Source organism: Polynucleobacter sp. AP-Kaivos-20-H2 (assembly GCF_018882215.1).
Classification (GTDB): domain Bacteria; phylum Pseudomonadota; class Gammaproteobacteria; order Burkholderiales; family Burkholderiaceae; genus Polynucleobacter.
In genome coordinates, this window is the sequence record NZ_JACVOX010000002.1 from 575,282 (window position 1) to 632,952 (window position 57,671).

The 57,671-nt window shown below is 45.9% G+C and carries 58 protein-coding genes and 1 tRNA gene (2 of these 59 running past the window's edge); 23 read left to right on the forward strand and 36 right to left on the reverse strand.

Going from position 1 to position 57,671, the window contains the following annotated elements; translation table 11 throughout:
* The 3 genes from ICE89_RS07280 to secA all read right to left on the reverse strand — a co-directional run.
* Positions 1-596: the beginning of a molybdopterin cofactor-binding domain-containing protein gene (locus ICE89_RS07280; protein ID WP_216265411.1), read on the reverse strand. 1,528 nt of this gene lie to the left of the window's left edge; only the first 596 of its 2,124 coding nucleotides appear in the window; it begins with the start codon at positions 594-596; its stop codon lies beyond the left edge, outside the window.
* A gap of 14 nt (positions 597-610) precedes the next feature.
* Entirely contained in the window at positions 611-1,069 is a 459-nt protein-coding gene (locus tag ICE89_RS07285; protein WP_216265412.1) for a (2Fe-2S)-binding protein, read from the reverse strand.
* Between the two features lie 173 nt (positions 1,070-1,242).
* On the reverse strand, positions 1,243-4,008 hold the full coding sequence (gene secA / locus ICE89_RS07290; protein ID WP_216265413.1) for a preprotein translocase subunit SecA: 2,766 nt from the start codon (positions 4,006-4,008) through the stop codon (positions 1,243-1,245).
* 54 nt (positions 4,009-4,062) lie between these two features.
* Between secA and ICE89_RS07295 the strand changes: the two genes are divergently transcribed.
* Positions 4,063-4,560, forward strand: coding sequence for a hypothetical protein (locus tag ICE89_RS07295; RefSeq protein ID WP_216265414.1), 498 nt, complete (start codon positions 4,063-4,065; stop codon positions 4,558-4,560).
* A 21-nt stretch (positions 4,561-4,581) separates the two neighbouring features.
* Here the strand turns inward: ICE89_RS07295 and lpxC are convergent, their stop codons facing one another.
* The 19 genes from lpxC to bioB all read right to left on the reverse strand — a co-directional run bounded on the left by lpxC (position 4,582) and on the right by bioB (position 25,625).
* Complete coding sequence (gene lpxC, locus ICE89_RS07300; protein ID WP_216265415.1) at positions 4,582-5,496, reverse strand: UDP-3-O-acyl-N-acetylglucosamine deacetylase; 915 nt, start codon at positions 5,494-5,496, stop codon at positions 4,582-4,584.
* Between the two features lie 47 nt (positions 5,497-5,543).
* Positions 5,544-6,044 carry a peroxiredoxin gene (locus ICE89_RS07305; RefSeq protein WP_216265416.1) on the reverse strand — a complete coding sequence of 167 codons (501 nt, stop codon included), beginning with the start codon at positions 6,042-6,044 and terminating at the stop codon, positions 5,544-5,546.
* A 112-nt stretch (positions 6,045-6,156) separates the two neighbouring features.
* Positions 6,157-7,497 (reverse strand): cell division protein FtsZ, encoded by a 1,341-nt coding sequence (ftsZ, locus tag ICE89_RS07310; protein WP_216263366.1) that lies wholly within the window; start codon positions 7,495-7,497, stop codon positions 6,157-6,159.
* Between the two features lie 48 nt (positions 7,498-7,545).
* The gene (ftsA, locus tag ICE89_RS07315; protein ID WP_216263365.1) at positions 7,546-8,775 is read right to left on the reverse strand and encodes a cell division protein FtsA; all 1,230 of its coding nucleotides are present in this window, start codon (positions 8,773-8,775) and stop codon (positions 7,546-7,548) included.
* Positions 8,776-8,787: 12 nt separating this feature from the next.
* Entirely contained in the window at positions 8,788-9,642 is an 855-nt protein-coding gene (locus ICE89_RS07320) for a cell division protein FtsQ/DivIB (protein WP_216265417.1), read from the reverse strand.
* Positions 9,639-10,652: a D-alanine--D-alanine ligase gene (locus ICE89_RS07325; protein WP_304608639.1), complete on the reverse strand. Its 1,014-nt coding sequence runs from the start codon at positions 10,650-10,652 to the stop codon at positions 9,639-9,641. The genes ICE89_RS07320 and ICE89_RS07325 overlap by 4 nt, the downstream gene beginning before the upstream one ends.
* Entirely contained in the window at positions 10,645-12,081 is a 1,437-nt protein-coding gene (gene murC / locus ICE89_RS07330; RefSeq protein ID WP_216263363.1) for a UDP-N-acetylmuramate--L-alanine ligase, read from the reverse strand. The genes ICE89_RS07325 and murC overlap by 8 nt, the downstream gene beginning before the upstream one ends.
* Entirely contained in the window at positions 12,078-13,127 is a 1,050-nt protein-coding gene (gene murG, locus ICE89_RS07335) for an undecaprenyldiphospho-muramoylpentapeptide beta-N-acetylglucosaminyltransferase (RefSeq protein WP_216265561.1), read from the reverse strand. Before murG ends, murC begins: the two co-directional genes overlap by 4 nt.
* Before the next feature lie 20 nt (positions 13,128-13,147).
* Complete coding sequence (gene ftsW / locus ICE89_RS07340) at positions 13,148-14,419, reverse strand: putative lipid II flippase FtsW (protein ID WP_216265418.1); 1,272 nt, start codon at positions 14,417-14,419, stop codon at positions 13,148-13,150.
* A complete protein-coding gene (gene murD, locus ICE89_RS07345) occupies positions 14,416-15,999 on the reverse strand; it encodes a UDP-N-acetylmuramoyl-L-alanine--D-glutamate ligase (RefSeq protein ID WP_216263475.1) in 1,584 nt (527 codons plus the stop codon). Before murD ends, ftsW begins: the two co-directional genes overlap by 4 nt.
* A gap of 52 nt (positions 16,000-16,051) precedes the next feature.
* Complete coding sequence (gene mraY / locus ICE89_RS07350; protein WP_216263361.1) at positions 16,052-17,221, reverse strand: phospho-N-acetylmuramoyl-pentapeptide-transferase; 1,170 nt, start codon at positions 17,219-17,221, stop codon at positions 16,052-16,054.
* Entirely contained in the window at positions 17,212-18,660 is a 1,449-nt protein-coding gene (murF, locus tag ICE89_RS07355; RefSeq protein ID WP_216263360.1) for a UDP-N-acetylmuramoyl-tripeptide--D-alanyl-D-alanine ligase, read from the reverse strand. Before murF ends, mraY begins: the two co-directional genes overlap by 10 nt.
* Positions 18,660-20,210, reverse strand: a complete 1,551-nt coding sequence (locus ICE89_RS07360) for a UDP-N-acetylmuramoyl-L-alanyl-D-glutamate--2,6-diaminopimelate ligase (protein WP_216263359.1) — start codon at positions 20,208-20,210, stop codon at positions 18,660-18,662. The genes murF and ICE89_RS07360 overlap by 1 nt, the downstream gene beginning before the upstream one ends.
* Positions 20,207-21,979: a penicillin-binding protein 2 gene (locus ICE89_RS07365; RefSeq protein ID WP_216263358.1), complete on the reverse strand. Its 1,773-nt coding sequence runs from the start codon at positions 21,977-21,979 to the stop codon at positions 20,207-20,209. The genes ICE89_RS07360 and ICE89_RS07365 overlap by 4 nt, the downstream gene beginning before the upstream one ends.
* On the reverse strand, positions 21,976-22,242 hold the full coding sequence (ftsL, locus tag ICE89_RS07370; RefSeq protein ID WP_216263357.1) for a cell division protein FtsL: 267 nt from the start codon (positions 22,240-22,242) through the stop codon (positions 21,976-21,978). The genes ICE89_RS07365 and ftsL overlap by 4 nt, the downstream gene beginning before the upstream one ends.
* The gene (rsmH, locus tag ICE89_RS07375) at positions 22,239-23,189 is read right to left on the reverse strand and encodes a 16S rRNA (cytosine(1402)-N(4))-methyltransferase RsmH (RefSeq protein WP_216265419.1); all 951 of its coding nucleotides are present in this window, start codon (positions 23,187-23,189) and stop codon (positions 22,239-22,241) included. Before rsmH ends, ftsL begins: the two co-directional genes overlap by 4 nt.
* Positions 23,190-23,201: 12 nt before the next feature.
* Positions 23,202-23,630 (reverse strand): division/cell wall cluster transcriptional repressor MraZ, encoded by a 429-nt coding sequence (gene mraZ / locus ICE89_RS07380; RefSeq protein ID WP_216265562.1) that lies wholly within the window; start codon positions 23,628-23,630, stop codon positions 23,202-23,204.
* A gap of 303 nt (positions 23,631-23,933) precedes the next feature.
* Positions 23,934-24,563, reverse strand: a complete 630-nt coding sequence (coq7, locus tag ICE89_RS07385) for a 2-polyprenyl-3-methyl-6-methoxy-1,4-benzoquinone monooxygenase (protein ID WP_216265563.1) — start codon at positions 24,561-24,563, stop codon at positions 23,934-23,936.
* 12 nt (positions 24,564-24,575) lie between these two features.
* The gene (bioB, locus tag ICE89_RS07390) at positions 24,576-25,625 is read right to left on the reverse strand and encodes a biotin synthase BioB (RefSeq protein ID WP_216265420.1); all 1,050 of its coding nucleotides are present in this window, start codon (positions 25,623-25,625) and stop codon (positions 24,576-24,578) included.
* Between the two features lie 89 nt (positions 25,626-25,714).
* On the opposite strand from bioB, the gene bioA reads away from it, so the two are divergent.
* From bioA to ICE89_RS07410, 4 genes are read left to right on the forward strand one after another with little or no spacing between them, the layout of a single operon-like run.
* The gene (gene bioA, locus ICE89_RS07395) at positions 25,715-27,061 is read left to right on the forward strand and encodes an adenosylmethionine--8-amino-7-oxononanoate transaminase (RefSeq protein WP_216265421.1); all 1,347 of its coding nucleotides are present in this window, start codon (positions 25,715-25,717) and stop codon (positions 27,059-27,061) included.
* The gene (locus tag ICE89_RS07400) at positions 27,058-28,296 is read left to right on the forward strand and encodes an 8-amino-7-oxononanoate synthase (protein ID WP_216265422.1); all 1,239 of its coding nucleotides are present in this window, start codon (positions 27,058-27,060) and stop codon (positions 28,294-28,296) included. The genes bioA and ICE89_RS07400 overlap by 4 nt, the downstream gene beginning before the upstream one ends.
* Positions 28,289-29,008 carry a dethiobiotin synthase gene (gene bioD / locus ICE89_RS07405; RefSeq protein ID WP_216265423.1) on the forward strand — a complete coding sequence of 240 codons (720 nt, stop codon included), beginning with the start codon at positions 28,289-28,291 and terminating at the stop codon, positions 29,006-29,008. The genes ICE89_RS07400 and bioD overlap by 8 nt, the downstream gene beginning before the upstream one ends.
* A gap of 56 nt (positions 29,009-29,064) precedes the next feature.
* Positions 29,065-30,261 carry a M20 aminoacylase family protein gene (locus tag ICE89_RS07410; protein ID WP_216265424.1) on the forward strand — a complete coding sequence of 399 codons (1,197 nt, stop codon included), beginning with the start codon at positions 29,065-29,067 and terminating at the stop codon, positions 30,259-30,261.
* Between the two features lie 31 nt (positions 30,262-30,292).
* Here the strand turns inward: ICE89_RS07410 and ICE89_RS07415 are convergent, their stop codons facing one another.
* The 3 genes from ICE89_RS07415 to apaG form a co-directional block, all read right to left on the reverse strand.
* Complete coding sequence (locus ICE89_RS07415; protein ID WP_215358906.1) at positions 30,293-31,069, reverse strand: enoyl-CoA hydratase; 777 nt, start codon at positions 31,067-31,069, stop codon at positions 30,293-30,295.
* A 26-nt stretch (positions 31,070-31,095) separates the two neighbouring features.
* Positions 31,096-32,226 (reverse strand): murein transglycosylase A, encoded by a 1,131-nt coding sequence (locus tag ICE89_RS07420; protein WP_216265425.1) that lies wholly within the window; start codon positions 32,224-32,226, stop codon positions 31,096-31,098.
* Between the two features lie 130 nt (positions 32,227-32,356).
* Positions 32,357-32,731, reverse strand: coding sequence for a Co2+/Mg2+ efflux protein ApaG (apaG, locus tag ICE89_RS07425; RefSeq protein ID WP_072583449.1), 375 nt, complete (start codon positions 32,729-32,731; stop codon positions 32,357-32,359).
* A gap of 49 nt (positions 32,732-32,780) precedes the next feature.
* On the opposite strand from apaG, the gene rpe reads away from it, so the two are divergent.
* Genes rpe through trpC form a run of 5 tightly spaced genes read left to right on the forward strand, consistent with a single transcriptional unit; the run spans position 32,781 to position 37,420 of the window.
* The gene (rpe, locus tag ICE89_RS07430; protein ID WP_216265426.1) at positions 32,781-33,506 is read left to right on the forward strand and encodes a ribulose-phosphate 3-epimerase; all 726 of its coding nucleotides are present in this window, start codon (positions 32,781-32,783) and stop codon (positions 33,504-33,506) included.
* Positions 33,506-35,011 (forward strand): anthranilate synthase component I, encoded by a 1,506-nt coding sequence (gene trpE, locus ICE89_RS07435; protein WP_216265427.1) that lies wholly within the window; start codon positions 33,506-33,508, stop codon positions 35,009-35,011. The genes rpe and trpE overlap by 1 nt, the downstream gene beginning before the upstream one ends.
* Positions 34,995-35,561, forward strand: a complete 567-nt coding sequence (locus ICE89_RS07440) for an aminodeoxychorismate/anthranilate synthase component II (RefSeq protein ID WP_216263345.1) — start codon at positions 34,995-34,997, stop codon at positions 35,559-35,561. The genes trpE and ICE89_RS07440 overlap by 17 nt, the downstream gene beginning before the upstream one ends.
* A gap of 19 nt (positions 35,562-35,580) precedes the next feature.
* Positions 35,581-36,606, forward strand: a complete 1,026-nt coding sequence (gene trpD / locus ICE89_RS07445; RefSeq protein WP_216265428.1) for an anthranilate phosphoribosyltransferase — start codon at positions 35,581-35,583, stop codon at positions 36,604-36,606.
* Between the two features lie 10 nt (positions 36,607-36,616).
* On the forward strand, positions 36,617-37,420 hold the full coding sequence (gene trpC / locus ICE89_RS07450) for an indole-3-glycerol phosphate synthase TrpC (protein ID WP_216265429.1): 804 nt from the start codon (positions 36,617-36,619) through the stop codon (positions 37,418-37,420).
* Here the strand turns inward: trpC and ICE89_RS07455 are convergent.
* Positions 37,401-37,970: a hypothetical protein gene (locus ICE89_RS07455; RefSeq protein WP_255558749.1), complete on the reverse strand. Its 570-nt coding sequence runs from the start codon at positions 37,968-37,970 to the stop codon at positions 37,401-37,403. The two genes, trpC and ICE89_RS07455, sit on opposite strands and share 20 nt — an antisense overlap.
* A gap of 106 nt (positions 37,971-38,076) precedes the next feature.
* Between ICE89_RS07455 and ICE89_RS07460 the strand changes: the two genes are divergently transcribed.
* Positions 38,077-38,427, forward strand: coding sequence for a hypothetical protein (locus ICE89_RS07460; protein WP_216265430.1), 351 nt, complete (start codon positions 38,077-38,079; stop codon positions 38,425-38,427).
* A 71-nt stretch (positions 38,428-38,498) separates the two neighbouring features.
* Here ICE89_RS07460 and ychF read toward each other — a convergent pair whose 3' ends face one another.
* On the reverse strand, positions 38,499-39,593 hold the full coding sequence (gene ychF / locus ICE89_RS07465) for a redox-regulated ATPase YchF (RefSeq protein WP_216263342.1): 1,095 nt from the start codon (positions 39,591-39,593) through the stop codon (positions 38,499-38,501).
* A gap of 40 nt (positions 39,594-39,633) precedes the next feature.
* On the opposite strand from ychF, the gene ICE89_RS07470 reads away from it, so the two are divergent.
* From ICE89_RS07470 to ICE89_RS07485, 4 genes are read left to right on the forward strand one after another with little or no spacing between them, the layout of a single operon-like run.
* On the forward strand, positions 39,634-40,899 hold the full coding sequence (locus ICE89_RS07470; RefSeq protein WP_216265431.1) for an FAD-dependent monooxygenase: 1,266 nt from the start codon (positions 39,634-39,636) through the stop codon (positions 40,897-40,899).
* A complete protein-coding gene (locus ICE89_RS07475; protein ID WP_216265432.1) occupies positions 40,892-41,608 on the forward strand; it encodes a DsbC family protein in 717 nt (238 codons plus the stop codon). The genes ICE89_RS07470 and ICE89_RS07475 overlap by 8 nt, the downstream gene beginning before the upstream one ends.
* Positions 41,609-41,613: 5 nt before the next feature.
* A complete protein-coding gene (locus tag ICE89_RS07480; RefSeq protein ID WP_216265433.1) occupies positions 41,614-43,395 on the forward strand; it encodes a M61 family metallopeptidase in 1,782 nt (593 codons plus the stop codon).
* Positions 43,396-43,401: 6 nt separating this feature from the next.
* Entirely contained in the window at positions 43,402-44,151 is a 750-nt protein-coding gene (locus tag ICE89_RS07485; protein WP_216265434.1) for a uracil-DNA glycosylase, read from the forward strand.
* Here the strand turns inward: ICE89_RS07485 and ICE89_RS07490 are convergent.
* On the reverse strand, positions 44,140-44,436 hold the full coding sequence (locus tag ICE89_RS07490) for a hypothetical protein (RefSeq protein ID WP_255558751.1): 297 nt from the start codon (positions 44,434-44,436) through the stop codon (positions 44,140-44,142). The genes ICE89_RS07485 and ICE89_RS07490 overlap by 12 nt on opposite strands.
* Before the next feature lies 1 nt (position 44,437).
* On the opposite strand from ICE89_RS07490, the gene hemA reads away from it, so the two are divergent.
* The 5 genes from hemA to rmuC all read left to right on the forward strand — a co-directional run bounded on the left by hemA (position 44,438) and on the right by rmuC (position 49,412).
* Positions 44,438-45,754, forward strand: coding sequence for a glutamyl-tRNA reductase (gene hemA, locus ICE89_RS07495; protein WP_216265435.1), 1,317 nt, complete (start codon positions 44,438-44,440; stop codon positions 45,752-45,754).
* A complete protein-coding gene (prfA, locus tag ICE89_RS07500; RefSeq protein WP_216265436.1) occupies positions 45,755-46,834 on the forward strand; it encodes a peptide chain release factor 1 in 1,080 nt (359 codons plus the stop codon).
* A gap of 15 nt (positions 46,835-46,849) precedes the next feature.
* The gene (gene prmC / locus ICE89_RS07505) at positions 46,850-47,692 is read left to right on the forward strand and encodes a peptide chain release factor N(5)-glutamine methyltransferase (protein WP_216265437.1); all 843 of its coding nucleotides are present in this window, start codon (positions 46,850-46,852) and stop codon (positions 47,690-47,692) included.
* A 108-nt stretch (positions 47,693-47,800) separates the two neighbouring features.
* Complete coding sequence (grxD, locus tag ICE89_RS07510) at positions 47,801-48,109, forward strand: Grx4 family monothiol glutaredoxin (protein ID WP_216263334.1); 309 nt, start codon at positions 47,801-47,803, stop codon at positions 48,107-48,109.
* Between the two features lie 28 nt (positions 48,110-48,137).
* Positions 48,138-49,412, forward strand: coding sequence for a DNA recombination protein RmuC (gene rmuC, locus ICE89_RS07515; RefSeq protein ID WP_216265438.1), 1,275 nt, complete (start codon positions 48,138-48,140; stop codon positions 49,410-49,412).
* Positions 49,413-49,511: 99 nt separating this feature from the next.
* On the opposite strand, the gene ICE89_RS07520 is transcribed toward rmuC, so the two are convergent.
* Complete coding sequence (locus tag ICE89_RS07520) at positions 49,512-50,096, reverse strand: phasin family protein (protein ID WP_216265439.1); 585 nt, start codon at positions 50,094-50,096, stop codon at positions 49,512-49,514.
* A gap of 196 nt (positions 50,097-50,292) precedes the next feature.
* On the opposite strand from ICE89_RS07520, the gene ICE89_RS07525 reads away from it, so the two are divergent.
* A complete protein-coding gene (locus tag ICE89_RS07525; protein WP_216265440.1) occupies positions 50,293-51,621 on the forward strand; it encodes an MFS transporter in 1,329 nt (442 codons plus the stop codon).
* A gap of 56 nt (positions 51,622-51,677) precedes the next feature.
* Here the strand turns inward: ICE89_RS07525 and ICE89_RS07530 are convergent.
* The 6 genes from ICE89_RS07530 to petA all read right to left on the reverse strand — a co-directional run bounded on the left by ICE89_RS07530 (position 51,678) and on the right by petA (position 55,748).
* Positions 51,678-51,753 (reverse strand) — tRNA-Thr (locus ICE89_RS07530).
* 18 nt (positions 51,754-51,771) lie between these two features.
* Entirely contained in the window at positions 51,772-52,179 is a 408-nt protein-coding gene (locus ICE89_RS07535; RefSeq protein WP_215358887.1) for a ClpXP protease specificity-enhancing factor, read from the reverse strand.
* Positions 52,180-52,208: 29 nt separating this feature from the next.
* Complete coding sequence (locus ICE89_RS07540; RefSeq protein WP_028819209.1) at positions 52,209-52,820, reverse strand: glutathione S-transferase N-terminal domain-containing protein; 612 nt, start codon at positions 52,818-52,820, stop codon at positions 52,209-52,211.
* A 99-nt stretch (positions 52,821-52,919) separates the two neighbouring features.
* Positions 52,920-53,693 carry a cytochrome c1 gene (locus tag ICE89_RS07545; RefSeq protein WP_370625345.1) on the reverse strand — a complete coding sequence of 258 codons (774 nt, stop codon included), beginning with the start codon at positions 53,691-53,693 and terminating at the stop codon, positions 52,920-52,922.
* 41 nt (positions 53,694-53,734) lie between these two features.
* Positions 53,735-55,135: a cytochrome bc complex cytochrome b subunit gene (locus tag ICE89_RS07550; RefSeq protein ID WP_216265441.1), complete on the reverse strand. Its 1,401-nt coding sequence runs from the start codon at positions 55,133-55,135 to the stop codon at positions 53,735-53,737.
* A 10-nt stretch (positions 55,136-55,145) separates the two neighbouring features.
* Positions 55,146-55,748, reverse strand: a complete 603-nt coding sequence (gene petA, locus ICE89_RS07555; protein WP_216263327.1) for a ubiquinol-cytochrome c reductase iron-sulfur subunit — start codon at positions 55,746-55,748, stop codon at positions 55,146-55,148.
* Positions 55,749-55,885: 137 nt separating this feature from the next.
* On the opposite strand from petA, the gene mscL reads away from it, so the two are divergent.
* Both mscL and ICE89_RS07565 read left to right on the forward strand, forming a co-directional pair.
* Positions 55,886-56,308: a large conductance mechanosensitive channel protein MscL gene (mscL, locus tag ICE89_RS07560; RefSeq protein WP_216265442.1), complete on the forward strand. Its 423-nt coding sequence runs from the start codon at positions 55,886-55,888 to the stop codon at positions 56,306-56,308.
* A gap of 21 nt (positions 56,309-56,329) precedes the next feature.
* On the forward strand, positions 56,330-57,508 hold the full coding sequence (locus ICE89_RS07565; RefSeq protein WP_216265443.1) for a Do family serine endopeptidase: 1,179 nt from the start codon (positions 56,330-56,332) through the stop codon (positions 57,506-57,508).
* A 22-nt stretch (positions 57,509-57,530) separates the two neighbouring features.
* On the opposite strand, the gene ICE89_RS07570 is transcribed toward ICE89_RS07565, so the two are convergent.
* Positions 57,531-57,671, reverse strand: the final stretch of a protein-coding gene (locus tag ICE89_RS07570; RefSeq protein WP_216265444.1) for an amino acid ABC transporter ATP-binding protein. The gene runs 594 nt beyond the window's last position; only the last 141 of its 735 coding nucleotides appear in the window; its start codon lies beyond the right edge, outside the window; it ends in the stop codon at positions 57,531-57,533.

Below are 57,671 nucleotides of genomic sequence, written 5' to 3' on the forward strand. Positions count from 1 at the left end.
TCTTTGCCAATCACCATAAAGTTCGCTGGCGATTTCAGGGCCGGCTTTTCTGGAAGGGGTAACTTAGCAGCATCAGCAGCTAGCTCACCATACGTGGCTGACTTACCACTCGCATGCGTTACTTTGCCATTCATAGCCTTACAGTCGGCAGCTGCAACATTCCAACGTTGAGCAGCGGCCTGAACTAAGACAGCACGAGTTGCGGCTCCGGCAGTTCTTAACTTATCAAAGGCTTCGCGTACTGAAGTTGAGCCGCCGGTAATTTGACCACCCAACATCGCATTGATGTAAACAGGGGCAACTCCAGCAATCTCAACCCGAATCATTGAGAGAGGTAAATTTAATTCCTCAGCTAACAAAGCTGGTAAAGAGGTATATACGTCCTGGCCCATCTCTGAGCGAGCACAAATAAGCGTAATTTGATTATCCGGGGTAATTTGTACCCAAGCGTTTGCTAAGGCAGGCTTTGCAGCATCCCCTACAGCAGCTTCACTTGCCAAAGGCAGATGCATGCCGATAACAAAGGCACTGCCAAGAGCGGCACTGTGCTGAATAAATTGACGACGGCCATTACTTTTTAAAGATTGATTTTTCATGTGATCTTTACCCTTTATGCCAACTTATCTGCAGCACGTTTGACTGCTTTTTCGATACGAGAATATGTGCCACAGCGACAAATATTTCCGCTCATGGCATTTTTAATGTCATCACTACTAGGCTGTTTTTTCTTTGCCAATAAATCAGCCGCAGACATCATTTGTCCAGTCTGACAATATCCACACTGAGGCACATCGAATTCGATCCAAGCATCTTGAAGCGCTTTTCCAACCTTTGCCGCTAAGCCCTCGAGAGTTGTAACTGCCTTTCCACCTGCAGCAGATACAGGGGTAGCACAAGAACGGATGGCCGCACCATCCAAGTGAACGGTACATGCGCCACAAAGTCCTGCTCCACAGCCATACTTTGGACTCGTTACATCTAAATGGTCTCGTAAGACCCAGAGAATTGGCGTATCAGGATCCCCGTCGAAATTAACAGCTTTACCATTGAGAGTAAAAGACACGGCCATAACGCCCCCTTAGTTAAATTTGAGAATTTGAAGACAAAGCAAATGTTTTTGCACCTACAAATCATGACAGATCTCAGGGTCTATAGGTATATTAAATTATTAGGGATTCCACCAAGAAAAATGGCCCAGATAAATCTGAGCCATTTAAACACTGTCGCGTAAAGATTAAAGCTCTAAGCTAGGGCGCCGTGGCAGTTTTTATACTTCTTGCCACTACCGCAAGTGCAAGGATCGTTACGACCTACCTTTGGGCCTGCGCGAAGTGGGGCTGGCTGGATATCTACTGCAGCACCGCGATCACCAGTTGAGCCTGCCACTTCCTTATCGACATCAGCATGTTGATACTGAACATCTGAAAGTTTTGCCAAATCTTCATTCATAGATTCCGAAGCCTGATCTAACTCGCTTGAGCTCCGAATCTGCACGGTCATGATACTTTTCACTACGTCATTTTTGATGACATTGAGTAATTCACCATACAGCTCAAATGCTTCACGGCGGTACTCTTGCTTAGGATCTTTCTGTGCATAACCACGCAAATGAATGCCCTGACGCAAATGATCCAAAGCAGCTAAGTGTTCACGCCAGTGACTATCCAAGCTATACAGAAGAACGGAGCGCTCAAAGCCTGCAAATGATTCACGCCCAGAGAGCTCAACCTTTGCATCGTAACCTTCTTTAGCGGCCTGCAATACACGGTCAACGATTTCTGCATCATCTACAGTATCGGCACCTTCAACCCAATTTCTGAGGTCAATTATGAGACCCCACTCACTGGCTAAAACGTTTTCTAGTCCAACTAGGTCCCACTGCTCTTCCATAGACTCCAGAGGAACATATACTGAGCATACGGAACGTAAAACATCTTCGCGCAAATTGGCAATTAACTCGCCAATATCGGCACTCTCAAGCACTTCATTTCTGAGGCGGTAAGTTTCTTTACGCTGATCATTAGCAACGTTATCATATTCCAATAATTGCTTACGAATATCAAAGTTGCGACCCTCAACTTTGCGTTGAGCAGACTCAATAGAGCGCGTGACCATACCCGCTTCAATCGGCTCACCATCGGGCATCTTGAGACGCTCCATGACGGAACGTAAACGATCGCCTGCAAAGATACGTAGTAGCGGATCATCTAATGAAAGGTAGAAGCGAGAAGAGCCAGGATCACCCTGACGGCCCGAACGGCCTCTTAACTGGTTATCGATACGACGACTCTCGTGTCGCTCGGTGCCAATGATATGTAAACCGCCAGCCGCCAGAACTTGGTCATGAATGCTTTGCCACTCGTCCTGCAGCTGCTTAATTTTGACTGATTTATCACCATCAGCTAGAGCGCTATCAGCCTCAATCAAGGAAGACTGCTTGCCGACATTGCCACCAAGCACGATATCAGTACCACGGCCTGCCATATTAGTAGCAATCGTGATCATTTTTGGCCGGCCAGCTTGAGCAATAATTTCTGCTTCGCGAGCATGCTGTTTTGCATTTAAAACTTGGTGTGGTAATTTGCGTTGATCTAATAGATTCGCAATCAACTCAGAGTTTTCAATTGAAGTGGTGCCGACTAATACTGGCTGGCCATGTTCATAACAATCTTCGATATCTTTAATCACCGCGTCATAGCGTTCGCGAGATGACTTATAGATCTGATCTTGTTTATCTTTTCTTTGGCTAATACGATTTGGCGGAATCACAACTGTTTCCAAGTTGTAGATTTCTTTAAATTCATATGCCTCAGTATCGGCAGTACCAGTCATGCCGGCTAACTTGCCATACATGCGGAAATAATTCTGGAAAGTAATCGTCGCTAAAGTTTGATTCTCACTCTGAATCTGTACACCTTCTTTGGCTTCGACAGCTTGATGCAATCCATCAGACCAACGACGACCTTGCATTAAGCGGCCAGTAAATTCATCCACGATGATGACTTCACCATTCTGAACAACATATTGTTGATCGCGGTGATATAGCGTATGTGCACGCAGAGCGGCGTACACGTGATGCATCAAAGTAATATTTTGCGGTGCATAGAGAGAGTCGCCATCATTGAGCGCGCCCAGTTGAACCAATACAGACTCAGCCTTATCATGACCTTGTTCGGTCAAATAAACCTGCTGAGACTTTTCGTCCACCCAGTAGTCGCCTGGTTTCTCAACACCTGTGCCATCTGCCTTCTCTTCGCCAATTTGACGCTCTAGATGTGATGGCAGAGCATTAATTTTGATATAGAGATCAGTGTGATCTTCAGCCTGACCAGAAATGATTAATGGGGTACGAGCCTCGTCAATCAGAATAGAGTCGACTTCGTCAACGATTGCATAAGCTAAACCGCGTTGTACGCGCTGATCCAAATCCTGAACCATGTTGTCGCGTAAGTAATCGAAGCCAAATTCATTATTGGTGCCGTAAGTAATATCAGCGGCATAAGCTTCTTGCTTAGTAGTGTGGTCCATTTGAGATAGGTTCACACCCACCTTCATACCCAAGAAGTTATACAACTTGGACATCCATTCAGCATCACGCTGTGCTAAATAATCATTCACAGTAACAACATGAACACCTTTACCAGTCAAAGCATTCAAATAGACTGGAAGAGTCGCTGTAAGGGTTTTTCCTTCGCCTGTACCCATCTCGGCAATCTTGCCTTGATGCAAGGCTAAACCACCCAGAATTTGCGCATCAAAGTGGCGCATCTTCATAACGCGTGTACTAGCCTCTCGAACTACCGCAAATGCTTCTGCAGCGATGTCATCTAAGGACTCTCCAGCGGCAAGGCGTGACTTGAATTCTGCAGTTTTTGCAGCAAGTGCAGAATCATCCAAAGATTGCAGGCTCGCCTCAAATGTGGCGACCTTAGCAACGACTTTGCGATACTGTTTTAAGAGGCGGTCGTTACGACTGCCGACCAGGGTTTTAAGAAGACCGATTACCATGGGATATTGAAGAAAATTAAGTCCCTGAGTTTATCACCCGCAACCCCATTTTTTATGAACTTTAGCCCTAAATCATCCCGCAAGCCCACAGCTCACGACTGGATGGATTACCTACGTGAATCCGATGGTCTTGGGGGAATTTTGGCTAAAACCGAAGATCTAGCCAAACTCAAGACAATCATTAACTCAGCCCTAACGAAACTCGATTTAGACCATCTGAGCCCAAAAATTGAAGCTGGTTGGCGTTCTGGCTCGCAAGATGAGCTATTTTTACTGGTCAGTAGCGCCAGCATTGCCAGCCGCTTACAACAAATATTACCCAGTCTAATCAATGAGTTAAGTAAATCTGGGTTAGCTTGTAAGGCAATAAAAGTGCGGGTTAAACCCGCTCCACCCAGTTGGGAAGTTAAACCCCGCCAAGATCAGCGCGAAAAGCCAAGAGGATTAAATGAGGTTGCCAAAAAATCCTGGGAATCCCTATTGGAAAAGTTGGGTCCAGACTCAGGTTTACGCTCCTCCGTTGAGAAGCTGCTGAAAAATAAACCAAAGTAGCTCAAAACTACTTCAGCTCCCTTAGAAAAAGAGAGGCTGGCTTTCTTGAGAGTAGGCGCCTGGAGCCTTATTTTCAGCAAAGGAGATGATTTCATAAGAGCTAGAGTCTTCTAAAAGCTTCCGCAAAAGTGCGTTATTGAGAGCATGCCCAGATTTCTCTGCAACATAAGCTCCCACAATAGGGTGTCCGATGAGATACAGATCGCCAATCGCATCTAATATTTTGTGACGCACAAATTCGTCTTCATAACGAAGTTCTTCGTTATTCAAAATGCGGTGCTCATCTAAAACAATCGCGTTATCTAAGCTGCCGCCACGCGCCAATCCCATTTCGCGCAATGCTTCAACTTCATGCGCAAATCCAAAAGTACGTGCACGACCAATTTCTCTGCGGTAGGCTTGTTCTGCAAAATCAACCACAAAACGTTGGCCTGTTTTATCCACCGCCGGATGCTTGAAGTCAATCGTGAAATCCAACTTAAACCCAAAGAATGGTTCTAAGCGCGCAAGCTTATCGCCCTCGCGAACCTCTACTGGTTTCTTAATCACTACAAATTGACGTGGCGCATCTTGCTCTGCAATGCCAGCAGATTCAATTAAGAATAAGAATGAAGCGGCGCTACCATCCATGATGGGCACTTCCTCACCGTCAAGCTCTATCAATAAATTATCAAGACCAAGACCAGCACAGGCTGAAAGCAGATGTTCCACTGTAGAAACACGCACACCATCCTTCTGAATAACAGAAGCTAATCTTGTGTCACATACAGCTAAAGCGGTTGCCGGCACAACTGACTGTTCAGGTGTATCCACCCGAACAAACTGAACCCCTGAATTTACTGGCGCAGGCTTGATAGAAATCGTCACCTTACGACCCGAGTGCAAGCCAATCCCCACGGTCTTAACCGGAGTGGCGATAGTGCGTTGCTTCATCATATTTTGGTATTTAAATTCAGGGGGTATTTTTTATGTAAGGGTTTGGATTACAGCTTTTTCAAGATGGAAGCGGCATCACTAACTTCAAACTTTCCTGGAGCTTCACGGTCAAGAGACTTTACAACACCATCTTCAATAATCATGGCATAACGATCTGAGCGAACACCAAAACCACGAGCAGTTAAGTCCAGCTCTAAACCAAGCTTTTTAGTGAACTCAGCACTACCATCACCTAACATACGAATCTTTTTGCCAACCTTTTGATCGCGTCCCCATGCGCCCATCACAAACGGGTCATTTACAGAAACACACCAAATCTCGTCAACACTTTTAGCTTTAATAGCATCGTAGTGCTCAACATAACCAGGCACGTGCTTAGCAGAGCAAGTTGGTGTAAATGCACCAGGCAATGCAAACAATACAATCTTTTTTCCAGCTACTAGCTTTTCAACTTCAAAAGCATTTGGTCCTAAGGAACAGTCTTCAGTCTCTTCATTCATAAATTCATAAAGAGTAGCGTTTGGTAATTTTTGTCCAACAGCAATCATGACATCTCCAATAAATAATTGTTAGTAAGTATGCCAACGCAAGCGCGGGATTCGTCGTCCGGAGGGGCGTCGCGCTGGCATTTCGCAATTACCTATTGTATTAAGCAGTTAATTAATCTGCTTGTTTACGTAAAAAGGCTGGAATTTCATAGTAATCAGCCCCTTTATCCAACATGGATTTAGCCTGAGGAGAACTATCCGCACCTAATGTAGGCGCAGGAGTCGCTTCACGAGAGCTACGAAAAACCCGTGGCAAGTCATATTGGCTATAGTCAACGCCAGTACTTGCCGGTTGAGTTGCCATTGCTGGAGCACTACCTGTTCCAGTGAGAGCCAAACCTGCGCTAGTACTTAAAGCAGAGTCCACGCTTACCTTACTCATTGCTGCTGACGCGCTAGCAGGAGCAAAGCTATTGAGGTCTGCCATCGTTGGCATTGCATCATGGGTACCAGTAGCTTGTCTCCAAACTACTTCAGGTTGGTTGTTTTTACGAGCTTGAGGGTTATTCAAACCAGTAGCAACCACAGTCACACGTAAGGCATCGCCTAGGCTCTCGTCATAAACAGTACCAAAGATTACGGTTGCATCATCAGCAGCATAACCACGAATCGCCGCCATAACTTCGCGAGTCTCAGACAACTTCAGTGAACGGCTAGCTGTAATGTTCACTAATACGCCACGCGCACCTGACAGATCAACACCTTCGAGTAATGGTGATGCTACTGCAGCTTCAGCAGCTAAGCGTGCACGATCCATGCCGGAAACAGTTGCCGTTCCCATCATGGCTTTACCTTGCTCGCCCATTACTGTTTTAACGTCTTCAAAGTCAACGTTGATCAAGCCCTGAACATTAATAATTTCTGCAATGCCAGATACTGCGTTATGCAATACATCATCCGCACAAGCAAATGCCTTATCGAACTCAGCATCTTCACCCATCACTTCAAAGAGTTTTTCATTGAGCACAACAATCAATGAATCTACATATGACTCGAGCTCTGTAGCACCATTCTCAGCAACCTTCAAGCGCTTTACGCCCTCAAAGTCAAATGGCTTACTAATGACGCCAACAGTCAAAATGCCCATTTCTTTAGCTACTTGAGCCACGATTGGGGCCGCACCAGTTCCTGTGCCGCCACCCATACCAGCAGTGATGAACACCATGTGTGCGCCTTGCAATGTATCAGCAATGCGAGCACGCGCTTCTTCAGCAGAAGCTGCGCCGATTTCTGGTTTGGCACCAGCACCCAATCCGCTAGAACCCAGTTGCAAATTCACAGATGCCTCAGAGCGCTGTAAAGCGCCAGCATCGGTGTTCATGCAAATGAACTCTACGCCATTAACACCGCGACGGATCATATGCTGGACAGCATTGCCACCAGCGCCACCGACTCCAACCACTTTAATAATGGTCTTGCCAGCTGTTTCTTGATCTAACATTTCAAATTCCATATACCCTCCTAGGTAAATACGTACTACATTGACGACGACGAAAAAAACTTAAAAATTTCCTGCAAACCATTCCTTCATGCGCGATATAACACCTTGCAACGCGCCTGATTGAGAAACACGACGACCGCGCAATAGCTGCGCTTGGCCTTCCATCAGCAAACCAATGCTGGTGGCATATCTGGGACTACGTAAGACTTCATGCAGATGGCCACGATATTCGGGGGTACCGATACGAGCAGGCCTCAAAAAGACTTGTTCGGCCAACTCCACCATGCCCGGCATTAATGCTGTGCCGCCCGTTAAAACAATTCCAGAAGAAACCATATCTTCGTAACCTGAGTCACGTACTACGCCTCTTACCAGCGTGAATAACTCTTCAACGCGCGGCTCAATTACTGCTGCCAGAGCTTGTTTAGAGATCGGGCGTGGCTCACGGTCACCGACACCAGGAACATCAATCATCGCAGTTGGATCAGCCATTTCTTGACGAGCGATACCATGCGCAATTTTTAAATCTTCAGCATCAATCGTTGGCGTGCGTAATGCCATCGCAATGTCATTCGTAATTTGATCGCCTGCAATTGGAATCACTGCAGTGTGACGAATTGATCCCTGGCAATAAATTGCAATATCAGTTGTGCCGCCACCAATATCAACCAACACCACACCAAGCTCTTTCTCATCTTCGGTCAATACCGCCAAACTTGAAGCTAAAGGCTGCAAGATGAGGTCGTTAACTACGAGGCCACAACGGCGTACGCACTTCACAATATTTTGTGCGGCACTTACGGCGCCAGTAACAATATGGACCTTCACCTCTAAGCGAAGACCGCTCATACCAATTGGCTCGCGCACATCTTCTTGACCATCAATAATGAATTCTTGAATCAGGATGTGCAGAATTTGTTGATCTGTTGGAATATTGATTGCTTTAGCCGTCTCCAATACGCGCTCAACATCACCAGAGCCAACTTCTTTGTCGCGTATTGCGACCATGCCGCTTGAGTTAAAGCTCACAATGTGATTACCCGCAATTCCTGTAAAGACTTGCACAATCTGGCGATCAGCCATTACCTCAGCCTCTTCAAGAGCCTTCTGAATGGACTGGACGGTTGCCTCGATATTGACTACAACGCCCTTCTTTAATCCTTTAGATGCAGTTTGACCAACGCCCACAACGTTGAATTGACCATCAGGAGCTAATTCAGCAACTAAGGCAACAACCTTGGAAGTTCCAATATCTAAACCAACCAAAATATCGCGATTGTCTTTACTCATTTCCATTCCTCATTACTTCAGCTCACTTTTTTTGCCATCTACTTCATTCTTTTTCAAACTTGCAGCAGCAAGATGAACCGCAAAACCATTTGCATATCGCAAATCGACTGCATCTACTCGATTCGCCCATTTCTCTTGTACTTGTGGCCAATATTTAAATAAACGCGCCACACGTTCTTCCGTTAAATTTTTATCGGAGCTTTCCTCATCGCGGCCAAACTCTACTTTCATTCCGCTTGAGAGCTTGACGTGCCATGCGTAACGCTCAGTCAGTGCAAGGCTAGTGACTTCTGCGCCCCATGGCTTAAACCAGTTGTTGGCTTTTTCATAAAGACTCATTACCTCTTTGCCTGCATCTTCAGGACCAGAAAAGTCGACTAAACGTACATCCTCACTCACCTCAGTAACACGTCCAGCAAAGAGCTCACCATGGGTATTCATGAGGGTGTGACTCTCGGCGCCACCCCAAGTCCCAAAAGGCTTCTGCTCTTCAATACTCACCACTAAACCATTTGGCCAAACACGACGGACATTGGCATGTCGCACCCAAGGCATACTCTCAAAGCCTCGCTTCACATCTTCTAAGCGAACGCTGAAGAAATTACCCTGTACCGTTTCTAAAACTTGCTGCTTAACAATAGGCTTATTAATATGTTTCAACGTTTGGCCAGCAACTGGCTCAATCTGAATCTCCTTCAAAGCGAAAACTGGTCGCTGACTTAGCCAAACCAAAATACCAATGACGAGCATAACTACAAAGCAACGCAGTAGGAAACGACTCAGCTTCTCCATCCGCTCTGAATGATTCCAAAGAGGAGACATCAACATAGAGAAAATTTCATCGAAGCGGTCCATGAAGTTACTCATGCAGCTGCACCTTCTTTTTGCTGCAATGTTTGACTAAGCAACCAAAGCACTAGATCTGCATACTCAATACCAGCAGCTTTGGCGGCCATTGGCACCAAAGAGTGGGAAGTCATACCAGGAGAAGTATTCATTTCCAATAAGTAAGGCTTGCCGGTCTTTTGATCCAGCATCACATCAGCACGTCCCCATGTACAACAGCCTAAGGCTTTATATGCTGCCAAGGCCAAATCCTGAACGGCGGCATTGACTTCAGGCGCCAGCCCGGTAGGGCATAAGTACTGAGTTTCATCAGAGAAATATTTATTATGAAAATCGTAATTTGCCTGTGGTGGAATAATTTTGATCACCGGCAAAGCTTCAGCCGTCTTACCCTGACCAACCAATGGGCAAGTTAATTCATCCCCAATGATGCAAGTCTCTGCAATCACTTTTTTATCCAATCCAGCAGCAAGCTTGTATGCAGCTGGCAAGTCGTCTACTGACTTCACTTTTGTTAAGCCTAAAGAGGATCCCTCATGCGCAGGCTTCACAATCAAAGGCAAGCCCAGATGTTTCACAACTGCATTCCAGTCGCTATCAACTGTCAGCTCTTCATATTCAGGGGTGGCGAGTCCATTGCTAATCCAGACTTGCTTAGTAACAATTTTATCGATTGCCAGAGCAGAGGCCAAAACACCGCTGCCTGTATAAGGCAACTCTAATAGCTCAAGTAATCCTTGAATAGTGCCATCTTCACCAAAACGACCATGTAAAGAAATGAATACGCGATCGAAGTTTTCTTTTACTAACTCAGTGGGGCAGCGCAAACCCGTATCAAAAGCATGGGCATCAACTCCTTTTGAGCGCAAAGCTTCTAATACGCCATTACCAGACATGAGCGAGATTTCCCTCTCTCCAGATTTACCGCCCAGCAAAACGCCAACACGACCAAATGCCATCGGCTCTAAGCTAGCTAAGCTAGACTTAACGCGATCACCCCAGGAAATCAAATTAGCACCTACCTTAGACATGCTTCGCCTCCGACAACGTATGAGGCAAAGCAGAAATTGATCCCGCACCCATCGTAATTAACACATCTCCATCTTTTAGAACTTGACTCAACTTTTCTGGCATCTCTGCAACATTTGCAGCATAAGCAACTGCGCATGAATCTAATAAGGCTTTGGAATTTTTGTCTTCAGCGATAGCGGCCTTCATCAAACTCTTACTATCAGCCCCCGGAATTTTTGCTTCGCCCGCTGGATACACATCAGTCAACACCAAAGCATCAAAATTTTTGAGAACTTGAACAAACTCGCCAAAACAATCACGCGTTCTAGTGAAGCGGTGTGGCTGGAATGCCAAGACCAAGCGACGATCAGGGAAGGCACCTCTTGCTGCAGCTAAGGTTGCAGCCATTTCTACTGGGTGATGGCCATAATCATCGATCAAGGTAAAGCTACCACCATCTACTAAAGGAATCTCTCCATAACGTTGGAAGCGACGACCAACACCACCAAACTCAGATAGCGCTTTGGTAATTGCTTCATCACCCACACCCAACTCTGTTGCTATACCAATAGCAGCTAAAGCGTTACGAACGTTATGCAAGCCTGGTAAATTCAAAGTGATATTTAATGGGCCCGGTTTATTGCCATGCCTGCGCACAGTGCGACGGTCAACCGTGAAACGCATCTGAGTACCATCCGCACGAACATTACTTGCTCGAATGTCTGCGTCCTCCGATAAACCATAGCGAAGTACTGGCTGAGATACAAACGGAATAATATCGCGCACATTAGCATCATCAATACAAAGTACTGCCACACCATAAAAAGGCATACGCTGAATAAACTGAACAAATGCCTGTTTCAATCGAGCCATATCGTGCTGATAGGTATCCATATGATCAGCATCAATATTGGTTACCACTTCCATGGCTGGAAATAATTGCAAGAAAGAGGCATCTGATTCATCCGCCTCAACCACAATAAAATCTCCCTGGCCCAAGCGCGCATTGGCGCCTGCGGAATTGAGTTTGCCGCCAATCACAAATGTCGGATCGAGGCCGCCTTCAGCCAAGACTGATGCGACTAGACTAGTTGTGGTTGTTTTACCGTGTGTGCCAGCAATTGCAATACCCTGCTTTAGGCGCATCAACTCACCCAACATGACTGCGCGCTGAATCACTGGCACCTTCGCCGCACGTGCTGCCAAAACCTCTGGATTATTGCCTGCAACAGCAGTGGAAATCACTACCGCTTCTGCCGTACCAATATTTTTAGGGTCATGTCCAATGTGAATGACTGCGCCCAAATCTCTAAGGCGTTTAGTGACTGCGCCATCCGTTAAGTCTGACCCTGAAACTTGGTAACCCAAGTTCAATAGCACTTCAGCGATGCCGCTCATGCCAGCACCACCGATACCGACGAAGTGAATTTGCTGAACGATATGCTTCATATTCCTACTCCCGCACAATCTGCACATACCTCAGCTACGCGCTGGGTAGCGTTTGTTTTTGCTAAAGCATGCGCACGTAATGCCATCTCTTTTAATTCTTTACGATTAAAGTTCTGAATCATCATTGCTAAATCTTGCGGGTTTAGTAATGGCTGCGGTAACAAAATTGCTGCATTCGCATTTGATAAAAATTGCGCATTCGCAGTTTGGTGATCGTCAATTGCAAATGGGAATGGAATAAGACAAGAGGCGATACCACAAGCTGCTATTTCAGAAACTGTCATGGCGCCTGAACGACAAATTACTAAATCGGCCTGAGAATATGCAGCCGGCATATCATCAATGAAGGGACGAATATCTGCTGTTACACCTAAGTCGGCATAAAGCTTCTGTAGATCTGCTAAATGCTTGTCGCCCGCCTGATGAATTACTTTGGGACGTGACTCTGCTGGAATTAATGCCAGCGCAGCTGGAATATTTTCATTAAGGGCAGCGGCACCCAAGCTACCACCTACCACCAAGATAGATAAAGGCCCTTGGCGCTGGTCGTAACGTGCTGCAGGTGCCGGCATGTGATCAAACTCTTCCCGAATCGGATTGCCTACCCACTCTGCATGATCCATTGTGTTGGGAAATCCAGTCAGAGTCCGCATTGCAATTTTGCTTAGCGCACGATTAGCACTACCAGCTACTGAATTTGATTCATGCAGAACCAATGGGCGCTTCAATAATTTAGATACAAAACCACCAGGGAAAGTAATATAACCGCCCATACCTAAAACCACATTTGGTTTTAAGCGTCGTATAATCTTCCAACTTTGATGGCAAGCGCGCAAAAGATTAATAGGCAACATCAACTTTGCTTTTAATCCCTTACCGCGTAGACCGCTGAACTCGACCGCCTCAAATGGAAAATCACAAGACTTCACGAGGCGATACTCCAAGCCAGCTTGATTACCCAACCAAGAGACTTTCCAACCGCATATCCGCAGATATTCAGCGACAGCGAGACCTGGAAAGATATGCCCACCAGTACCACCAGCCATCACTAAGATTGAGGGTTTAGTCAAAGCTTCCCTCCACGCATGAGGATGCGATTTTCAAAATCGATACGCAGTAACATTGCTACAGCTACCGCATTCATCAAAATTCCAGAGCCGCCATAACTTACCAAGGGCAAAGTCAGGCCTTTGGTTGGTAATAACCCAAGGTTCACCCCCATATTGATGAAGGCCTGCCAACCAATCCAAATGGCAACACCTTTAGCAGCAAGACCAGCAAAACTGCGATCCAACTGCAAAGCGGTACGGCCAATTAAGAAGGCGCGACGAACGATCCAATAAAACAAGAAGATCATTACGACCACACCAACAAATCCTAATTCTTCGCCAATCACAGCCATGATGAAATCGGTATGCGCTTCTGGTAAGTAGTGCAATTTTTCTACGCTACCGCCAAGTCCAGTACCAAACCATTCGCCACGACCAAATGCCATCAACGAATGGGTCAATTGATAGCCTTTATTAGCAGCGTTATCTACTTGCCATGGATCCATGAAGGCCAACATTCGTCCGCGTCGGAATGGAGAGAGTGCAATCATGGTTGCGCCACTCATCAAACCAACCAGAATCAAGCCGCCAAATAACTTGGCATTAATACCACCCAAAAAGAGGATGCCAAATGCAATCAAGGCAACCACTACGAATGCGCCCATATCTGGTTCTGCCATAAGCAATCCGCCCACCAGGGCAACTGCAATACCCATCGGTAACATGCCCTTCACAAAGGAATGGAGATATTCCTGACGTTGAACGGTATAGCTTGCCGCAAAGATCACGGCAGCAAATTTCATCAACTCGGACGGCTGAAAGTTCATCAAACCCAAGGGAATCCAGCGCTTTGCGCCATTCACACCCTTACCCAAACCAGGAATCAGAACGGCGATCAGCAATAAAACGGTAAACCCAAAAATGACTGGTGAATAACGATCCCATACCTTAGTAGGGATCTTAAAAGCCCAGATACCGACACCAATCGCAATCACCAAAGAAATCACGTGGCGAATCAGGAAAAAATTACTACTGTAATTTGCATACTTCGGTCCATCTGCCAAAGTAATCGAAGCGGAGTACACCATTACAAGGCCAATTAACATCAGCGACAAAATTGCCCATACGAGCAACTGGTCATAGTCCATCATGCGCGAACGGGTTTGTTCTACGCCTGAAACAGCATCTCGCAAGCCAGTACGGAAGTTATCAATTCCGCCTCTTGAAAAATTCCAGAAGCGATTTAGTCCAAGCCGATTTTCAGGAAAGAATTTTTCTTTTAAGTTCATACCTGGACCCCTTCAAAGCGCATGCCTAGCTCTTCAACCTCTGCAGCAAATACTTGGGCACGCTCAATATAGTCATGGAACTGATCTAAGCTTGCGCAGGCTGGTGAGAGCAATACCAAGTCTCCTGATACTGCTTTTGAGGCGGCAGCCTGAACTGCAGAAATTAAATCACCACAATTTGCACTTTGAATTCCAGAGCCAAGAGCTTCACCAATTGCAGCGCCATCTTTGCCAATTAGGAAAGCGCCCTTTACAAAACGTAAAGCAGGCTCACGTAATGGGCTGAAATCCTGACCTTTGCCATCACCACCAACAATCAACCAAATGCGTTTGCCAGATTCGTTGCTACCCAAGCCATTTAATGCAGCGACAGTCGCACCTACATTAGTGCCCTTGCTGTCATCTACGTACTCAACGTCTTTAACAATCGCAATACTTTGCACACGATGTGGCTCACCATGGTAATCACGCAAGCCATGTAACAGTGCATTCATAGGTAAATTAGCGGCGCGTGCTAAGGCTAGGGCTGCTAGCGCATTTAATGCATTATGTCGGCCACGTATTCTTAAGGCGTCAGCTGGAATAAGGCGCTTGAGGCGTAATGGCTCATCTTCTTCAACTACTGCGGATTTACGACGACGCTTAGGCTTAGGCTCAACCTCTTCATCTACTTCAGCCCAAACTAGCCAATCAATTCCGCCAGCACGTAAGTCATGCTCAATTCCAAAAGCGCCTTGCTCATTTGGGCGATTTGAGCCAAAGGTCACAATGGCTCTCTCTGCTTTTTGCTCTTCAGACAGCAGCCCCATTACAAGAGAATCATCGCGATTCAGAATACAAACTGTATCAACACCAAATATCTGTGACTTAGCTTGCGCGTATGCTTGCATGTCGCCATGCCAATCTAAATGGTCTTGAGTAATATTCAACACTGTTGCTGCCGTAGCATTCAAAGTATGGGTATAGACCAACTGAAAACTAGATAACTCCAAGACCCAAACATCCGGCATATCTACGATTTGATCGGCAATATCCAAGCAGCTCATGAGCTTGTCTAATGCTGAAGGACTAATATTTCCTGCAACAGCAACTTTCTTACCCGCACGCTCGCAGAGTTGCCCGGTTAATGCGGTGGTAGTTGTTTTACCGTTGGTGCCAGTCACAGCCAGTACTGCTGCCGCATAACTCACCTCTTGCGCTTGTGACATACGACCTAAAGCAGAAATTGCGCGAGCAAAAAATTCAATCTCACTCCACACATCGATTTCAGCCTGCTCAGCCTTAACCAAGAAAGCATAGGTTGGGTCTTGCACCGGAGAAAGTCCCGGGCTAATACCAATCACGTCAATATTCTTTAGTGAGCCCTCATCCAGGGGACCAAAACAAACATCTTTGAGGCCAGCAATCCGAAGCTCTTCCAGCCAAGCATTTTGACGCACAGTAAAAGAGGATTGCTCACGCGTATCCGCTAAGCGGACTTCGGCACCATTTCGTAGGCACCACTTCGCCATAGCTACTCCAGACTCACCCAATCCTAAGATAAGAAAACGGTTTGGAGCTTGGTAACCTTCGTCACTCATGAAGGCTGCATTTGCAAAGGTATTTTCTAAAATCAACATATTTACTTTTGTATCACCGTAACTTCAAGCTAGATAAGCCAATTAAGACTAGAAGGATGGTAATGATCCAGAAACGCACAACTACTTGCGTCTCCTTCCAACCACCCAATTCAAAATGGTGATGTAATGGCGCCATCCGGAAAATGCGACGACCCTCTCCAAAATGTTTTTTAGTGAGCTTGAACCAAAATACTTGCATCATTACCGAAACAGTCTCAGCAACAAAGATGCCGCCCATCACAAACAACACAATTTCTTGACGAACAATCACAGCGATGGTGCCAAGAGCTCCGCCCAAAGCAAGTGCGCCCACATCACCCATAAATACTTGTGCTGGGTGTGTGTTGAACCAAAGGAAGGCTAAGCCAGCACCGCCCATAGCTCCACAGAAAATCATGAGTTCACCAGCACCTGGTATGTAAGGGAAGAGGAGATACTTTGCATAAATCGCATTACCCATCACATAAGCAAAAGCACCCAAAGCAGCCCCTACTAAGATCACCGGCATGATGACAAGGCCGTCAAGACCATCGGTTAAGTTCACTGCATTACTACTACCCACGATTACTAAGTAACTCAAAATAATGAAGCCCATCACACCCAATGGATAGCTCACCTCTTTCATGAAGGGCAGCTGCAAGTTGGTTTTTGCAGGCAGATCTAAAGCAAATCCACTTCTTAACCATTCATAAAATAATTGCAATACTTTTAGGTTATTTACTTCAGAAACTGAAAATGCAAGATAGATAGCGGCAAATAAACCAATTAGTGTTTGCCATAAGAACTTCTCTCTTGAAGCCATACCTTTAGGATCTTTGTAAACCACTTTGCGATAGTCATCTACCCAGCCAACTAAACCGAAACCAAAAGTCACAATCATCACAATCCAAATAAATCGATTGCTGAGATCAGCCCACAACATGCATGAGATAAAGATGCCGATCAAAATCAAAACACCGCCCATAGTTGGGGTGCCTGATTTCACTAAATGGGTTTGTGGCCCATCAGTGCGGACTGCCTGACCCATTTTCAGGGCGCTTAATTTACGAATCACCCATGGTCCCGCAGCTAAACCAATCAATAATGCTGTCACCGTTGCCATCACAGCTCTGAAAGTGATGTAATTGAATACTCGGAAGAATCCAAAATCATCTTGCAACCATTGCGCCAACATTAAGAGCATGTTTTAGCCTCCTCTAACAAGGCCTGCACTACACGCTCCATGCGCATAAATCGTGAACCTTTAACCAAAATATTTAAGTGCTGATTGCTGCAGCTAGACTGGGCATGCAATGTATCTTTTAATTGCATGATGAGACTATCCATATCGGCAAAATGAGTTGCACTAGACACAGCCGTACTATTACCTACAACCTCATTAAATCCCTGAAGAGCCAATTGGCATTGCTCCCCCAAAGCAAATAGTTTTGAGATTCCTTGCTCAGCAGCATAGGCACCAACTTCACGATGAAACTCGGGGCCCTGATTGCCAACCTCACCCATATCACCCAAAATCAACCAAGATAAATTACCCGATTGCTTTAAAGCATCGATGGCAGCTCTTACGGAATCTGGGTTAGCGTTATAGCTATCGTCAATTAAGGTGTGATTTGAATCAATCACTTTTGCCTGCATACGCCCATTTACTGGCGAGAATGATTCGAGACCCTGCTTAATCTTTTCAAGACTTACACCTGCTGCGATACCAACCGCACTCGCAGCCAAGGCATTGCGAACATTGTGACTGCCCAAAGTATTTAATTGAACCTCGATAGTCCCTTGTTCAGTTTTAATCTGAATATGCCCATTGCTTAGCAAGCTTCCGGTCACAGCAGCCGAAGCATTGGACTGAGCAGACAACAAAACGAAATCAATGACTTTGCGACCAGCAGCCGCCTGACGCCAAACACTTGAAAATTCTGAGTCTGCCGGGAATACTGCAATACCATCCCTTGGCAAAGTATGAATAGCATCAGAATGCTCTTCTGCTACCGCCGCTACCGTAGCCATGAACTCTTGATGCTCGCGCTGGGCATTATTAATTACTGCAATATTCGCTTGTGCAATCGCAGCTAACTGCGCTGTTTCACCAGGATGATTCATGCCAAGCTCAACCACAGCAAGGCGATCCGTTGCGCGCAATTTCAACAGAGTTAATGGCAAACCAATATCGTTATTCAAATTTCCTTTGGTAACCAAAGTATGTTGCTCGCCCACTGCGGCTTTAAAAATAGAAGCGATCATCTCTTTAACGGTAGTCTTACCATTACTGCCAGCAACCAACGCCAAAGGAATGAGGTGATTAGCCCTCCATGCTTTTGCTAAATTCCCTAAACCAACACGCGTGTTCGAAACGCAAATAGCAGGTAAGTCCGGTGGACATTTATCTTGCGCACTAATTAGGGCAGCACTAGCGCCCGCCTTAGCGACATCAGATAAAAAGTCATGCGCATCAAAGTGCTCGCCAACTAAAGCGACAAATAATTCATTGCGATTGATCTGACGACTATCAGTACCCACTCGAGAAATAGAGATTTCCTGGGAAGTCTGTGCAGATGTATTTAGCAATTTACTTCCAGGCAACATTGCCTGTGCTTGCGCAAGAGTAGTCATGATGGACATCAGACTCCACCTCCTGCGGCCAAGCGAATATGCTCTTGATCAGAAAAATCAAACTTCTTGCCATTGATTTCTTGAGTAGTTTCATGGCCCTTGCCGGCAACCAGAACAATATCTTGGGTATCCGCATGACGAATTGCAGCCATGATGGCAGATGCACGATCGGCTATAACTTGAACGTTCTGTGCATCCTTGCTAATACCTTCGCGCACCATCTCCATAATGGCTTGTGGATCTTCAGAACGAGGGTTGTCACTTGTAATCAGAATATGGTCGGCATGGCGTTCTGCGACAGTGCCCATTAGCGAACGCTTACCAGCATCGCGATCACCGCCACAACCAAAGACACACCAAATTTTTCCACCACGCTGCTCAGCAATAGGGCGCAATGCTTGTAAGGTTTTCTCCAAAGCATCTGGGGTATGCGCATAATCCACAACTGCTAACAAACCCTCTGTCTTTTGAGATTTTCCCAAAGGAATTAATTCCATACGACCAAGCACTGGATTTAATTGGCTCACTTTTTGAGCGGCCACTTTAAAGCTTAAACCCTGTGAAAGTAATACCGTCCACACCGCAAGCGCATTACTTAAATTAAATTCACCCAATAAAGGAATATGCAATTGAGCATTTCCTGCTCCGTCACTAATGAAACTTGCGTTGTAACCTGCCCCACTCAGCAGAATATCTTTTGCATAGATACGAGATAAACGATCACCAAATTTTTCAAATCCTTGGAATGCGGATTGAGACAATGCATATGCCCAAACCTTCAAGCCATCTTTTGCCAACACGTTCATGGCAAGCTCACGACCAAACGCATCATCCAAGTTGATGACTGCGTGCTCAAGGCCGGTTTGCTGAAATAACTTAGCCTTTGCCTCAGCATAATCAGCCATGCTGCCGTGATAATCCAAATGGTCCTGCGTCAGATTCGTAAATACTGCACAGTGGATATCTGTTCCAGCGATTCTCTCTTGATGCAAAGCATGCGAAGACACTTCCATCGCCACTTGTTTTGCTCCAGCACTACGTAACTCTGCTAGCTGAGTTTGTAATTTAGGCGCATCTGGAGTGGTATAGCCATTTTGAACCAGTGCGCTAGGGAATCCAGCACCTAGGGTGCCCAAAACTGCCGTGCGATGACTACTTGTATCTAATGCCTGGGCCAACCATTGCGTGATGCTAGTTTTGCCATTAGTGCCAGTGACACCAATGATTTTTAATGCTTTACTCGGATGGCCATACCATTGCGCGCATAGCTCACCCGCTTTTGTAGCAAGATGTTCAACAGGAAAACATTGTGGATGATCTAAAAATTGCTTATCCATACCCGCTGGATCGAACACTACTGCGACTGCCCCGCACTCTAATGCCGCCTCAATAAATTGACGACCATCACGCAAGGCATTGACATTACCTACAGGGTAGGCAAAAAAGATATCGCCAGGCTGAATCTGGCGACTATCCGCACATACTTTTGCTGAGGAGTTCGCTAGAGCATGTAAGTGGTCAATCAAATGATTGGTGTCTATTTTCAAATCCACCCTCATCGTTTCAAAACCACATGTTGGGCTTGTGCAGCTGTTGGCCGAATTTCTTCTGGAGCTTTATCCTCCAATACCATTTGCTTGACTTTGTTATCTGGCGAGACATTTAAGGAGCGCAGCGTCTCCCCAACAATTGTCGAGAATACGGGTGCTGCAACATCACCACCGTAGTGACTTTCGCCGGTAGGCTCATCAATCATTACCGCTACGACAATACGTGGCGCGCTAATGGGGGCAAGTCCAGCAAAGTAAGCGCGATACGAATTGCCATATCCCTTGCCAACTAATTTGTGTGCTGTACCTGTTTTACCACCAACACGATAGCCATCTGTCTGAGCTTTAACAGCTGTGCCACCAGGCTCAGTAACTGCTTCCATCATGTTACGCATTTCGATGGCAGTTTTTGGTGAAAGCACTTTAACGCCTGGCTTGAACTCAGGGCTTCGCTCAATTGTCAGGGGGACCAATTCGCCATCGCGTGCGAAGACTGTATATGCGCGCGCCACCTGAAAGAGTGACGCAGAAATACCATAACCAAACGAAATACGTGCTTGATCAGTAGGTACCCATTTTTTGAAAGGATGCACTGTGCCCGAAACAGCACCAGGGAAACCAATTTTCGGCGCTTGACCAAAACCAACCGCAGTATATAAATCCCACATTTCTTCAGCGGAAAGATTATTCATTGCAATCTTGGCAGTACCGATGTTGCTCGACTTTTGAATAATTTGCGCGACTGTTAGATTTCCATAAGGATGGGTATCTGTAATAGGCTTAGGACCTACTAAATATTTCGCACCAATCACCATATTGGTATCTGGCTTGACTACGCCTTTTTCTAATGCAATCGAAATGGTTAATGGTTTTATAGTCGAGCCAGGCTCAAAAGTATCTGTCAAGACGCGATTTCGTAGTTGCTCACCTGTTAAGTGCCTACGATCATTTGGGTTATAGCTTGGGTAATTTGCCAATGCCAAAATCTCACCCGTTTGTGTATCGAGAACTACTGCACCACCCGCTTTAGCGTGATGTTGAAGTACGGCATCTTTTACTGCGTTATAAGCCAAGAACTGAATCTTGCTATCAATAGATAGGTTTAAATCTTTTCCATTTTGTGGCAACTGCAAGATCGCAACATCTTCAACAACACGACCCAAGCGATCAACCACCACACGTCTTTGACCAGGATGACCGGCAAGCTCATTCTCACGAGAAAGCTCCATCCCTTCTTGACCTTTGTCATTCACATTCGTAAAACCAACCACGTGCGCCATCGCCTCACCTTCTGGGTAGAAGCGACGATATTCATTATTTAAACCAATGCCAGGGATCTCTAGCTGTTTAATTTGCTGAGCTACAACTGGATCTACTTGGCGCTTTAAGAAAACTTGCTTGCGCTCTTCTTTCAACTTTTTGCGCAGATCAGACTCGCTCATTTGCAAAAGACTAGCTAATTTCTGCACTTTATCTGCAGCCAAGTCATCTGGAACGGTGTCGTTATAGGCAATCACCGACTTGGCTTCCAAGCTCGTTGCAATCACCTGTCCATTACGATCCAAAATTTTTCCGCGACTAGCGGGTAGCTCTAATTCGCGCTGAGTGCCACGCACACCTTTAGCTTCATAGAACGCATTTCCTGGGCCCTGAATCCAAAACGCACGAAGTAGCAGCATCATGAATACAAAGAACAAGAGGAATAGCATCAAACGCGACCGCCACATTGGCAGACGTAAAACTAAATTTGGCGTAGTAGAGAAGCCAACCGGTCTCATTTCGTCTCCTTAAGATACAAGGTGCGCTCAGGAGAAATCGGAGACATGTGTAATTGATTGCGAGCAACATCACGAATACGTGCAGACTTTGATAAATTCCGCTGCTCATACTCTAAGCGTAACCATTCTTGGTTTAACTTACGCTCTTCTATCTGAGCGCGCTCTTGAAGGATGAATAATTTTCGTGCACTCTGCTGAGCTGCAACCAGAGATAGGGAACAAATCAATAGCAATGCGAGCAGAGTCAAAGTAGCGCGATTCACGCAGACACTCCTGTGCGCTTTTCAGCTACGCGCATGATTGCCGAGCGGGCACGAGGATTCTCGGAAACCTCGGCATCGCTTGGCTTAACTCGACCAATAATTTCTAGAGCACTTTGTGGCAAGTCTTTTTCGCGTACCGGTAAACCACGAGGCACTTCTACTTTTGCATGTGCTTGCATAAACTGCTTCACAATGCGATCTTCTAACGAATGAAAACTAATCACTGCAAGTCTTGCGCCGGGCTTTAATAATTTCAAAGCCGCCTTTAAACCAAGCTCCAAATCTTCTAACTCGCGATTAATAAAAATACGCAATGCTTGAAATGTTCTTGTTGCAGGATCTTGACCAGCTTCGCGCGTGCGTACTACGCTTGCAACTAGACTTGCCAACTGGGTAGTCGTTTTAGGGGAAAGGCCCTCTTCTCGCTTAGCCACAATGGCTTTTGCGATCTGAAATGCAAAGCGTTCTTCTCCGTAAGTCTTAATCACGTGAGTGATTTCCTCCGGTGGCGCCTGCTCCAACCACTCTGCTGCAGTTAAACCATGATCGGTATTCATACGCATATCGAGCGGACCTTCGCGACGAAACGAAAATCCCCGATGCGCTTCGTCCACCTGGGGCGAGCTGATCCCCAAGTCCAACAAAATTCCATCGACTGATTCCGCCTCGGCATACTGATCCATCTGCGCAAAACTGTCGTGCACAATCTTTAAACGTGGATCGTTGATTTTTTGTGCCACTGCAATCGCATCCAAATCTTTGTCGAAAGAAATCATTCGCGCTGAAGGATGCAGCTCCTTGAGCAAAGCTTGTGTATGACCGCCGCGCCCGAAGGTTCCATCGATCACCAAAATTTTGTTTTCTGTATCTTGACTCTGAATCAGTGGACCGCCAACTAGCGCTGTCACCGCCTCGGCCAGTAACACTGGGCGATGAGTTATGTTCATGGCACCCTGTCATCAAAAATTAAATTGCTTGAGTGCTTCAGGCATGCCTTGCGCAATCGCAGCCTGTTCTTTTGCAGCGTATGTGGCTGCGTCCCACAACTCCAAGTGACTTCCCATGCCAAGCAAAATCACTTCTTTTTCAATGCCGGCAGCAGCGCGCAACTCTGGACTTACCAGTACGCGACCGGCACTATCCAAATCCATTTCGGCTGCGTTACCTAAAAAAATACGGCGCCACCAATGGGCATCCATCGGAAGTTGCGCAACTCTTGCTCTGAAGGTTTCCCACTCAGGCCCTGGGAAGAGAAGCAAGCAGCCATCGGGGTGTTTTGTAAGCGTGATTCGGCCGTCGCCCTGTACCAACAAGGCGTCACGATGCTTGGCCGGCACAGACATGCGGCCTTTTGCATCTAAATTGAGAGCTGACGCACCTTGAAACACCATTTACCCCACTTTTTCACACTTCCTCCCACTTTAGAGGATCGCACTAAGAGGGTCAAGTGTTTTTAGGAGTTTTTTTAGGAATTTCTCTAGTGTTTACAAACACTTAGCGTCATGTGTTGAGAAAATGGTGATAATAAAATAGCTACTTGAAACAATAGCTTGGAAAATATACTTAAGAATAGATCTTAGCTATTGCGCTAGATAATGCCTAAATATACTGTATTTAAAAACAGTAATACGTAAAAAAATATCTCAAAATTAATCAGAGATGAGTTTTGAGAATTAAAACCTATAGCCGTATTAAATTTTGTAAGCAGTAGTGGTCATTACCTTGGACATTGCCTGCATTATTTTTTGAATAGGTTCTGGCAAATTTGCACCGCCAGCATTTTTTGCGGCCTGTCCGTGAGCAATTTCATCTATGCGCATTTGATCCACAATTGCACGAGATCGTTGATCTTCTTTTGGTAATTTTTCGAGATGACTTTCTAAGTGATTCTCGACTTGTTTTTCCGTTTCAGCAACAAAACCTAAACTCCACTTATCGCCCGCTAAGCCTGCTGCCAAGCCAATTGCAAAGGATCCCGCATACCAAAGTGGATTGAGATAACTGGTGTGTGACCCGAGCTCTTGAAGACGAGTTTCACACCATGCCAGATGATCCATTTCTTCTTGCCCAGAGTGATCTAACATCTCCTGAATTTCAGGATTTCGAGCAGCCAATTTTTGCGATTGATACAGCGCTTGTGCACAAACTTCACCCACATGATTGACTCGCATGAGTCCTGCTGCATGTTTACGTTCGGCTCCATCTAAACCGGAATTACCTCCAAAATCAGATCCTGGGGTAGGTCTATGGGCATGAGCACCTCCAACCACAGACCGAAGGGCGGTATCAAACTCCAGAATGAGGCGATCTATTGGAGACATCCGCATGGAAAACTAAACCAAAACTTCTGCTTTACAGCTTTGTTTGGTCTTTAAACCCAACTCTGCCAAGAGCTCACGATCCTGTTCTGCCTCTGGATTGCCGGTAGTGAGTAGTTGCTCACCATAGAAAATAGAGTTCGCTCCAGCCATAAAGCACATGGCCTGAACCGCCCTACCAAGCTCCTGACGACCAGCAGATAAACGAACGCGGGCTTTAGGCATCGTGATCCTAGCAACCGCAATCGTTCTCACAAACTCCAGTGGGTCTAAAGGCTTCTGCTCAGCTAATGGCGTACCGGCTACTGGCACTAAATGATTGATGGGAACGGACTCTGGATAAGGACTCAAGTTGGCCAAACGGGCCAAAAATGCGGCGCGCTGCTGTCTAGACTCGCCCATGCCGACAATACCGCCACAACAAACGGACATACCAGCGGCACGGACATTGGATATCGTATCCAAGCGGTCTTGGTAGCCCCTGGTTGAGATCACAGAGCGGTAAAAATCTTCGCTGGTATCTAAGTTATGGTTATAAAAGTCTAGCCCAGCCTCTTGCAGTGCCTGGGCTTGGTCTGCCTCCAGCATGCCTAAGGTGGCACAGGTCTCCAGACCCAAGGCTTTTACGCCCTTAATCATGGCAGTCACTTTTTCAATATCGCGGTCTTTGGGTTCGCGCCATGCGGCACCCATACAGAAACGGTTAGAACCGGCGGCTTTAGCAGCTTTGGCAGCCTCTAAGACCTCTTCTAAGCCCATCAATTTCTCAGCCTTAACGTCGGTGTCATAACGAGCAGCTTGTGGGCAATAACTACAATCCTCAGGACAGCCGCCCGTCTTAATTGACAGCAAGGTAGCTAATTCAACATCACCTTTTGGGAAATAGGCTTTATGAGTCTCCTGCGCCTTCAGCATCAATTCATTTAAAGGGAGTGCAAATAAGGCTTCAATTTCAGCCACCGACCACTCACCAGTTGCCTCGACACCTGCGTTTACACCCTGATGCAAATCCGCTTTAGATTTGAATTGGGTTAAGGGTTTTTCAACGGTTTGAGTGTCCTGCATGGGTAAATTCCAGAAAATGAGGGGATTCAAGGCATAAACATAACAGATACAGGCCTGAATTTGGAAAAACTAGTGGTCAAATATCAAACATGAAGGTTATTTCTGATTTAAATCAAGCCCCCCTCGTTAATCGCAGCCTTGCAGCCGTCTGGCATCCATGCACGCAGATGAAACAGCATGAGTCCTTTCCGCTGGTTGCCATTACAAAAGGTAAGGGTGCTTGGCTCTATGACGAAAACGGAAAAGCCTTGCTCGACTCCATTAGTTCTTGGTGGACGAATTTATTTGGCCACTCCAACCCACGCATCAATCAAGCCATTACCGCGCAACTCGAAAAAATTGAGCATGTGATGCTCGCCGGATTTACGCATGCGCCCGTAGTAGAGCTATCTGAAAAACTGTCTGCACTCACCAATCACCATTTAGGCCATGTCTTCTATGCTTCTGATGGTGCGTCTGCAGTAGAAATAGCGCTCAAGATGAGTCACCACTACTGGCAACTCAACTGCAAACCACAAAAGAAGAAATTTGTTTGTTTGGAAAATGGTTATCACGGAGAAACGCTTGGTGCATTAGCGGTAACGGATGTTGCTATTTTCCGGGAAGCCTATGGATCACTCTTGCAAGATGTATTTACTATCGCATCACCTGATGCACGCAAAGCAAAAGCTGGTGAGAGCGCAAAAGATGTAGCAAGATATGCAGCAAAACAACTCGAAGAATTATTTGTAAAAGAACATGACAATATTGCTGCCATCATTGTCGAACCTTTGGTCCAGTGCGCAGGGCAAATGGCCATGCATTCTCCTGAATACCTTCGGTTAGTCAGGGATTTATGTGATCGCTATGAAGTACATCTGATTGCAGATGAGATTGCGGTGGGCTGTGGGCGGAGTGGCAAGTTCTTTGCCTGTGAGCATGCTGGTATCTGGCCAGACTTATTAACCCTGTCTAAAGGGATTAGCGGCGGCTATCTCCCACTATCACTCTGCCTCACTACAGACCAGATATATCAAGCTTTTTATGGGGATCAAACTCAGCAAGGGTTTTTACATTCTCATTCTTATACCGGTAATCCACTAGCGTGCGCTGCTGCACTGGCGTGTCTAGAGATTTTCGAAACTGACAAAGTATTAGAAAAAAATATTGAGCGCTCAAAGGATTTAGCAAATGCATTTGCGTGGGCAAAATCGGATTTACGAATTGAGCATTGGCGCCAACAAGGAATGATCTTGGCCTTCGATATTAACAATGAGCTTCTTAAAAATCCTAAGATGTTTACGCGAACCATGTTCTCAAACTGTTTAAGCGAAGGTGTATTGATTAGGCCAATCGGAAATACTATCTACGTCATGCCGCCGTATATTTTGTCTTCAGCAGAAACCATGCAACTAGGTCATGCTGTGCAAGCTGCCCTTGAGAAAACCTTGGCATGACAAACGCATATCAGGCCTTAAAGTTAGCGCAAGAGCAAATTGCAGATCTTGAGTCGCAATTACTCAAACGCAAACTCAGAGCAACAGAATCTCCATGCGATACCAAAGCCTTAGTCGATGGACGCGAGCTCAAAGCATTTTGTAGCAATGACTATTTAGGGCTAGCAAACCATCCTGCGTTAATTCAAGCGCTTGCTGAAGGCGCTCAGAGGTATGGGGTAGGCAGTGGCGCCTCCCATCTTATTAGCGGCCACAGCAGGGCTCATGAGCTACTTGAAAACCAATTGGCTTCTTTTCAAAAGCAACATATTCCGAATGCGCGTGCCCTATTTTTTAGTACCGGCTATCTCGCCAACCTTACCGCCATCACAGGTCTAGCAAGACTTGCGCCGCAAAAATCTACCAGCATTTATTCGGCCAAGCTCAACCATGCTTCTTTAATTGATGGCATTCGTTTAGCGGCTGCGCAGACTCAGGCAAATGTCGCGCTGTTTGATCACACGCTACTTAACACATTAAATGAATTACTAAAAACAGATCAACATCCACTAAAGATCATCGTTACCGATGGCGTCTTTAGCATGGATGGTGACCTCGCTCCAGTAAAAGAATTGTTAAAACTTGCTGAGCAATACGATGCGCTGTTACTCGTTGATGATGCTCACGGTTTCGGAGTATTGGGCAAACAAGGTCATGGCATTTTGGAGCAGGAAAATATCTGCTCTGATCGCATTATTTATATTGGCACTCTTGGAAAAGCTGCAGGTGTCAGCGGCGCCTTTGTTTGTGCACAAGCCACTTTTATTGAGTGGCTCATTCAAAAGGGTCGCCCTTTCATTTACAGCACCGCAACACCACCTGCGATAGCACATACGCTGTCAAAAAGCTTGCAAATCATTGGAGGGGACGAGGGCAGCAAACGGCGCACTCAACTTAATAAACTGATTCGTATCTGGCAAGATGAAATGCAATTTTCTCAATGGGAAAAGGTGTCCTCTTGTACCGCCATACAGCCCGTTATTTTGGGCAGCAATGCCAATGCCCTGCTCACCGCCAAGTTACTTGATGATGCTGGATATTGGATTCCTGCTATTCGCCCCCCTACCGTAGCCAATGGCAGTGCAAGATTACGCATTACGTTCTCTGCTAACCATAGCGAAGCAGATGTGTGTCAACTCATCGATACCTTAAAATCTATCGAGCAAGCAGTCATTCAAAAGGTCTCTCATGAGTAAGGCCACAGGCTTCTTTGTCGCGGGTACAGACACTGAGGTTGGAAAAACGTTGGTGAGTGGCGCTCTCATTCTGAAATTACGCGAACAGGGTGTGAATGCGATTGGTTTTAAACCGGTTGTTGCTGGAACTTATCAAGATGCACAAGGCCACACTCTGAATGAAGATTTAGAAACACTGCGCATCGCCTCAAACCTCAGCTCCACTGAATTGAGTTTGTGTCCTTATGTATTAGAGCAGCCAGTGGCTCCCCATTTGCTAGCTGCGCAACAAGGTCTGAAGCTTGAAATGAGTACGATCTTGCAGGCATTTCGGAATGTTCAAAATCAGGCAGATTGTGTTGTGGTTGAGGGTGCCGGCGGCTTACTTATCCCCCTAAATGACCGGGAAGATTTGGGGACTTTCGCCCAAGAAATTAAATTTCCGATGATTCTGGTAGTGGGCATGAAATTAGGCTGCATTAATCACGCCCTCCTAACTTGTGAGGCAATCAAAGCGCGCAACTTAAATATTGCGGGATGGGTAGCGAATGCCCTATCCACAGAAATGCCTTTGCTTGAAGAAAACATTCAAACTCTGCAAGCCAGAATAGACGCCCCATTTTTAGGCCTCATTCCAGCGCTTCCAAAAGAACTCCAAAAAGCCGATAACAGCCCATATTCAGTTGAAGCTTTGAGTTTTGCTGCAAAGCACATTCAACTACCCAGCAATTAATTGGCGGTAATTTAGCCCAAACGGCATATCCAAAGACTTTCGGATAAGATGAAGGGATGCATTTATCCCCAGAAATTATTGACTCCGCGGAAGCCATTCAAGAAATTCGACGCAATATTCATGCGCACCCTGAATTGCGTTTCGAAGAAAATCGCACTGCTGATCTAGTTGCAGAAGCGCTTTCTAGCTGGGGAATTACAGTCTATCGTGGCATGGGAAAAACGGGTGTTGTAGGTCGTTTAGATGGTGACTTAGGCCCCGGAAAAATGATTGGTTTGCGCGCTGATATGGATGCGCTTCCATTGCAGGAGCACAATAACTTTGCTCATGCATCAACAAACCCCGGAAAAATGCATGCTTGTGGACATGATGGTCACACAGCAATGCTACTTGGAGCTGCGCAATATTTATCAAATCACCGCGACTTCAAAGGCACGGTGATTTTTATTTTCCAACCAGCAGAGGAAGGTGGCGCTGGTGCGAATGAAATGATTAAGGATGGACTTTTCAAAGAGTTTCCATGCGACGCAGTATTTGGCTTGCATAACTGGCCCGGCTTGGCAGAAGGTCATTTTGGAGTGACCCCTGGCCCAATGATGGCTTCAAGCAATACTTTTGAAATTACCATCACAGGCAAAGGCGGTCACGCCGCCCTACCCCACAACAGCGCAGATCCAGTATTTACTGGCGCCCAAGTAGTGCTTGCATTACAGAGCATCATTACACGCAATAAGCGTCCTGTAGATGCCGCTGTTTTATCGATTACGCAATTTCATGCGGGTGAAACAAGCAATGTCATTCCGGATAGCGCCTTTATTGGTGGCACGGTACGTACATTTACTTTGGACGTCTTAGATTTAATCGAGCAACGCCTACGAGAAATTGCTCATAATGTTTCCAGCGCATTTGATTGCCAAGCAGAAGTTACGTTTTCTAGAAATTACCCGCCCCTCATTAATCATGCCAACGAAGTGGAATTCGCAACTGAAGTCATGAGTGAACTGGTTGGTAAGCAGAATGTAAATGCTTCAATCGATCCCACAATGGGTGCGGAAGACTTCGCGTTTATGTTGCTAGAAAAGCCGGGCTGTTACGTATTCTTAGGCAATGGGGACGGCGATCATCGCTCGGTAGGCCATGGCATGGGCCCATGCCACTTACACAATCCTTCTTACGACTTCAATGACTCTTTGATTCCAGTCGGCGTGAGCTATTGGGTCAAACTAGCTCAACGCTTCCTAGAAAAAAACTGAGTTCTTTCAAACTTTCTCTTCAACTATTGAATTAAGAGTTGGTAAATTTGGCTGGACGCTTTTCCATGAATGCAGCCATGCCTTCTTTCTGGTCATTCGTTCCAAAGCAAGCATGAAAGAGGCGGCGCTCAAAATGAATACCTTCAGACAAAGTGGTTTCATAAGCAGTGTTGATACTTTCTTTCACCATCATTGCGGTTAACAAAGGCATATCTGCAATTCCTTTGGCAATTGCTTTAACTTCTTTCAGCAAATCCGCTTGTGGGAAGATCCTTGCAACCAAACCAGAGCGCTCAGCTTCAGCGGCATCCATCATGCGGCCCGTCAAAGCTAGATCCATCGCTTTTGCTTTGGATACCGCGCGAGGTAAACGTTGTGTGCCTCCAGCCCCAGGAATGATTCCTAACTTCACCTCTGGCTGAGCAAACTTAGCGTTATCCGCCGCCATGATCGTGTCGCACATCATGGCCAACTCACAGCCACCACCAAGGGCATAGCCAGAGACAGCAGCGATTACAGGCTTACGTACTTTTTTGATCTCTTCCCAGTTACGGGTAATAAAGTCACCGCGATAAACATCTTTCAAGCCGTACTTGGCCATTGAAGCAATATCCGCTCCAGCAGCAAATGCCTTTTCACTGCCAGTAACGATCATGCAACCAATATTGTCGTCCGCGTCAAATGCTAATAAGGCAGCGCCAAGCTCTTCCATGAGCTGATCGTTCAAGGCATTTAACACTTCAGGGCGATTCAAAGTAATGGTGGCAACCTTACCATCCACTTCAGTCAAAATAGTTTTGTAGCTCATGAATTTCTTTCGGTGAAAAGTATTAATTAACGTGGCAACAACAACCACATCCTGCCATTTTGTTTCATACGACCTGCCATCTCTCCAGCAGCATCTCCGGATCCCCAATAGTAGTCTGCTCTGACGCCACCCACAATTGCTTTACCCGTATCCTGCGCCATCACCAGCTTTTGCAAAGGCTGACTACTTAATGGTTTGGTGGCTGCTAAAAAGACAGGCGCGCCCAGTGGCAAGGCTTGTAAATCGACTGCAATACTGCGCTCAGCTGTGAGCGGAACACCAAGAGCACCATTGGGGCCTAAATCAGCAGAGACATTGCCAGGCAACTCTTTAAAGAAAACAAAACGGGGGTTGGCGTTCAGCATTTCATTTACTTGGCCGGGATTTCTTTTAGCCCATTGTGAGATGCCTTGCATCGTCGCTTCACTACGTGTGATTTCTTTATGATCTAACAACCACTGAGCAAAGGATTTAAAAGGCTGATCATTGGTACCTGCAAAACCCAGACGCAGAATGCGTCCATCCTCAAGACGAATTTTTCCAGAACCTTGAATTTGCATGAACGCTGCTGCTACTGGATCCTGTACCCAAGCAATTTCAGAACCCTGCAAGACACCAGAGCTCATTAGCTCAGCACGGCTTGGGCCTGGGTTGGGCTTAGACTTGCGCCAGGCATTAGGGTAACCATAGAGCGGCACGTTATAAGTACTCGTACGAGTTTGCGAACCATTCATTACTGGTTCGTAATAACCCGTGATTAAGCCCGTGTCACTACCGGAGCTATTGCGAATTTCATAAGCTTGAAAATTATTTTCAAAATATTTACGAATAGCCTGCGTATCACGGCTTGATACATTGCCAGCCTGGGCACACGCTGAGCGCCAGTTCACATCAGTACTTTTCTTACGCAAAGCATCACAACTTTTTAACCAAGCAGGCCAAGCCTGAGACAAGTCGTCTTCCTGCCATCCAGGCAAGGCTTGCCAAGAGACAGCACTAAAGCTTGCAATCGAGGAGCTATAACTTGATGGTGCAGCACCAGAACCGCTTGAGCGATAGCCCGTTCCCCGAGTGGGGGGCGTAGAACATCCAACAATCAAGCTGGCCATGAGGATAGCGAATACACTTAACGGAACTAATTTAAATTTAGAAATCATGATTGCCAATTTACTCGATGAATACCCAATGCTACTGTTTGTTTTTGAAGGCGCTGTTGCCTTAGGACTTTTGTTATTTATTGTTCTTTGGACAGGCAAGGGCAAAAAATAGCATTCTCACCACCCTACGTTAATGCAGGGTACGTGGCATCACCAGGGCAAACTCTGGGATAGGGGCCTGAAAGAACTGGGCATCCTCAGTGACACAAAAATACTCCCCACGCATCGTTCCGGCCGGAGTGGGCAATGTTGCCCAGCTGGTGTACTCAAAGTGCTCTCCGGAGCGTAATAGCGGTTGCTGCCCAACAACGCCCAGGCCTCGGACCTCCTGAACATCGTTATCCCCGTCTGTAATGAACCAATGGCGGGCAATCACCTGAATACTGGCAGTCCCCGTATTGCGGATAGTTACCGTATAAGCAAAGGCAAATTGGCGGTTATCGGGGTCAGATTGCTCAGGAAGGTACTGGGCTTTGACCGTAATGCTCATTTCGTGAGGATTCATGGACGAATTCTGCTCCATCCTAAGGCCAACTGCAAGCTAGAATCTAGGGATGGAAAGCCAAAAATCATCCTCAAATAGTCAATTTGTTATTGCCCCATCCATTTTGTCGGCTGACTTCGCCTGCCTTGGCAAGGAAGTTCAGGACGTTTTAGTGGCAGGCGCTGACTGGATTCACTTTGACGTGATGGATAACCACTATGTGCCCAACCTCACTATTGGTCCCTTGGTTTGCGAGGCTATTCGACCTTATGCAAATAAAGATGGAAAGCCTGCGGTGATCGATGTGCATTTAATGATTGAGCCGGTAGATCGTATCGTCCCTGACTTTGCTAAAGCGGGCGCCAATTTAATTAGCTTTCATCCTGAAGCAAGCCCTCATGTCAATCGCACATTGAACTTGATTCGCGATCAGGGATGTCAGGCGGGTCTTGTTTTGAATCCGGCCACGCCGCTAGATCATCTCGAGCACACTTTGGAATTACTCGATCTAGTTTTGCTGATGTCAGTCAACCCAGGCTTTGGTGGTCAATCATTTATTCCCAGCACCCTCAATAAGATTGCTCAAGTACGCACACGTCTTGATCGCTACCAAGCTGAGACTGGTCGACATATTCGTCTTGAGGTAGATGGCGGAATCAAAGTCGATAACATTGCAGAAGTAGCACGAGCAGGCGCAGATACTTTTGTTGCAGGCTCAGCAATTTACGCACAAGAAAATTATGCGAAAGTAATTCAAGCAATGCGCACTGAATTAGGAAAGTCAGGAAAAGCGTAATGCAGCTTGCTGAATTTAACGCCCTAGCAAAGCAGGGTTTCAATCGCATTCCCTTGGTCAAAGAAGTTCTGGCAGATCTAGAGACTCCGCTATCACTCTACGTTAAGCTGACTCAAGCGTTTGGCAAGACCAATACTTACTTGCTAGAGTCTGTTTTAGGTGGCGAGCGTTTCGGGCGCTTCTCCTTTATTGGCCTGCCTGCCAGGACTATTGTCAAAACTGTTGGCACCCCCTCAATACCAGTCAACGAAGTAGTGACTGATGGAAAAGTAGTTGAGACAAATACTGATAATCCACTCGATTTTGTGGATGCTTATTTCAAGCGTTTTAAGGTGGCCTTGCAAGCTGACATGCCTCGCTTTTGTGGTGGTCTTGCCGGCTACTTTGGTTATGACACTGTTCGCTATATCGAGTCACGTTTAGCCAAACATCAACTTCCAGATGAATTAGGTGTACCCGATATTCAACTCATGTTGACTGAAGAGTTGGCAGTGATTGATAACGTTGCTGGCAAAATTTATTTGATTGTCTATGCAGATCCGGGCATTGCTAATGGTTTTGAAAAAGCACAAGATCGCTTAAAAGAATTACTCGCCTGCCTCAGTAAGCCAGCAAATATGCCGGCATCTTTACCAAGCGCTAAAACTGAACTCATTCGTAAATTCAAAGCAGCAGATTTTGAGAAAGCAGTACTCAAAACTAAAGAATATATTTTGGCCGGCGATTGCATGCAGGTAGTTATTGGTCAGCGCATTAGCAAGCCATTTACGGATTCACCTTTAGCCCTTTATAGAGCTTTGCGCTCGCTCAACCCATCGCCATACATGTACTTCTATGACTTTGGTGATATGCAAATTGTTGGCTCTTCTCCTGAGATTTTGGTACGGCAAGAAAAACGGGCTGCCGAGAAGATTGTCACTATCAGACCACTAGCTGGCACCCGTCCTCGCGGAGTCAATCCAGATGAGGATGAGCGCCTAGCTAAGGAGCTCTTGGCTGATCCTAAGGAAATTGCTGAGCATGTGATGTTGATTGATTTAGCCCGTAATGACGTGGGCCGCATTGCCAAAACTGGCTCAGTCAAGGTTACTGACTCCATGTCTATTGAGAAATACTCCCACGTTCAGCACATCGTGAGTTCAGTAGAGGGCCATCTTTTGGACAATATGAGCAATATGGATGTATTGCGAGCGACCTTCCCGGCGGGTACCTTATCAGGTGCGCCAAAAATTCGGGCGATGGAAATCATTGATGAAATGGAAATTGTGAAGCGGGGTGTTTACGGTGGTGCAGTGGGTTACCTGTCTTTCTCAGGCGATATGGATGTGGCTATTGCCATTCGTACCGGCGTGATCCGTGATGGCATTCTGCACTCTCAAGCAGGAGCTGGGGTAGTGGCTGATTCTGATCCGACTGCTGAATGGAAAGAAACTGAAGCCAAGGCTCGCGCGGTATTGACTGCGGCAGATTTAGTACAAGGAGGACTCGATGCTCCTAATGATTGATAACTACGATTCTTTTACTTACAACCTCGTTCAATACTTTGCAGAACTAGGTGAAGAGGTCAAAGTCTTTCGCAATGATGAAATTGCAGTGGAAGATATTGCCAAACTGAATCCAGCACGCATTTGCATCTCACCTGGGCCATGCAGCCCTTCTGAGGCAGGTATTTCAGTCGAAACCATCAAGCATTACGCAGGTCAAATTCCGATCCTTGGCGTTTGTTTGGGGCACCAAGCTATCGGCGAAGCATTCGGTGGAAAAGTCATTCGCGCCCAAAAAGTCATGCATGGCAAGACCGACAGCATTCATCACACTGGTTTAGGTGTGTTTAAAAATTTGCCCGATCCATTTAAGGTGACCCGCTACCACTCACTGGCCATTGAGAAAAACTCACTACCAGCAATGCTTGAGGTGACTGCAACCTCATCCGATGGCGAGATCATGGGCGTACGCCACAAAGAACTAGCAGTTGAGGGCGTGCAATTCCACCCAGAATCTATTCTTTCTGAGCATGGGCATGCTCTGCTCAAGAATTTTTTACAAAACAAATAAACAGTCTGCTAACAGCGCTATGTCAATTACTCCGCAAGAAGCTTTACAACGCTGCATTGAACATCGGGAACTATTTCATGATGAAATGACAGCCATGATGAGGCTCATCATGAGCGGTGAAATGGCACCAGAGTTGGTGGCTGGATTGTTGGTTGCCTTGCGCACTAAAAAAGAAACCGTTGGCGAGATTGCTGCTGCTGCACAAGTGATGCGCGAGTTTGCCACCTCTGTAAAGGTGGATGACCGTAGTCATTTGGTAGATGTGGTGGGCACAGGTGGTGATGGTGCCCATACATTCAATATCTCTACTGCAGCGATGTTTGTGGCTGCCGGTGCAGGCGCAAAAATTGCTAAACATGGCAATCGCAGTGTGAGCAGCAAATCAGGTAGCGCAGATGTTTTAGAAGCGCTTGGCGTAAATCTGACTCTATCCGCCGAGCAAGTCGCCACGTGTATTTCAACAGTAGGCGCAGGATTCATGTTTGCTCCGAATCATCATCCTGCGATGAAGAACGTAGTGCCTATTCGCAAGCAACTTGGTGTCCGGACTATCTTCAATATCCTGGGCCCTCTCACTAACCCAGCTGATGCCAAGCGGATTTTGATGGGCGTATTTCATGCTGACCTAGTCGGCATTCAGGTGCGCGTATTACAAGCCTTAGGAATGGAACATGCGCTAGTCGTTTATGGGCGCGATGGGCTTGATGAGATTTCTTTAGAGGGCCCAACCTTGGTAGGCGAACTAAAAGATGGCTTAGTACGCGAATATGAAATTCATCCAAAAGATTTTGGATTCAATACTGCCCCTACCAATAGCTTTAAAGTGGCCAATGCAGAAGAATCCAAACAAATCGTATTAGATGTGCTCGATGGTAAACCAGGGCCCGCAAGCGATATCGTCTGCCTTAATGCTGGAGCCACGCTCTATGTAGCTGGAGTAGCCAAAGACATTGCTAGCGGTATTGCCCTGGCTAAAACAGCCATCACCTCTGGAGCAGCCCGTCAAAAGTTAGATGCTTTTGTTGCAGCAACCCAATCTCAATAATTGATTATTCATGAGCGATATCCTCAATAAAATTGTTGCCACCAAAAAGATTGAAGTGGCTAATTGCCTGCAGAAAATATCGCTTGCTAATCAACGTGAGCAAGCCGAAGCCAATAATCGTGACGCTCCTTTAAAGCCAAGAGGCTTTATTCAGGCTATTGAAAACAAGATTTCCGCTGGCAAGGCAGGAGTCATTACTGAAATCAAAAAGGCAAGTCCAAGCAAAGGCATTTTGCGCGATAACTTCGTTCCAGCAGATATTGCCCAGTCCTACGAAAAACATGGTGCAGCTTGTCTATCAGTTCTGACTGATGTGGATTATTTCCAAGGATGTAATGCCTATCTGCAAGAAGCTCGTGCGGCCTGCAATATTCCCGTTTTGCGTAAAGACTTCACCATAGATCCGTATCAAGTCTATGAAGCTCGTGCGATTGGCGCCGATGCAATCTTGCTGATCGTGGCTTGCCTAGAATTAAATCAAATGAAAGAGCTCGAGGCTTGCGCTCATGAATTAGGTCTAGATGTTTTAGTCGAAGTTCACAATGCCCCAGAATTAGAGCAAGCGCTAGAACTAAAAACCTCATTGCTTGGCATTAACAATCGAAACCTCAAAACCTTTGAGGTGACACTGCAGACCACCCTCTCTCTAATGTCCATGGTTCCGGATAACAGAACCTTAGTAACAGAGTCTGGCATCTTGAATCGCACTGATGTAGAGCTCATGCGCAACAATCAAATCAACGCATTCCTGGTCGGGGAGGCATTTATGCGCGCCACAGATCCAGGCACAGCCCTTAGTGAGCTGTTTTCCTAGTCTCTCGCAATAGATCTAAGCAGTATTTGATCAAAGAGATCAGAAGCAACGAACCCAGCACATCACCAATAAACATCACTAAAAAGTGATTCACGCTACCCGTATCTTCAAGGGTCATCGTAGCGAACCACCACTGATGAAGTCCCGCCGAAAGTAGGGAATAAATCAAAATACATGCAATGAGTTTGGGGAAATTGAGATTACCTAAGTCTGACTCAAGGCGAAGATTGCTAAAAACAAAAAATCTAGCCAGGTAAGGCGCAAACCCTGAAATTAATCCAACCCCAATACACACCGTCAAGTCGTGCGGGAAATCGCCGTAATAGCTAATTAAAAATGAGGCTATAGCAATTCCAATGGCGCCGGGTAAACCAAAAATCAAAGTCAGAAATAAGCGAAGGCCAGCAGGCAGATAAATCCAACTCACACCTAAGCCAAAAGTAATGCTGCTAGTAAGCCAGCTGTTGCAATAAAAAAGAAGTGTGTACGCCATCGCACTAATAGCGCAGCCAAAAATCCATTCCGAATAACTTGCGAATAATTTAGACATTGTTATTAGTATGGATTAATTTTTATTGATACGTATCAATTGCTAAAATCAGACTAAGGGAATACACTATTATTAGCCCTACAGCTAATACAAATAAATATTAAATATGTCATCCACTAAATCATCACCTTACATCAAATTTCTTAACTTGATCGATGCTCTCGATCGAATCAACCCAGGTAAGAAGCTGGACTGCATCGAAGAGAGTTTGCTCGATAAGATTGTTTCTTGTGCCCATGCCAAGCAAGCAATTTTGGTTGGTGATTTGATCTCCATTTCAGACCTAGGCTCACAAGCTACTTTGCATGGTCGACTTAAAAATCTCAGCGCTTTGGGCTATATCAAAATGGCTGCCAATGCTGATGGTCGTAAAAAGGAAGTGTTGCCTACCAAGATTGCTCTAAAGCGCTATGAAGAAATCTCTAAATACTTAGAGAAGGCAGCAAAAGCCTCTTAATTGTCACAGCGCCACTGCATAAGCCAAAAGCCCTGAAAAGGGCTTTTTTATTGGGTAGAAATAAGAGAGCTTTAGACGTTAAACAAGAAGTTCAATACATCTCCATCTTTAACAACGTACTCTTTACCTTCCGCGCGCATCTTACCGGCTTCCTTGGCACCAGACTCTCCTTTGAACTGCACAAAATCTTCGTAGGAGATTGTCTGAGCACGAATAAAGCCACGCTCAAAGTCTGTATGAATCACGCCAGCAGCTTGAGGCGCTGTATCTCCAACATGGATAGTCCAAGCGCGAACCTCTTTAACTCCTGCCGTGAAATAGGTTTGTAAACCAAGCAATGAATAACCCGCACGAATCACCCGATCTAAGCCTGGCTCTTCCATTCCTAAGTCAGCCAAGAATTCAATCTTGTCTGCTTCTTCTAAGTCAGCGATCTCAGCTTCAATCGCAGCGCATACAGCAACGACTGGAGCATTTTCTTTTGCCGCATGTTGCTTCACCGCCTCGAGGTGTGGGTTATCTGAGAAGCCATCTTCTTTGACGTTTGCAACATACATCGCAGGCTTAGCAGTAATTAAACACAACGGTTTAATCAATAATTTTTCGTCGTCACTCAGATTCAAACTGCGCACTGGCAGAGCAGAATCTAGATGAGTCTGAACTTTGGTCAGAACAGCAACCAAGGCAGCAGCCTCTTTATCATTGCCAGACTTAGCAGCCTTGCTTGAGCGATTCAGGGTTTTTTCAACCGTCGCCAAATCAGACAAAGCCAATTCGGTATCAATCACACCAATGTCAGCAATGGGATCGATTTTCCCGGCAACGTGGATGACGTTGGGATCTTCGAAACACCGGACGACATGGGTAATAGCATCCGTTTCACGAATATTCGCTAAAAACTGATTGCCAAGACCTTCACCTTTTGAGGCGCCAGCTACCAAACCAGCAATATCGACAAATTCGACTGCTGCAGGCAGGATGCGCTCAGGCTTCACGATCTCAGCCAAAGCGGCTAGACGGGGGTCAGGAACCTCAACAACGCCCACATTAGGCTCGATCGTGCAGAAAGGATAGTTTTCCGCTGCGATTCCAGCCTTGGTAAGCGCATTAAAGAGGGTAGATTTGCCGACGTTAGGCAGGCCGACGATGCCACATTTCAAAGACATAGCGTTATTGTAAAGGGGCTGGTTTCGATATCATCGAGTTATGTCAGAAGTTCACTCAAATCACCCGCCCAAATCACCCGCCCAAATCCGCACAGTTGACGTTGTTGTGGTCGGCGGAGGCATTACTGGCAAGGCTTGCGCCCTAGGCCTAGCCCAACTTGGCTTACAAACCCTTGAAATTGCCCCTGATTTAGGACAAAGCGTCTCAAGCCCGCAAGGGGCTCAATGGGGCCAAAGAATCTACGCCTTTTCGCCTAGCACCCAAAAATTACTAGCCCATTTGCACATTTGGGATGCAATTGATCATAGTCGCCTGCAAGCAGTCAGAGATATGCGCATCTACGGTGATCGCGGCGAGAAAAATGATCAACTCCATCTTTCTGCATTTGAAGCGGGAACCCCACAACTCGCCTGGATTGGAGAGGCCAATTTAATTGAGCACACTATCGATCAAGCATCGCGTTTTCAGAATAAGTTAGAACGGATTAATGATGTTGTAGAAAAAATTCAGGTGGATGCTGATGGAAGCACACTGTATTTAAAGAACGGTGGGGGCATTCGTGCGCAACTCGTAATTGCCGCTGATGGTGCCAACTCACCGATTCGCAATGAACTCGGCATTAATGCAAGCGAAGAAAGTTATTCGCAAAGTGCCGTCGTTGCCAATTGGCTCTGTGAATATCCCCATCTAGAAACTGCCTTCCAATGGTTTTTGCCAGGCGGCGATATTGTGGCCATGCTGCCCTTGCCAGGAAAACAAGTGTCGATGGTTTGGTCTACTTCCCCAGAACAAGCAGCTGATTTATTAAAACTAGATCAAGCGCAATGGGTAGATCAATTCTCATCCATTGCTAATGGTGCAATTGCCAAACAATTAGGTGCGCTGACTCTGAACTCAGTACCAGCAGCGTTACCTTTAAGAAAGATTCGAGCCAAACGATTTATCGGGCCAGACTCCTCTCCGAAGGTTGTGCTCATTGGTGATGCCGCCCATGTCATGCATCCACTAGCTGGGCAAGGCCTGAATTTGGGGCTTCGAGATGTTGCGGTACTACTGAATATTTTGGGCAAGCGTGAATCGTTCCGCACACCTAGTGACCTGGTATTACTAAGGCGCTACGAACGACAACGTCAAGGCGACACTAGCGCACTCTTGTGGTTGACCGATAAACTCAAGAAATTATTTTCTGCAAGCAGCAGTACTGAACGCCAGCTCCGTAACTGGGGCTTAGGTCTTGTAAATAAAAGCCACTTTATAAAACAGCGCTTAATTGAACGCGCTTTAGGAGAGATTGATTTTGAATAAATTGTTATCTGCGATTGCATTCATTGGCGCCGCCCTGATTTGCACTACCCCACTTCATGCACAACAAGAACAGCAATTGAAGACTGAGATCCAAAAGAAGTTAGGCACAAATGCCAAAGTGAAAAGTGTTTCACCAGCTCCAATTTCCGGCCTTTATGAAGTACTAGTTGGCAATGATATTTTTTATACCGATACCTCGGGGAAGTACCTGATTCAAGGAGAAATCATTGAGCTCGCATCCGGTAAAAATATTACCGAGCAAAGACAAGCAGACTTAAACCGCATTAAATGGAGTGAATTGACTACTGCCAACGCAATTAAAAATGTTCGTGGCAATGGTAGTCGCCAGCTAGCAGTCTTCTCCGATCCAAACTGTGGCTATTGCAAGCGTCTAGAGAAATCCCTGCAGCAGCTTGATAACGTCACCATCTACACCTATTTAATTCCAATCCTATCGCCCGATTCTGCACAAAAGTCGAAGCAAGTTTGGTGTTCTTCTGATCCCTATAAGACGTATATTGACTGGATGGTGAATGGCATTGCACCCAGCGGCAAGGGGGAGTGCAGTACACCACTAGATAAAAATATGGCTTTCGCAAAGACCTATGGAATCACGGGCACGCCGACTTTATTCTTCACTGATGGCAGTCGCTTCCCTGGCGCAGTACAAATTACTGATATCGAAAAGAAATTTAGCTCTCTGAAATAAATATCATGAACCATGCCGACTTACCCGCAATCCAATATACGGTCTGGCCGGCAGACCTCCATGGCCATCGCTATCGCGTCAAGCTGCATATTGCCAATCCCGATCCCGATGGTCAATTGCTGCAAATACCGACCTGGATTCCGGGTAGTTATTTAATTCGTGATTTCAGTAAACATGTCGAGTCAATTGAAGCATTTTCAGTAGAAGGCGCTAAGAAAAAAATAACGCTCGAACGTATTGATAATGACCATTGGCGCTTACCACAATGCAATGGTCCGATAGAGGTGCTCAGCATTGTTTATGCTTTTGATTCTTCAGTACGTGCTGCGTATCTGGATACCGAGAGCGCCTTCTTTAACGCTACCAGCCTATGTCTAGCCGTCAAAGGACAAGAGCATTTGCCTTGCTCACTCGCTATCACGGCGCCAGAACTTGCCTTCGCGGATCACTGGATAGTTCAAACCACCTTGAGAGCAGCCAAGACAGATAAGCGTGGATTTGGTTTTTATCTGGCACAAAATTACGATGATTTATTGGATCACCCTATAGCTATGGGCGAGTTCCAGCTCGTGCACTGGAAGTCAAATGGTGTAGCACATCGCATGGCCATACAGGGATGCAATCATATTGTTGACGCCAAGCGTCTTGCACAAGATTTACAAGCAATCTGCACCAGCACTATTGATCTCTTCGAGCCAAAATCTAAGCGTGCCCCTTTTAGTGAATATCTTTTCTTAGTCAATGCGGTATTAAATGGCTATGGTGGTCTTGAGCATCGTAATAGCACTGCACTACTCTGCAGGCGCGATCAAATTCCCCAAGAAAATATTCTCTTTGAAGAATCTGCATATAGAGAATTCTTGGGTTTGTGTTGTCACGAGTATTTTCACGCATGGCTGGTTAAGCGCATTCAGCCAAAAGCCTTTCAACCATATGATCTGGCCAAGCGTAATCACACTCGCTTACTGTGGGTGTTTGAAGGCTTTACCAGTTACTACGACGATCTCCAACTTCTGCGTAGTAAACGAATTGACCTCAAGACTTATCTAAAACTCGTAGCGGATAACTGGAACGGGATCTTGCGCGGCCCTGGGCGCCACAAGCAAAGCCTAGCTGACAGCTCTTTTGATGCCTGGACCAAGTATTACCAAGCGGATGAGAACACCCCAAATACGGTTGTCAGCTACTACGGTAAAGGTGCATTAGTTGCACTTGGTCTTGATCTGCAGATTCGGGCATTCACTAAAAATAAACAGTCTCTAGATGACCTCATGCGCCTACTTTGGAATAGGCATGGCATCACCTTGGACGGCATTACAGAAGACGGGTTAGATGATTTGATTTTTGAATTGCTAGGTAATAGCTTTAGCAAAATCTGGAATGAAATGAAGGCTCGCTATATTTTTGGTACAGAAGATATTCCGCTGCAAGAATGGATTGGCTCAAATCTGATTTCTGTAAAAACAAAATCTCAATCTACGCTGGAAAAACTCAAGCTACAGTTTGGGATGCGCCATACAGACGCCAATGGCTGGCTTAAGGTTACCCATGTGCTTGATGGCGGGATTGCTCAAGCAGCAGGTCTATCAGCCGGTGATTTACTAGCCAGTATTGATGGGCAGCGTGTCACTGGCGCCCGCTGGGACAGAATCTTAGGCAGCCTTTCTGAAAACTCCCATGCCCGCATTACTTTCTATCGCGATGATCTAGAGCATGAGCGCATGGTTTCAATGCAATCTGCCCAGCTACCTGTGCAATATGAACTGACACCTAAGAAAGATGTCTGATCGAAATTGAAAGCACTATTTTCAAAAGACGATATCCCAAAGGATTGGCAAGAATTACTGGGGAATTATTTCGAGTCAGTAGATTGGTGTTCACTAGAAAAAAATTTGCAGACTGCTCTTGATACTGAAGTTGTTCGACCCGAGCCTCAGAACTTTTTTAAAGCCCTCAAACTTTGCCCCGTTGATTCAGTAAAGGTAGTGATCTTGGGCCAAGATCCTTATCACTCACCAGGGCTGGCTCAAGGACTAGCCTTTTCTATTCCCGCTGAGATTGCAGTCAATTCACGAGAATTTCCCAGCTCACTACGCAACATCAGTAAAGCATTTGCATTAGAAGGTTTTGGGTGTTTACCAAATGGCGATCTACACAATTGGGCCGAGCAAGGAGTGCTACTTCTCAATACAGCTTTGAGTGTCAAATTGGGCGAGGCTGGCAGTCATACGGGGCTGGGATGGAAAAGCTTCATTGATCATTTGATCGGCGCTTTATCAAAAGCTAGGCCGCATTTAGTTTGGATGCTATGGGGTGGTCATGCCCAATCTAAGCTGCCACTCATTGAAGTGGGTCAGAATCCTTTGATCTTGCAATCTTCCCATCCATCTGGACTTGGCGTATACAAGACGAATAAGCCTTTTTTGGAGCCTGGAGGTAAGGCCAGTTGCAATCACTTCACTACAGCCAATCAATGGCTGATTGAGCAAAAGAGCGCACCTATTCAGTGGGTGGAGAACAGTCAGGCCGACTTATTTAGCTAAAGCAGTAAAAACACATCCGACTGCACAGGCAGCAAAAATAGCGCTGGCCCACTCTAAGATTTGCCCGGATTGGAAAAGCTCCCAGTATTGCCCTGCATACGAACTAGCTGCTGCCGCAATAAATCCCAGCAAGAAGGCCATCAGAATCCTGCCGGGCTTGACCCCATCAGAAGCTCCGGGGTAAAAAATCCAGGCTGACACCCCAGAAACACCCCCAATCACCAGAAAAGCCAAAAACCCCATTGATACCCCCATTAATACTGCCATCAAATCTATAATTGCCATTATGAAGTTGTTGACACTCGGCATCAATCATCACACAGCGCCGGTCGCCATTCGGGAAAAGGTCGCCTTTGACCCTGAATTTCTTCAAGAAGCGTTGCACGATCTTCGCCAACATTTAGTTGGCGCGAATCAGGCCGGGCTGCCCGAAGCCACAATTTTGTCAACCTGCAACCGCACTGAGGTCTACTGTGCCGCAAATGATGCCAGCGCCGCAGGTCTTTTGCATGAAGCTACTTTCGATTGGTTAGCCAAAACTCAACAGCTTGCACCAAGCAGTCTTGAGCCTCACATTTACTCATTACCGCAATCAGATGCAGTGCGACACGCCTTCAGAGTTGCGTGTGGTTTAGATTCCATGGTAATTGGTGAAACACAAATCTTAGGTCAGATGAAAGATGCGGTTCGCACCGCAAATGATGCTGGTGTATTGGGAACCTATCTCAACCAACTTTTCCAGAAAACGTTTGCAGTCGCTAAAGAAGTGCGCGGCTCTACTGAAATCGGTGCACACTCTATTTCAATGGCTGCAGCTTCTGTTCGCCTATCAGAGCGTATCTTTGAAAAAATTGCAGATCAAAAGATTCTGTTTATCGGTGCTGGTGAAATGATCACCTTATGCGCAACGCATTTTGTTGCGCGCAAACCAAAAACTGTAGCAATTGCTAACCGCACTATAGAGCGCGGTCAGGAACTTGCGGATTCCATTTCTGCACAAGATGTTGGAGCTGAATCCTTTAAGCTCTCAGAGCTACCAGGGCGCCTACATGAGTTTGACATTATTGTTTCTAGTACGGCATCATCCCTGCCCATTATTGGCCTTGGCATGGTGGAGAGCGCCCTGAAACAGCGTCGCCACAAGCCCATGGTGATGATTGATTTAGCAGTGCCGCGGGATTTTGAACCTGAGATTTCTCGATTAGATGACATCTACCTCTATACCGTTGACGACTTAGGAAAGATGATTCAGACTGGTGCCAACTTACGTCAAGCGGCAGTAAGCCAAGCTGAAGCGATCATCGAAGATCGTGTTGGTAACTTTATGCATTGGATGCAAGGTCGTAATGCTGTTCCACTGATTCAGGATATTCAGCAGCAAGGTGAACGTTTGCGTCAGCTTGAACTCGAGCGCGCAATGAAACGCTTGATGCGTGGCGATGATCCACAAGAAGTTCTCAATGCCATGGCACAAGGCCTAACCAATAAATTTCTGCATGGCTCACTCCATGCATTGCAACACTCTAATGGCGCTGAGCGTGACGCCTTGATTAAGTTGTTACCCAAACTATTCGCCTCGCATTCCAAGCCAGAAGACCATTAGATGAAGCCCAGCATGCGGGCTAAGCTAGACCACCTAGACACGCGCTTAGCCGAACTTAACTCCTTATTAACCTCCGAAGAAGCAACCAAAGACATGGATGCTTATCGGAAGCTCACGCGTGAACATTCCGATATCGCTACCGTAGTAGAGCAGTTTGGCCTATACAAGCAAGCTGAGGCAGATGCACAAGCGGCCGAGGAAATGCGCAAAGATCCTGAGATGAAGGACTTTGCCGATGATGAGCAGAAACAGGCTTTGGCTACGATGGAAGAGCTTGCAGGCACATTACAAAAGCTCCTGCTTCCTAAAGATGAAAATGATGATCGCAATGTTTTCTTAGAGATTCGTGCCGGCACCGGTGGTGACGAGAGCGCACTCTTTGCTGGTGATCTACTACGCATGTATAGCCGCTTCGCTGAACGCCAAGGCTGGAAAGTAGAAATGGTCAGCGCTGCTGAATCTGATTTGGGTGGATACAAAGAAGTTGTTCTTCGCCTCGTCGGTCAGTCTGTTTACTCACGACTCAAGTTTGAATCTGGTGGTCATCGCGTACAGCGTGTTCCACAAACCGAAACGCAGGGTCGCATTCATACATCAGCCTGTACTGTGGCAGTCATGCCAGAAGCAGATGAACTGGAGGCGGTCAAAATTAATCCCGCAGAGTTGCGTATTGATACCTTCCGCGCCTCAGGTGCTGGTGGTCAGCATATTAATAAAACGGATTCTGCAGTCCGCATTACTCACCTGCCAACAGGCACCGTAGTTGAGTGCCAAGACGATCGCAGCCAACACCGCAATCGTGAACAAGCCATGAAGGTATTGGTTTCTCGCATCATGGATGCTAGAGAGCGCGAGAAACATCAGCTTGAGGCGCAGACTAGGAAGTCGCTGGTTGGATCGGGCGATCGCAGCGATCGCATTCGCACCTACAACTTCCCACAAGGCCGCATCACCGACCACCGCATCAATCTCACTCTTTATAAAATTGATGCCATGATGGATGGCGATATAGACGATCTTTGCAATGCTCTTGCATCTGAGCATCAAGCAGAGTTACTTGCTGCCCTTGGTGACAATTAAGCGATCACCAAAACCGTGAATCAAGATTTAAGCCTACGTTCACTGTTGAGTGAATCAGTACTTGCTCCTGCTGAGGCAAAAATTCTAATGGCCTATGTCCTTGAAAAGCATTACCAACTGCCACGCTCTGCCCTGCTGTCTCGCGATGATCTAGAGCTCAATGCTAAGGCGCTTGAAGAGTGGAAATTGCTTGAATCTAAGAGAATTCAGGGTGAGCCAATTGCCTATCTGATTGGCAAAAGAGGCTTTCACAATATTGAGCTTTATGTTGCTCCTGGAGTGCTGATACCGCGCCCCGAAACTGAGCTCTTAGTAGAAATTGGTTTGCGTGAAATCAAACGTTTGGATGCTCCGACCAAAATTCTGGATTTAGGAACAGGCTCGGGTGCCATTGCTTTGGCAATTGCGCATGATGCTCCAAATGCTCAACTTACTGCAACCGATCAATCCGTAGAAGCACTAGAAATTGCCAAAATAAATTCCAAGATATTGAATGTGGAGTCTCGAGTACAGTTTTTTCAGGGAAGCTGGTATGAGGCTATAGAAGCTGGTGTTTCTTTTGACATTATTCTTAGTAATCCGCCATACATACCATCCCAAGACTCACATCTAAGCCAAGGCGACCTTCGCTTTGAGCCAATTTCCGCACTAACAGATCATGGCAACGGACTTACCTGCTTAGAAACCATTATTTCAGGCGCCAAATACCATCTCAATACAACTGGCCTACTTGCCGTTGAGCATGGCTTTGACCAATCAGAAGCGGTTGTAGCCCTCATGCAGCAAGCTGGTTTTCAGGATGTCCAAACACATTTGGATTTAGGCGGCCATTACCGCGTCGCCTCGGGCAGAAAATAGGTTGAAATAACCTTTTTTCACATTAAGTCTTAAAATCAATAAAACCTTATTTTCAAACCGTCTTTGCAATAAGACTACCTCAGTAGAAACTTTGTAGAAAGAATATATATGGACTCACAAGCTCAAATTAAAGAAATCGTTACTAGCCATCCAGTGGTGTTGTTCATGAAGGGAACTGCGCAGTTTCCACAATGCGGATTTTCTGGAAACGCCATTAATATCTTGCGCGCTAGTGGTGTTGAAAAACTCCATACCGTGAACGTCCTTGAAGATGCTGGAATTCGTCAAGGCATTAAAGAGTTTGCAAATTGGCCAACGATTCCCCAGCTTTATATCAATGGTGAATTTATTGGTGGCTCTGACATCATGACTGAAATGTTCCAGTCTGGTGAACTTCAAAAACTCGTTAAAGCTTAATCAAGTTTTTCGCTGAGATTTTGAAGCTGTGACCTTTGATTTAAGCTCTCTTCTATTATTTGGCCTGCCATTTGGATTTTGTGCAGGCCTTTTAGTTTATGCCTTAAACCTACGCTCTACCCTTGCTCGCGTTGAGCTGCAAGCCCAAGCTGAGCTTGCCCTAGCAATCAGTTTGCGCACGGAGCGTGACCAAGCACTACAAAATGCGATTCGCCTAGAAGCAGAGTTAGACTCTGAACGCAAGCAAGGTCTAGGCAGAATTGAATCGCTCAATGAAGCAAAAGAAGCTTTGACAAATCAGTTCAAAAATTTAGCTAATGAGATTCTAGAAGATAAGTCAAAGCGTTTTACTGAACAAAATGCAGCGAGCCTAGACGCCCTATTAAAACCTCTGCAAACTAAGCTTACGGAATTTAAAGAGCAAGTCAGCACTTCTTATGGCAATGAAGCTCGTGAGCGCCATGCTCTCAAAAGTGAAATCGAGCGCTTGGCTAATCTCAATCTGCGAATGTCAGATGAAACGCGCTCCTTAACTCAGGCTTTAAAGGGTGATTCGAAGGTTCAAGGTAATTGGGGTGAGCTGGTATTAGAGTCTATCCTGGAATCTTCTGGTCTACGCAAGGGTGAAGAGTATCTTGTGCAAGACAGTCATACGCAAGCAGATGGCTCGCGCCTCCAGCCCGACGTTGTGATTAAGCTACCAGAAGGTAGAAGCTTGGTTGTTGACAGCAAAGTCTCCATAACAGCCTATGCCCGCCATGCTGAGACTACTGACCCCGTAGTTGCTGAGCAAGAACTAGCTGCGCATATCCAATCACTGCGTCAACATATCCAAGGGCTTTCTGGAAAGAACTATAGTTCTCTTTATGGCGTGGGTTCCGTCGACTTTGTCTTGATGTTTGTGCCTATAGAGCCTGCGTTCTTGCTGGCATTAAAGACCGCTCCAAACTTATATCAAGAAGCTCTAGCTAAAAATATTGTATTGGTATGCCCAAGCACTCTTATGGCCACGCTGCGAACAGTTGCTCACCTATGGCGACAGGATCATCAAAATCGCAATGCATTAGAAATCGCAAAACAGTGTGGCAACCTTTACGATAAGTTTGTAGGCTTTGTAGATGATCTAGAAAAGTTAGGGCAGCGCTTAGACCAAGCGCAAACCAGCTATCACGATGCATTTAATAAACTAAAAACCGGCAAAGGTAACCTCATCCGGTCAGCCGAAAAGGTCCGTGAACTTGGTGTGAAACCCAGCAAAAATCTGGCCTCGCCGTTGATTGAGTCCTCTTCCGACTTTGAATAATCATCTCAGAATGTAGTAAAACACAAACCCCGCTTTGTTTGCACTAAGCGGGGTTTTTTAATACCGACTACTGAATCAATCCTTTAAGTCAGCAGAAAATTAAGCTGATTTACGGCTACGTGATGCAGGTGTAGCAGCTTTCTTAACTTGAGAGATTTGACCTTGTACAGTTTCGATTGCTTGATCAACAGTTTTTTCTGCAGTAGCAAAAGCCTCTTTGCTAGCAGCGCGGAACTGTTCAAAACCTTGCAATGCGCTACCGTATACAGTCTTAAATGAAGACAAGAAAGTTTCTGAACCGGCAGGTGCGTTAGCGGCAACAGTATTGATCCAATCTTGGAAACCATTTTGTAACTGGTCGATGCTTGCATCAACTACGTTTACAAATTCTTTATTGCTATCGCGCAATACTTTGCTAACTTTCTTTTGGTAAGCAACTGCTTGGTTACCAGCAGATTGCAAAGTTTCTGCATTTAACAACTCAGTAACTTGCTTAGGATCTTTCGCTGTCAGCACTTGTTGAATGCCGTCTTGAGCGTTTACCAATACGTCTTTAGAAGCGGCATAGTTCAGCTCAGCCAATTTTTGGGCATTTTCCAAAGCAGCTTCGCTCAAAGAAAATGTAGCCTCAAGGCCTTTGCTATTAATTTGGGACAATTTAGCGGTGATTTGATCTTGGTTCATGTATTTCTCCAGAAATTAAGTGGTACAACTAGTCAATTAAGCGCACGATTTAAGAGATGGAAAACTGTAGATACCTTAAATATTGCACTGCACCATCAAACTGTAACTGAAGGAATATGACAAATCAAGAAGTTTTTGCTGCTACGCAACAAATATATTATCTAAATAAAATAAACTCAATACAATCAATAACTTAATGTCATATCAGAATTCTCATTCCTATCCAAAAGTTGCTATTGCAGCCTGTTTTGGAACCTTTTTAGAGTGGTATGACTTCCTGACATTTGCAACCTTGGCAGTGGTTTTTGCCCCGCTCTTCTTTCCCTCAACAGACCCCAATACAGCCCTTTTAGCGAGCCTGGCGACTTTTGGCGTTGGGATGGTAGTTAGACCTATTGGAGCTGCACTTTTTGGCTCTATGGGCGATCGGATCGGCCGTAAACCGGTTTTCATGATCACCATTGCATTGATGGGGATAGCAACCGTGAGCGTTGGCTTTTTACCTACTTATGCCCAAGTAGGCATTTGGGCGCCCATTCTATTAGTTGCCCTGCGCCTGCTTCAAGGACTCTCTGCCGGCGGTGAAATTGGCGGAAGTGCCGTCTACCTCACCGAACATGCTGGTAATGAGCACAGGGGGTTTAAGACTAGCTTCCTTCAGCTTATGGGCCCTCTTGGCATTCTATTCTCCACCTTGCAAATTGCATTACTCAGAAGCCAGCTCTCACCAGAGGAATTCCAATCTTGGGGCTGGCGTGTGCCATTTTGGATTTCAATTGCACTACTACTAGTAGCGTTCAAAGCACGTATGGCCTTAGAAGAAACGCCTATTTTTTTAGAGTTAAGCAAATCCCATCAACAATCTGCAAGTCCACTACTTAATAACTTCCGCGATCCACAAACTCGCAAACGCATGTTTTTACTCTTCTTCTGCATCTCGGCGGGCGGGGCAGTGCTGTTCTTTTGTGTACAAGTCTATACAGCGATTTTTCTAAAAACTTCTGTGAAACTGGCGCCCGAGTTAGTTGACCAGCTCAGTATTTATGGAACCTTAGCCTTATTTCCACTCACTATTTTTGCTGGATGGTTATCGGATAAGATTGGTCGCAAACCTGTTGTGGTTTGCGGACTGTTCTTAGGTGCTGCATTTATTTTGCCGGCGTTTTATCTGCTTAAGAACATTGGGATGGAATATCTCAACAACCCAGCCGACACTCTTAATCTTATTTTGATAGGCGCACTTCTTATCGGTTTATCTCTAGCACTTGCTTTAGTGGTTGGCCCTCAGACGGCCATGCTAGCCGAACTCTTTCCAGCTAAAACCAGAAACAGCGCAGCAACACTACCCCACAATTTAGCTGCTGGCTGGATTGGTGGCTTACTTCCTTTAATCGTGACCTGGTTAAATCAACGTTGGCAAAGTGACAGCGCTGGGCTGTGGTACCCAACTGTATTTTTAGCAAGTGCTGCTATTGTGGCCCTCCTATATTTACCAGAGACCAGAAAAACAAATCTACGCCTGTAACTTTGGCGCTAAAGAAAAAAGCTTCTAAGCGTTTAACTTAGAAGCTTTCAAATACTTGGTGCCCCTTGTCCGACTCGAACAGACCACCTACTGATTACAAATCAGTTGCTCTACCAGATGAGCTAAAGGGGCAACGGTTGATATTTTATCCTATTTCACAATCTTCAAGGATGGTCTTGTAGTTTTGGGTTTTTCAGGGGTCTGATCTTCAGAATCCGCAATATGAAGATCACGGGCCTGAGCTGGATCAAATGGGAAAGACATCCCTTGACCATTTTCCCTGGCGTAGATTGCTAGAACATGGGTGACCGGGACCATGATCTTTCTTGGAATGCCGCCAAATCTCGCCTGGAAGCTTATCCAATCGTTTTCTATCGCCAGCTGATGGCAAGCCTCCACGGAAAGATTCAGAACGATCTCATCGTTCTTCACAAATTCCATAGGCACTTCTACCCTAGCATCCACAAAAACGGCTATGAAGGGCGTAAAACCAAAATCCGTGCACCACTGATGTAGGGCACGGATTAGATATGGTTTGTTACTTGGAATGTCAGACATACCGACGCGTCATGTACCGATAGAAATGCTTAGCGGCGCATTACCTTCTCAGAAGGAGTCAAAGCCTCGATGTACGCAGGCCTGCTAAAAATACGCTCAGCGTATTTCAGCAAGGCTGCTGCGTTGCGAGAGAGATCGATGCCATAGTGCTCAAGACGCCATAACAATGGTGCAATCGCAACGTCCAGCATAGAGAACTCATCGCCCAACATGTATTTGTTTTTAACAAAAATTGGTGCCAACTGAGTCAAACGATCACGAATCGCTAAACGTGCTTTTTCATGGGTCTTTTCAGCTGCTTTACCTTTTTCATTTTCCAGAGCAGCTACGTGCACAAACAATTCTTTCTCGAAATTGAAGAGGAAGAGGCGTGCGCGTGCGCGTGCTACTGGATCAGGCGGCATTAATTGTGGGTGAGGGAAACGCTCATCAATGTATTCATTGATGATGTTGGACTCATACAAAATTAGATCACGTTCAACCAAGATAGGCACTTGGCCGTAAGGGTTCATTACCGAAATATCTTCAGGCTTATTAAACAAGTCGACATCGCGGATTTCAAAATCCATGCCTTTTTCAAAAAGCACCAAACGGCAGCGTTGCGAGAATGGGCAGTTAGTACCCGAGTACAACACCATCATAAATTTATTTCCTTAAATTTCTACTTCAATACAACAAACGCACAACAGCGTTAAATCTCTTCACTAATGGGTCCTAACCTCAGGACCCATCAAATTCAATTAGTGAATATCTTTCCAATAGGCCTTATTCAAACGCCAAGCCAACAGAGTAAAGATTGCCAAGAACAAGAGCACCACTACACCAAGACGCTTACGCTCCAACTGAACTGGCTCAGCCATCCAAGACATAAAAGCAACCAAGTCGGCGATGTTGTCGTCATACTCTTGTGTGCTCATTTTGCCGGGAGTTAACTGCTCAAAGCCAACAAAGACTTCTTCAGTTCTGCTAGGGTCATGCGGATCTTTATGCTCCTCAAACTTCGCAGCACGCTCACCCTGTAACTGCCAGAGAACGTGTGGCATACCAACTTTAGGATAGACCAAATTATTCCAACCAGTTTGTGTCGTGTCATCTTTGTAGAAAGTACGGAGGTAGGTATAAAGCCAGTCCGCTCCACGAGCACGCGCCTCAACTGATAAGTCAGGCGGAGTCTTACCAAACCAAGCTTTGGCTTCTTTTGGTGTCATCGAGATAGTCATCAAATCGCCTACTTTGGCATCCGTCAAAATGAGGTTGTCTTTGATTTGTTGATCAGTCAAGCCAATATCGCGCAAACGGTTGTAACGCATACTTGCGGCAGCATGGCAATTCAAGCAGTAGTTCACAAATAACTTTGCGCCGTTTTGTAACGAGGCATTGTTACTTACACGATTAGGGGCTTGATCCAAAGGAAAGCCACCTTCATTTGCATTGGCACTAACGCCAAAGCCCAGGGCGGCAACCAATACTGTTGCTTGGCAGACGCCCATCAAAGTTTGCAGAATTTGTTTCATACTAATTCCTAATTTCTCTTTGCCAGTATCTCAGGCGTGAATTAATGGGACTTAAAAGTAACGCGTGTTGGAACTGGCTTAAATTTACCAAGCGTGCTCCAGAACGGCATTCCCAAGAAGAAGCCCAGATAGTAAATAGTGCATATCTGAGAAATCTTTTCAAACACTGGTGATGGCGGCTGAATACCCAAGTAACCCAAGATCACAAAGCTCACTACAAATACGCCATAAATATACTTATGGAAATCTGGGCGATAGCGAATGGACTTCACAGGTGAGTGATCAAGCCAAGGCAAGAAGAACATGATCACAACAGAACCGCCCATGATCACAACACCCCAGAACTTAGCATCAAATAAGTAGAAGCCAGCTGCCAACGCGAGTGCGATTGCAGCACATGCGCCCTTCACCTTGAGGTTCTTGCTCTTCAGTGCAAACATTCCGAGGATGACTGCCAAGAAGATCCATAAAGGCAGCAAGAAGTTCGTTGTAGTTGCACGCAACATTGAGTAGAACGGTGTGAAATACCAAACGGGAGCAATGTGCGGAGGTGTTTGGAATGGGTTCGCAGGAACGAAGTTATTTGCCTCAAGGAAGTAACCACCCATCTCTGGTGCAAAGAACACGATACATGCAAACACCATCAGAAATCCACCCAAATACATTACGTCATGCACTGAGTAAAAAGGGTGAAATGGAATGCCATCCACTGGGTGGCCATTTGCATCCAAGTTTTCTTTAATTTCAACGCCATCTGGATTATTTGAACCCACCTCATGCAGAGCCAAAATATGGGCCGCAACCAAGCCAACCAATACCAATGGAATTGCGATAACGTGGAATGCGAAGAAACGATTGAGGGTTGCATCACCCACAACATAGTCACCACGCAACCATAAAGATAGGTCTGGGCCAATGAATGGAATTGCAGAAAACAAGTTCACGATCACTTGAGCGCCCCAATAGGACATTTGACCCCATGGGAGCAAGTAACCGAAGAATGCTTCGCCCATCAAACACAAGAAAATTGCGCAACCGAAGATCCAAATGAGTTCACGTGGCTTGCGATAAGAGCCGTAGATCAAACCACGGAACATGTGCATATAAACCACTACAAAGAACATAGAGGCGCCAGTGGAGTGCATATAGCGAATCATCCAGCCCCATGGAACTTCACGCATGATGTATTCAACTGACTCAAAAGCCTTTGCAGCATCAGGCTTATAGTTCATGGTCAAGAAAATACCGGTAAGAATCTGATTTACCAATACTACGATGGCTAATGCGCCAAAAATATAGAAGAAATTCAGATTTTTTGGAGCGTAGTACTCGCTCATATGACGCTTAAATGCTTCTGTTACAGGTAGACGTGAGTCAACCCAAGCCATTAGCTTTTGGGCTGCAGAAGCGTCTGCTGGAACTTCTTTTTCGTGGAATGCCATTTATCTCTCCTTAGGCCTTCTTATCTTCGCCAACCAGAATCTTGGTGTCGCTCAAATACATGTGTGGCGGCACTTCAAGATTATCTGGGGCTGGTTTGTTCTTAAATACACGACCTGCCATATCAAATGTGGAACCATGGCATGGGCAAAGGAAGCCGCCTGGCCAAGTGTTTGGTAGGGATGGCTGAGGACCGGCCTCAAACTTAGCATTAGGAGAGCATCCCAAGTGGGTGCAAATACCAACCACCACCAGGTACTCAGGCTTGATAGAACGCCACTGATTCTGGGCATAAGGAGGTGTGAATTGGGATGGGTCACGCAATGAATTCGGATCAGCTAATTCGTTATCAATCTTCGATAACTCAGCGACCTGCTCAGGAGTGCGACGCACCACCCAAACCGGCTTACCGCGCCACTCCACCATTCTCATTTCATCTGGCTGCATACCAGAGATATCGATTTCAACAGCAGCTCCAGCGGCTTTTGCGCGCTCAGAAGGCTCAAAACTGTCTACAAAAGGGTAAAGGGCTGCGGCTGCACCTACGCCACCAACCGCCGATGTGGCGATCAACCAGTTACGGCGATCCTTGTCCATACAGGGCTTGTCACTCATTTACAAAATTCCTAGAAAGGGTATTTATGGGTGGAAATTGCTTAAAGATAGGATTTTAAAGTAAAAAGTGAGGTAAGCAAGAAAGTTATGGGGTTAATCTCGGGTTAATCTGTATCTATACTAAAAAGGGAGTATTTATGAGCGTTTTAAAGGAGTTTCGCGACTTTGCCGTAAAGGGCAATGTGATTGATTTGGCAGTCGGTGTCATTATTGGCGGCGCCTTCGGGAAAATCGTGGATTCCCTGGTGAACGACATCGTTATGCCCGTAATTTCCACCCTTTTAGGGGGTCATATTGACTTTACTAACCTTTTTATCGTACTGGGCTATATTCCAGAAGGCGTTCCCAGGACCTTTGATGGCCTGAAAAAAGCCGGTGTACCCATTTTTGCCTATGGCAACTTCATCACCATTTCAATCAATTTTGTCCTTTTGGCATTCGTCATTTTCCAAATGGTCAAAGTGGTTAATAAAATTCGCCTGCTGGATGCCCCTCCTCCATCTCCAGTTCCTGAGGATGTCGTTTTACTGCGCGAGATTCGTGACAGTCTTAAAAAATAACTTACCCACGCGCTATAAAAAATGCTGAATCGGCTCTGGATACTGTTTGCGCAATCTGTCACCATTTTGATGGCTGCATGGTTCACCGTTGCCACACTTAAACCCAGTTGGATATCAAACATGCAAATGAGTTCAATGGTCGAGAGTGTCACTCTGCGAGAAGGAACTTACGATAACTCTGAAATTAGTCCAGGCTCGTATCACGAGGCAGTAAAAAAATCGATGCCCGCTGTCGTCAATATTTTTACGAGCAAGGAAAATAAAAAGCCTAAAACTCGCAAAGAACATGGTAATAAATCAGCAGATCCTTTATTTAAATTCTTTTTCGGAGATCAACCCCCTGACGCAGAGCCCAGTTCCAGCCTGGGTTCGGGGGTGATAGTCAGCCCAGAGGGAATTATTCTCACTAACTATCATGTTATTAGTGATGCAGATGAAATTGATGTAGCACTTTCTGATGGCAGAAAAGTGAAAGCCAAAATCATTGGCGGCGATCCCGAAACAGATATTGCTGTATTAAAAATTGACGCCAAACAATTGCCAACAGCGATCACCCTAGGAAAAGTTGAATCTATTCATGTTGGTGATGTCGTACTCGCTATTGGCAATCCATTTGGAGTGGGTCAAACTGTTACCTCTGGAATTATTTCTGCTGTGGGTCGCGATCATGTGGGCATCAATACTTTTGAAAACTTTATTCAAACTGATGCTGCGATTAACCCCGGAAATTCCGGTGGCGCTTTAGTAGATACACGAGGACATTTGATTGGAATTAACACTGCTATTTATTCCAATAATGGAGGTTCCATGGGAATTGGTTTTGCGATTCCAATCAACCTTGCAAAACAGGTGATGGAATCGATTCTTAACAATGGTAGCGTTACACGGGGTTGGATCGGTGTTGAGCCTCAAAATCTATCCATGGAGCTTTTGGAATCACTTGGGCTCCCTAAAAATACCGAGGGCGTGCTTTTATCGGGCGTTCTAGAGGGTGGCCCCGCAGCTAGAGGCGGCGTGAAGCCTGGAGATCTGCTGGTAGCAGTGAATGGCAGCAGCACCAAGGATGTAAGGCAATTATTGAATCAAATTGCGCAGATTGGGCCTGGCAATGAAGCGACACTAAAAATCTTACGCAAAGATAAAGAATTGGAGTTAAATGTTCAAACGGGGAAAAGGCCAACGCCAAAGACCAACAATTAGCCCAAGAGCTAATTCATTAAAACTATCCAGCCAGTATTTTGGATAAGAAGTCTTTAGCCCTAGGCGAACGTGCATCAGGATTTCCAAAGAATTCATCTTTGGTGCAATCCTCAATAATGCGGCCTTGATCCATAAAGATCACTCGATGACTGACCTTGCGAGC

Bases quoted from the DNA above. Each gene is read 5' to 3' on its own strand.
- ICE89_RS07460 (WP_216265430.1), top strand. From the start codon at position 38,077: ATGTCATCCACTAAATCATCACCTTACATCAAATTTCTTAACTTGATC.
- murF (WP_216263360.1), bottom strand. From the start codon at position 18,660: ATGTCCATCATGACTACTCTTGCGCAAGCACAGGCAATGTTGCCTGGA.
- rpe (WP_216265426.1), top strand. From the start codon at position 32,781: ATGGAAAGCCAAAAATCATCCTCAAATAGTCAATTTGTTATTGCCCCA.
- trpE (WP_216265427.1), top strand. From the start codon at position 33,506: ATGCAGCTTGCTGAATTTAACGCCCTAGCAAAGCAGGGTTTCAATCGC.
- ICE89_RS07285 (WP_216265412.1), bottom strand. From the start codon at position 1,069: ATGGCCGTGTCTTTTACTCTCAATGGTAAAGCTGTTAATTTCGACGGG.
- hemA (WP_216265435.1), top strand. From the start codon at position 44,438: ATGAAGTTGTTGACACTCGGCATCAATCATCACACAGCGCCGGTCGCC.
- ICE89_RS07540 (WP_028819209.1), bottom strand. From the start codon at position 52,820: ATGATGGTGTTGTACTCGGGTACTAACTGCCCATTCTCGCAACGCTGC.
- mscL (WP_216265442.1), top strand. From the start codon at position 55,886: ATGAGCGTTTTAAAGGAGTTTCGCGACTTTGCCGTAAAGGGCAATGTG.
- ftsZ (WP_216263366.1), bottom strand. From the start codon at position 7,497: ATGGAATTTGAAATGTTAGATCAAGAAACAGCTGGCAAGACCATTATT.
- ICE89_RS07410 (WP_216265424.1), top strand. From the start codon at position 29,065: ATGCATTTATCCCCAGAAATTATTGACTCCGCGGAAGCCATTCAAGAA.
- ICE89_RS07415 (WP_215358906.1), bottom strand. From the start codon at position 31,069: ATGAGCTACAAAACTATTTTGACTGAAGTGGATGGTAAGGTTGCCACC.
- ICE89_RS07490 (WP_255558751.1), bottom strand. From the start codon at position 44,436: ATGGCAATTATAGATTTGATGGCAGTATTAATGGGGGTATCAATGGGG.
- coq7 (WP_216265563.1), bottom strand. From the start codon at position 24,563: ATGTCTCCAATAGATCGCCTCATTCTGGAGTTTGATACCGCCCTTCGG.
- lpxC (WP_216265415.1), bottom strand. From the start codon at position 5,496: ATGATGAAGCAACGCACTATCGCCACTCCGGTTAAGACCGTGGGGATT.
- ICE89_RS07550 (WP_216265441.1), bottom strand. From the start codon at position 55,135: ATGGCATTCCACGAAAAAGAAGTTCCAGCAGACGCTTCTGCAGCCCAA.
- bioD (WP_216265423.1), top strand. From the start codon at position 28,289: ATGAGTAAGGCCACAGGCTTCTTTGTCGCGGGTACAGACACTGAGGTT.
- murD (WP_216263475.1), bottom strand. From the start codon at position 15,999: ATGAGTGACGAAGGTTACCAAGCTCCAAACCGTTTTCTTATCTTAGGA.
- ICE89_RS07480 (WP_216265433.1), top strand. From the start codon at position 41,614: ATGAACCATGCCGACTTACCCGCAATCCAATATACGGTCTGGCCGGCA.
- ICE89_RS07365 (WP_216263358.1), bottom strand. From the start codon at position 21,979: ATGAGACCGGTTGGCTTCTCTACTACGCCAAATTTAGTTTTACGTCTG.
- petA (WP_216263327.1), bottom strand. From the start codon at position 55,748: ATGAGTGACAAGCCCTGTATGGACAAGGATCGCCGTAACTGGTTGATC.
- mraY (WP_216263361.1), bottom strand. From the start codon at position 17,221: ATGCTCTTAATGTTGGCGCAATGGTTGCAAGATGATTTTGGATTCTTC.
- ICE89_RS07420 (WP_216265425.1), bottom strand. From the start codon at position 32,226: ATGATTTCTAAATTTAAATTAGTTCCGTTAAGTGTATTCGCTATCCTC.
- ICE89_RS07525 (WP_216265440.1), top strand. From the start codon at position 50,293: ATGTCATATCAGAATTCTCATTCCTATCCAAAAGTTGCTATTGCAGCC.
- apaG (WP_072583449.1), bottom strand. From the start codon at position 32,731: ATGAATCCTCACGAAATGAGCATTACGGTCAAAGCCCAGTACCTTCCT.
- trpD (WP_216265428.1), top strand. From the start codon at position 35,581: ATGTCAATTACTCCGCAAGAAGCTTTACAACGCTGCATTGAACATCGG.
- ICE89_RS07470 (WP_216265431.1), top strand. From the start codon at position 39,634: ATGTCAGAAGTTCACTCAAATCACCCGCCCAAATCACCCGCCCAAATC.
- ICE89_RS07440 (WP_216263345.1), top strand. From the start codon at position 34,995: ATGCTCCTAATGATTGATAACTACGATTCTTTTACTTACAACCTCGTT.
- ICE89_RS07295 (WP_216265414.1), top strand. From the start codon at position 4,063: ATGAACTTTAGCCCTAAATCATCCCGCAAGCCCACAGCTCACGACTGG.
- murC (WP_216263363.1), bottom strand. From the start codon at position 12,081: ATGAAGCATATCGTTCAGCAAATTCACTTCGTCGGTATCGGTGGTGCT.
- ICE89_RS07400 (WP_216265422.1), top strand. From the start codon at position 27,058: ATGACAAACGCATATCAGGCCTTAAAGTTAGCGCAAGAGCAAATTGCA.
- ICE89_RS07455 (WP_255558749.1), bottom strand. From the start codon at position 37,970: ATGTCTAAATTATTCGCAAGTTATTCGGAATGGATTTTTGGCTGCGCT.
- ICE89_RS07520 (WP_216265439.1), bottom strand. From the start codon at position 50,096: ATGAACCAAGATCAAATCACCGCTAAATTGTCCCAAATTAATAGCAAA.
- ICE89_RS07535 (WP_215358887.1), bottom strand. From the start codon at position 52,179: ATGTCTGACATTCCAAGTAACAAACCATATCTAATCCGTGCCCTACAT.
- ICE89_RS07545 (WP_370625345.1), bottom strand. From the start codon at position 53,693: ATGAAACAAATTCTGCAAACTTTGATGGGCGTCTGCCAAGCAACAGTA.
- bioA (WP_216265421.1), top strand. From the start codon at position 25,715: ATGAAGGTTATTTCTGATTTAAATCAAGCCCCCCTCGTTAATCGCAGC.
- ftsA (WP_216263365.1), bottom strand. From the start codon at position 8,775: ATGAGTAAAGACAATCGCGATATTTTGGTTGGTTTAGATATTGGAACT.
- secA (WP_216265413.1), bottom strand. From the start codon at position 4,008: ATGGTAATCGGTCTTCTTAAAACCCTGGTCGGCAGTCGTAACGACCGC.
- ftsW (WP_216265418.1), bottom strand. From the start codon at position 14,419: ATGAACTTAAAAGAAAAATTCTTTCCTGAAAATCGGCTTGGACTAAAT.
- ychF (WP_216263342.1), bottom strand. From the start codon at position 39,593: ATGTCTTTGAAATGTGGCATCGTCGGCCTGCCTAACGTCGGCAAATCT.
- prfA (WP_216265436.1), top strand. From the start codon at position 45,755: ATGAAGCCCAGCATGCGGGCTAAGCTAGACCACCTAGACACGCGCTTA.
- murG (WP_216265561.1), bottom strand. From the start codon at position 13,127: ATGGCTGGTGGTACTGGTGGGCATATCTTTCCAGGTCTCGCTGTCGCT.
- ICE89_RS07565 (WP_216265443.1), top strand. From the start codon at position 56,330: ATGCTGAATCGGCTCTGGATACTGTTTGCGCAATCTGTCACCATTTTG.
- rsmH (WP_216265419.1), bottom strand. From the start codon at position 23,189: ATGAACATAACTCATCGCCCAGTGTTACTGGCCGAGGCGGTGACAGCG.
- ICE89_RS07360 (WP_216263359.1), bottom strand. From the start codon at position 20,210: ATGAGGGTGGATTTGAAAATAGACACCAATCATTTGATTGACCACTTA.
- bioB (WP_216265420.1), bottom strand. From the start codon at position 25,625: ATGCAGGACACTCAAACCGTTGAAAAACCCTTAACCCAATTCAAATCT.
- ICE89_RS07305 (WP_216265416.1), bottom strand. From the start codon at position 6,044: ATGATTGCTGTTGGACAAAAATTACCAAACGCTACTCTTTATGAATTT.
- ICE89_RS07320 (WP_216265417.1), bottom strand. From the start codon at position 9,642: ATGAGTAACTTCATGGACCGCTTCGATGAAATTTTCTCTATGTTGATG.
- ICE89_RS07325 (WP_304608639.1), bottom strand. From the start codon at position 10,652: ATGTCTAAGGTAGGTGCTAATTTGATTTCCTGGGGTGATCGCGTTAAG.
- grxD (WP_216263334.1), top strand. From the start codon at position 47,801: ATGGACTCACAAGCTCAAATTAAAGAAATCGTTACTAGCCATCCAGTG.
- trpC (WP_216265429.1), top strand. From the start codon at position 36,617: ATGAGCGATATCCTCAATAAAATTGTTGCCACCAAAAAGATTGAAGTG.